Source organism: Kitasatospora sp. NPDC051164 (genome assembly GCF_044455625.1).
Classification (GTDB): domain Bacteria; phylum Actinomycetota; class Actinomycetes; order Streptomycetales; family Streptomycetaceae; genus Kitasatospora.
In genome coordinates, this window is record NZ_JBITFB010000026.1 from 1 (window position 1) to 55009 (window position 55009).

The following is a 55009-nucleotide window of genomic DNA, read 5'->3' on the forward strand; positions in this document are numbered from 1 at the left end:
CTGACGCACCGCCAGGTGCGGGGGTGCCGGCTGCGCCGTCACCGTGCGTTGGTGTCCCGAGGCTGCGCCTCGGGGCCCGGCTGCGCCGGGCAGGGGCGTAGCCCATTCGCCTGCGGCGAATTCACGGGCAGGCTTTAGCCCCTGACGGGGCAGCACCTGAGGGGCGGTCGGCACGGGCCTGCGGCCCGGTCGCTCGGGTGCGTTGACGATGTGACGCGAATTTCGGGTACAGGGCCCCTCCCCCGGGGCCGTCCCCGCCGTTGACGATATGACGCAAAATCCCGGTAGCACCCCCTCCCCCTCCCTACGGTCGGGCAGCGTTCACGATGTGACGCGAATTCCCGGAACAAGGCCTCCCCCGACGAGAAGGAGGTACCCGGCCGAGCACCCGTTGACGATATGGCGTAAATCCCCGGTGCAGCGTCACACCCCGGGGCCGGAGGCCCCTCGGCCTCTCCCCCGGTCCGAACCGACGGCCCGGACGAGGACACGGTGAACCTTGCGCCGCACATTCTCGGAAGGGCCCCTCCACCGCCCTTGCCCGGCCCGGAACGGCAGGCACCACCCCGTACGGCACCACCAGGGCCGTGCAGGGACCTCCCAGCCCCTCCCAGCGGCCCAGCGGGCCGCAACCCCCACACCAGGCCGACGGCCCGGCCCAGCACCGCCCCGGGCAAGGCAACGCGACCCAGCACCGGACCGACGGCCCAGCCCCCCGGACACCCTCCCCCGGGCCGACGGCCCGGCCAGACAGCCAGGACAGCCCTACGGCGGCAGGACGGCCACTGGCACCCCCAGCAGGCGGACCTGGGCCGCCGGACGCCCGCAACACCCAGAAGCCGGCCACCCCCCAGGGGTGACCGCCCAACACCAGCCCACCACCACAAGCAAGAGCATCACGACCAGTATCGCCGGAGGCCCAGCGAACCGCCCCACCCGCACCGCCACCCCACCGGGGGGCGGCAACCCAAAACCAACAGCACGCCGCAGGCGCAAACCCCAACCGACCAACAGCCAACTACCCAAAAGCAAAAGGAAAGGGGTTGTCGGAATTTCCGACCCCGCACATACGGCCTCTGAGCTGCGAAGTTACCCCGGGAGGGCGAATACCGATGTGCTCATTAAGCACCCGACAAGGCACCCCAAGAGGTTGCCGACAAGGCACCCCACAAGACTGCTCACAAGACACAGGGTCGAGGCGGCGTGAGGAGACACGCCCAGATCAGGAGCCTTGCCACTTCCCTTCCGTGGCTCAGGCATGATACTGTTGTCTTGTTGGAACGGGGCAGGCACTCCGGCCCGACACCCTTCGAACCACTCCCGAGACAACGGAGACGCCGATGACCGCTCAAGCACTTCCGCCGGAGCTGCTGATCGACGCAATGCTGATCGAGGCCGAGTACCAGGGCGCGCGGGAAGCCCTTACCGACCTGCTCAACCGGCGGAGGAGTGCGCTGTACAAGCTGTGGAGCTCCTGCAAGAACCCCAGCCTCATTGCGGCAAATCTGCCTACGACGATCAAGAAGGAAACCGTTGAGGCCGCCGTTGTGAAGCTGGCCCCGCCTCAGGATTTCGAGCTTCTGGAATTGTTCGAAATCGCCCACGCGTGACCGAACCGCCGGGCAGTAAATGGCATTACCGCCCGGCAAAACCCCTTCCGAACCAAACCACAAAGAAAGCCAAGGAGCTGAAATGTCCGCCACCGTCACCAAGGGCAGCACCAAGAACCACCGGGGCGAGTTCGAGTTCATGTACGTCAGTGCCATTCGCGGCGTGGGCGAGAAGGTCGAGCGAGTCATCCCGGGGGCGTCGGAGTGGATGCTCTCCGTCGCGACGCAGGCCGACGGCTACGGGGAGGTCGTGGAATTCTGGGAGGTTATCGGCCAGGAACTCCGGGACGACACGATCAAGCGCCGGGGGAAGCGCAAGGCCCGGCAATTGGCCAAGGCCCGAGAGGCATTCGCCACCCTGGTTTCGGCGGTTGAGTCCGCCGCAGTCGGCGAGATGGAGAAGGCCGCCCGTTCGGCTCAGCGCGCGTGGTCGCTCGGTTGGGCCGGGGTGAACTAAACCCCTCCGGCGTGACGTAACGCCAATATAGTTTTCTGGTTGCCGGGGCGGTGTCCCGCCCCGGCAACCGCCCCCACACAGAACCCGCCCCGAAAGGACATCCCCGTCATGACCGTTAACAGCGCGCCGACCACCCCCGCGAGCGCCTACCGCTGCCTTGAGTGTCGCCGTGAGCTGACCGCCGAGGATCTCGAACTAGACCCGGGGGAAATTTGGGTCGTCAGCAGGACCGGCATTCTCGGATTTGTTATCGACCCCGTCGAATCAATTCGAGAAATGTCTATTGCGACTGACGCATACTTGGGCGCGGAGGGTGATTCATTGGATGAATTGGAGGCTTTGCGGAGTTTCCATGATGCCGCTTTCAGGCTTCAGGGTGCACTGAGAGCGGGTGTCCCCTATCCGATCATGGAAACGTGACGCTGCGCCACGCCTCCAATCGTGCTCAAAGCATGATACTGTTCTCTTGTTGGTGAGGCGAGAGGTACAGCCCACCGACTCCCTTCGAGCCAGAATCACGGAAGGTCACACGGATGACGAGCATGACGGAGCTGTTTGGCGAGCCGATCCACCAGTTCACCCGGGCCGACGCCCTACAGGCGGGCGAACTGGTGGAGGTCCCCCAGGACCTTGCCCAGCAGGCCGGCTGGCGGTGGCCGGTGGCGCTGACCCGCGCCGCGTGGGGTGACTGCGTTGCGTGGAGCAGCGAGGACGACGCGAGGCACCCCGGGCACGGGCAGTCGGAGACCGGGCGACTGTGGGACGTGCTCCGGATGGCGTTCTACGCGGTGCGCAGCGCCAACCCGGGCGTTCGGGCGGTCCCGTTCGAGGTTCTGCGGATTCCGGCGGAGGGCCCCAGCCGGGCGACCCGGGCGAGGCTGGCCGTTCACTGCGGCCCCGGGGACAGCGGGGAGCCTGTGATCACGATCATGCAGCCGGAGGAGAGCTGACCCCGAGGGCCCGCCCCGTAGGTGGCGGGGCCCACCGGTCACCCTCGCTTCACATCGTGCCCATGGCATGATATAGTTCTCTTGTTGGTCGGGGGCGGCACCCCCGGCCACCCCTTCCGAACCAGCGATCACCCGGAGGAACCGATGTCCCGGACCGACAACACCCGCCCCAAGGCGCTGGCGCGCCAGGACCGCCCCTGGCTGCCGGTCGGCGCGCTGTCCGGCAGCCGCCGCAAGCCGGCCCAGCGGGCGGCCCACAAGCAGGACCGCCGCGCGTTGCGGCTGGCCCTGCGGCAGGGGTGGGAGCCGCCGCTGCCGCAGCGGCGGCGCGTGGACTGGGACGTCCACTAGCCAGCCCACGCCGGTCCCGCCGCCGGAGCGCGGCGGGACCGGAGCCCGGCCCGCTTCACACCCTTCGAACCACGCCAAGGAGAACCGATGTCGAACACCCCCACCACCGACCAGGCCGCCGACCCGACCACGCTGCTCCCCGAACTCCCCGACCCGACGGGCGGGGACGGGTACGACTGGATGGAGCTGGTCGCGGAGGACGCCAGCGGCTGGCGGGTCGTATCCGGGCTGCAGGACGGTCGGCTGCTCGGCGAGTGGCCGTACATCATCGTGACCGTCTACCGCGACAAGGAGCAGGGCCTGTACGGGGTCGGCACCTACACCGAGGGCGACATCGAGGTGAAGGGCTTCACCGACCGCGCGGAGTACCTGGCGGCGCTCCTGTCGCACGCCGAGGAGGACTGACGGGCGTAGCCACGGTGTCGGGCGGCCGATTCCCACTCGACACCGTGGCTGAAGTCTGATAGAGTTCTCTTATTGGCGGGCGGGCGCCCCGGCCCAACACCCCCGAACCAACCCGAGACCAGCGATCCATACCGTCAGGAGACTCCAGGTGACCCCTTCGTCCCGCGTCAAGATCAACCTCGGCACCAACAACACGCCCACTTCCCGCGTCAAGATCAACCTCGGCACCGGTAACACGCCGCGCACCATCCCCGAGCGCCTGCGCAAGGTGGCCGACGACCTGGAATCCGGACGGCCGGCCGACGCGGCCGCACTGCGCAGTGTCGTCGAGGATCTCGACGCGGCACTGCGGGCGGACCGTCGAGCCGAGGCGGGCGCACCGCAGGCCAAGCCCGGCCGCAGCTGAGCGAGGGTCGGACCCCGGGGCGGTGCCCCGGGGTCCGACCCGACGTGCGGCCGGAGCGGAAGGCGGGGGAAGGGGCGGCTCAAACCCCTCCCAATCATGCCAAAGACATGATATAGTTCTCTTGTTGGGACGGAGTGGGAACTCCGGCCCGCCCCCTTCGGATCAGCCCCACAGGAAGGCACACGATGCGCACGATCACCGTTCACCCGGAAGCCGCCGCCGCTCTCGCCCCGCTCGCGTTCGGGGAGTTCACCGCCACCGTCTGGGAGGACGGCGGATACCTGGCCGGGTGGCAGTACACCGTGCCCGGCTGCGCCTGCCTGGTGACCCTGTGGCCGGAGAACATGTTCAACGAGCCCGAGGCCCCGGACGAGTTCAGCCCGGTCGGCCCGTGGTCGTACATCGGCCGGTTCGACGTCGCCACCGCGGAGGGGCGCCGCAACCCCGGCGACTGGACCAACCCCGCCAACCGGGACGACCACCCGACCCCGCACCACGCCCTGTCCGAGGGCCTGGACGAGCACCGCGCGGTGTGCGCCGAGTTCCGCCAGGCCATCACCCGGTGCCTGGAGTGCGGCGACGCCAAGCAGGAACACGGCCACCCGGACAGCTTCCTGGGCTGCGACGACTTCCGCCCCGGCCGGGAGCCCGGCCGTCGCGACTGGGAGATCCGGCGCGAGGAGCGCGGCCTGTGGGTTCCCCGCGACTGAACCACCCCGCCGGGGCGGCGGATGGCACCGCCGCCCCGGCCCGCAGCGCCAGCGCTGCGCCCTTCGAATCAGCACCCCACCAAGGAAGGACCACACCATGGCCAGGACCAAGGTCGCTGCCGAGCCGATCGCCGAGCCGACCAGGACCAGCGGTATCGAGTACTTCGAGTTTTTCGCGTCCCAGCTGATCGTCGACCCGTTCAACCACCGCCAGGGCAACATCGCGCCTCCGTCCAAGCAGCTGAAGGCCAGCGTCGCCGAGGTCGGCGTTCGGGAGGCCGTCGGCGTCCGCAGGCAGGCCGACGGCACGTGGGGCGTCTTCAAGGGCCGCCGGCGTCTGCTCGCCGCCCAGGAGGCCGCCGACAAGGCCAAGGCCAAGGGCATCGACCCCAAGACCCTCCCGCCGGTGCCCGCGCTGGTCCACCACGACCTGACCGACGCGGACGACGAGACCCTGCTGCTCTCCCTGCTGGAGAACCAGTTCCGCGAGAACGCCACCAAGGCCGACGAGCTGCAGGTGGCCGAGCAGCTGGCCCTCATGGACGTGCCCGAGGCACGCCGCCGACGCCACGCCAAGGTCCTGGGGGTCTCGGCGGCCCAGCTCAGGGCCGCCAAGGGCGCGGCGCAGCTGAGCGAGGCCGACCGGGTCAACGCGCTGCACGCTGACTTCGACTGGGTCGAGATGGACCAGTGGCAGCAGGTCGGCGGCGGGTGGTCGGACTTCCAGCGGCTCAAGGACGCCAAGAAGCGGGATCTTGCGTCGGGCAAGGCCGGGAACGGCGAGTGGCGGCAGACTCTCCAGGCGATCAAGGACGAGCAGGCCGAGGCGAAGAAGCGGCAGGCCGTCGCGGACGAGCTGCGCGAAGCCGGGGTGGCGGTGATCAGCTTCCCCTGGCGCTGGGTGGGCAACACCGCCCAGCCGCTCGCCCACCTCCTCACCGCGTTGGGCAAGCCGCTGACGAGGGAGGTGCACGCCCAGGTGTGCCCGAGCCACGGCGCGACGGTCGACCCGGACACGCTGGAGGTGGTCTACGTGTGCACCAACTGGCACGCCGAGGGTCATCTGCCCACCGAGGAGTTCGCCAAGGAACTGGAGGAGGCGGGGCGGACCCCGGTCGACCCCGAGGCTGAGAAGGCGAAGGCGAAGGCGAAGCGCGAGGGCACCGCCGCGTGGCGCTCGGCCCGGACCGTCCGTCAGGAGGTGCTGCGCGCAGCGATCGCGGGCAAGAACCTGCCGGAGGCCGCCGACGCGCTGACCGAGCGAACGGTCATGGGCCACGCGAAGTGGTGGTTCAAGTCGGTGGCGTCCGGCCGGACCGAGGTGGCGGCCTTCCTGCTGGGCGTGCCGGACCCGAATGAGGGGCGCAGCCAGTGGGAGCGGGCGGAGGACCCGTTCGTGGAGTTGATCGCCGCCGGTCCGAAGACGCGCCGCAGGCACCGCATGTTCGCCCGGGTGGTCGCCGCGATCGAGTACTACGTCATGGGCGACAAGGAGTGGCTGGAGCCGACCGAGGACATGGTCACCTACCTGCGGTTCCTGGAGGAGACGTTCGACTACACGCTGTCGGAGTGCGAGCGCCGGGCGGTCGAGGCTTACGAGGCCAAGGCGAAGCAGGACGACGAGGACGCCGGTGGCGAGTCGGCCGACGCCGACGACCAGGGCGACGACGACGGCGGATCGGCAGGGGAGAGCGGCCCCGCGCCGGAGGCGCAGCCCGAGGCCGCGCCCGAGCCGCAGGCGCAGCCCGCCCAGGAGGGCGCGGCGGGCGAGGAGACCGGGGTCCCGGACGGGCCCGAGACGGAGCAGCAGCCGACCGGGGACATCGCGCCGCAGGGCTGACAGCACGGCCGGGGGCGGGGGTCGCGGACGCGGCTCCCCGCCCCCGGACCGACCGGAGAGGAGAGGGACGTGGAGAGGGCCGAGGAGGTAGCCGGCGACCTGTTCGCCGCGCTGCTGAAGGAGACCGCCGAGTGGGCCGACAGCTCCGAGCAGGGATGGGCGGAAGGACTCTGGGAGATGCCGCCCGCCGAAGCGCTCGCGGCCATGGAGGAGTCGAACTGTCTGCCTGGCCAGCTGGCCGGTCCCGCCGCCGCCGCGCTGCGCTTCCTGGTCCCGCACGTCTATGACGTCCCGGGGTGACCGGTGCGGATGGCCCGGGAGAACGAACGGCGGTCCGCCCCGCCATAAGGCGGGACCCCCCGTCGAGCTGACGGCAGGCTGGCGCGGACCGCCATCGGCGGCAGGTTTCGACGCTGCCGCTCCCTTCGAACCAGTACTCACAAGGAGACCGGATCGAGGCTTCAGGATAGCGCGGCGGCTGGTTGGTCCGTGACGGGTGGATCACGCTTGCATGCGTGGCAGTAAGCTGATATAGTTCTCTTGTTGGAGCGGGGCGGCACCCCGAGCCCACCACCTTCGAGCCAGAACCCAGGGAGAACCCGATGGAACCCACCCACCGCGACGCGGACGAGCGCGAACCGGAGTGCACCGGCTGCTACGGGACGGGCCGCGTCGACATCTACCACCCCTCCACCGATGGCCTGATCGGCAGCGCGCCCTGCACCCCGGAGTGCCAGCAGAACGCGGCCGAGGGCAGGGCCCTCGCCCGCGCGGCGCGGGGGCTCGCCGACGCCGAATGGGCCGCGAAGGTGGCGGCCGGGACCGAACCGCCGTTCTGACCAACCCTGCGGCCGGGGCACACCGCCCCAGCCGCGCACGCCCCCACCCGACCGCACCCAGGAAGATCCGATGAACGATCCGGCAGCGACTACACCCACCGAGCCCACCGCCGAGAACGGCCGGCCCGACTGGAGGGCCCTCCCCGCGCACGCTTTCACCGCTGCGCCGCGCGCCACGCAGGTCTCCCTGTTCGCCATCGGGGACGACCCGTTCGGCACCCCGTCGCTACTCGACGACGCACAGCCGCTGTTCTGACTGCACGCCCCGCCCCACGGCCCGGCCGCCCCGACGGCCGGGCCGTGGGGGCACCCACCTCGAACCGAAGAAGGGACCGACATGGAGATTGCACACCGCTGGGAGGCGCTCGCCGAGGAGTTCGCCGCGCTCGGCCAGCAGGTTGCCGACGCCCTGAACGCCCTCGACCCCGAGCGGCGCGGCTGGACCCACCACCGGGAGAACAACGCCTACGGCTCGGTCGGACTCGAGCACCCGGAAGGCTGGAAGCTGCACATCTGGCGGGAGAAGGCGCACTGCAAGGGCGCAGCCGGCCAGCGGCTGACAATCCAGGGCATCGTGCCGAGCGAGTACCGGGGACGGGCGAAGCACCGGATCACGGTCGCGGGTGACCGCGCGCCCCGGGACATCGCGCGCGACATCGCGCGGCGCCTGCTCCCGGACTACCGGGACACGGCGGCCCAGGCTTTCGAGCACCGCGACCAGGAGCAGGCCGCCACCCGGGCCCGAGTGGCGGCGTTCGCCCAGCTGCGCACGGCCCTGCCCGCGCTGAGCACCGGAGCGAGCAGCGTCGAGAGCGGGTATGGGCTGTTCTACCGGGGGTACGCCCGGGTGGCCGACGGTCGCGGGGGCACCCGCAGGAGCGAGCACGGCGCCCTCGCCTCCGGGACGGTGCGGCTGTCGTTCGACGGGTCGACCGGTTCCATCAAGGCGGACGAGGTGCCGTTGGAGTTGCTGGTGGAGTTCCTGGCGCGGCTCAACGCTGACCGCCAGGCGCTGACCGGGACGGTCATGCCGCGCGAGCTGGAGAGTGCTCTGCGTGAGTTGGGCTGGCAGCCGCGCGTCGTCCCGGGCGAGGTGGTCACCGGGGAGCCGTCGGGCAGTGGGGAGCAGCGGCGGGCGCTGCCCGCCGCCGGGGTCGAAGGGGACTGACTCACGCTTGCCAGCGTGGTCATGCGCTGATATAGTTCTCTTGTTGGCAACGGGAGCACCTTCCACCGGAGGAACCACATGAACTTGAAACGCGGATACGCCTGGGGGATCGGTGACGACGAGTACCTGCTGATCCCCGGCTCGGCCTGGGAGCGGCCCCCGCTGGCCGGCGATCCGCAGGAGGCCGTCCGGCCGGACCACCCGCGCGTGGACACCCTGGCGCTCGTGGAGCGGTTCTGGCACGGGGGCGTGAGCGGCGACGGCTACGTGCACCGCATCGTCGAGGTCGTTCCGACCACCTGACCACCCGCACCCCGCGGGGGCGGCGGCAGGCACCGCCGCCCCCGGTCCCTTCGAACCACACCGACCTGGAGCCCCGATGCAGCTCTCCCTCCTTCTCGCCAGCCCCGGACGTCCGACAGTCCGGATCGGCCCCTTCGACACCAAGGTCGCCGCCGATCAGTTCCGCTGCGGTCTGGGCGGCCAGCTCCACGCCACGCCCCACCCGGAGGGCCTGACCATGGCCCTCGCCCCGTTCGACCCCCTTGAGCCGCACCTGGCCGCCTCCCTGCCCCAAGAGGCCCGGGAACTGGTGATGCTGCTGCTGGACCACCCCGCGGAGACCTTCCCCCAGCTCTACACCCGGCTGAGGGCCGAACGCGGGCCCGACGACGCGGAATACATCTGGGAAGAGGTGCAGGCGATGGCCGCCGACTTCTGCAAGGCCCGCCCCGACGGCGCTCCCGGCCCCTGGTGCGCTCTGCCCGTCGACCACCCGTCGGTCGTGCACGTGGACCGCCACGGATACGGCTGGGGGAACGGCTCCGAGTACCCGCGCACGGCCGTGGTGCTCCTGGCCGACCGGCTCACCTGACAGGCCGGTGCCCGCACCGGGCACAGCCCGCATCAACACCTGCCCGGGCGGCGGCTGGCCCCGCCGCCCCGGGCCCCCTTCGAACCGGATTCCGAACCGAGGAGACACCACCGTGCGCACTCACCAGCCCACCGCCGCCGACCGGGCCCGCAAGATGGTCACCGCCGCCCTGCTGAAGGCCGAGCTGCGCCCGACGTCCCTCCACCCGGAGGAGCCGTGGCGGGGCCGCACCACCGGGTTCCTGGTGCGGGGCGACGAGAAGGCCGTGACGGTCAGCCGGCACCCGCTGCCGCTGGACCGCCAGGCCCGCGACACCTACCACCGCGCGGTCTACGCCGGTTCGGTGGCAACCAACAGCGCATGGCGGTACGAGGACGGCCCCGAGGGCTCCCTGGTGGTGCGTCCGGGCGTCTGGGGGTGGGGCGGGCCGATGACCACGCTCGGCCCGCTGACCGCCCTGGCCGACGAGGAGCTGGAGACGGCGCTCACCGGCGAGGCGTTCGAGGTGTGGGCGGACACCGCGACCGGGCGCACCGTCGTCCCGGTGGGCAACTCCCGGGTGACGACGCTGGCCATGCTCCGGCGTGACCTGGAGAACGGGCGCACGGTGGCCGTCGACGCCCAGGGCGTGATCACGGTCGACGTTCGCGGCTTCCGGGGTGACCCGTACCGCGTGTACGTCAATGCCGTCCCCGCCGCGTGGGTCGGCGGCCTGTGCGCGGCATGCGGCTGCACCCGGCGCGAGCACGGCGACCTCTACAAGCCGCTGTGCTGCGACGAGTTCCGGCGCTGACCTGCCCACGGGTGGCGGGCCCCCGGCCCGCCGCCCCACCCCGCCGCCGAGGCCGCGGCGAGAACGAGCACCCATCACCGGAAGGGATCGGACAGCCGTGACCGAAGCGGAGCTGACTGCCGAACAGAGGACCCTGGCGCAGCAGCGGGCGCGGGTCCCGCGCTCGCTGCGCCAGCTGCGCGGTTTCGTGGACCGGTTGGCCGGCCTGCCGGAGCGCAGCGCGTACGACGCCTATCTGCTGGAGTGCCTGCGCGCGGTCCTGCTGGAGCAGGAGGTGAATTCCGCCGTCTCGGGGCGCTCGCTCCACCCCGGGCTGCGCATCGAGGGCAACGCCTGGCCGGAGGCGGACCCCGCAACCCGGTTCAGCGTGGCGCTGACCGGGGGCCGGGGGCGCCTGCTGAAGCGAGGGTTCCCGACGGCGCACGCGGCCCGCTGCGCCGCGGTCCGGCTGGCCGATGCCGCCGACTGGCGTCTGCCGACGGCGGAGTTCGGGGCGCAGCACCACACCGCCGTGCTGGCCGAGGAGGCCGGGCCCGAGTGACGGCCCCCGCCGTGCGACCGGGGCCCGGTTGGGCCGGTCGGGTGAATGGCGAGAGAGGCGCGGAATTCCAGCCCAATCATGCTCGAAATCTGATATAGTTCTCTTGTTGGCAGGTGGTGGGGGTGGCACCCCACCACCGAGCCGACACCCCTTCGAACCACCAGCACCAGGAGGCATCCCATGCAGCACCGCGACGACAACGAGCGCGCCATCCCGACGATCCCCGGCCCCCGGCGCAGCCGCGAGAACTCCCGCTCCGGCGGCGCGGCGAAGCCGCCGGCCACGCCGGGGCGCATCCCGGGCCAGCGCGGCCGGGACAACCGCGAGAACTGACCGGCGAGCACCTCCGGGGCGGTGGCCGACACCGCCGCCCCGACCCACCGCACCCACCACACCAGAGACAGGACCGGAACCATGCCGACGACCACCCCGCTCCCCGCCCAGCAGACCGCCGACCTGCTCCGCATCGCGCTCGACGCCGCCCCGCTCATCGCCGCCGCCACGGCGCAGCTGCCGACCCGCCGCGGAACCATGGTCGCGTTCGCCTTCGACAGCGACGGCGTACAAGCCGTGTTCGCGCAGGAGCTGACCACCTCGGAGTGGGGCGCGGCCCTGACGATCATCGGCAGGGAGTTCGAGGCCGCAGGCTGGGGCTCCAGCTACAGCGGCCGGTCGGCCCACCTGATCCACCCGCTGCACCTGACCAGGCACGGCGGGCCCGGGCGCGGTCCGTCCACCCTTACGTCCGCGCTGGCCACCGACGGGGGCGACGCGGTGGGCCGCGCGCTGGACGCGGCGGGCCACGACCGCCAAGCCGCCGCGTGGCGCGCGGCCGTCCACCCGGAAGCCCTCGCGCCCTCCGGTCAGAACGGCTGATTCACGACAGCGATCGTGACTTATATCTGATCTAGTTCTCTTGTTGCGCCGGACGGGTCACCCGCCGGGTGCAGCGCACCGGGTGGCATCTTCCACACCCAACTTCCGCGGGGCGACCCACGCCAGCACCGCCGCCCCGCCCCCGACACCCGCCGCACCATCCCGCGCGGCTCACCGAACCGGAGGTTCACCATGTCCGTCCCCGCCATGAACACCACCGCCACCACCGCGTGCAACAACTGCGGCCACCGCCGCTGGACGCTGCACTTCACCGCCAGCACGCGCAGCCCGGCCGCCGGGGCAGTCCTGGTCGCCGTGCCCGCGCCGCCCGCCCTGGAACTCGTGGTCACCTGCTGCACCTGCGGCGGCTGGCTCGACGAGAAGGACCCCGTCCACGCCGCCCTCTACGCGCTGCTCGTCGACCGCTTCGCCCCGCACCGGCCCACCCGGGCCGTACGCCTGCGCCGTCTGCTGCGCCGCCGCACCGGGGCCCGGGCGTGAGAGGCGACCCCACCAAGCGCGGCGGAGGCCCGGAGCCGCCACCCGCAGCCCGGAGCAGCGCGGCGGCGCACAACGCCTTCGCCGCCCTGCTGACCCGCTCCGGCATCCCCGCCCGAGCCGTCCACCTGGGCGACGACTGGTCCGTCGGCGTCAGCCTGACCATCGACGGCCAGCCGCGCGACCTGTACCTGCGGCTGGACGCCCGCGGCGGCGTCCTGTGGCAGATCGAGGGCCCGGACGGCTTGTGTGCCTGCGGGAGCTGGCCGCCTGCCACGACCGCCGGGAAGAACCTGGCGCGGCTGCGCCGGGCGATCCAGCGGCGCGGCGCGGCCGTCGGCCACCCCGCCCCCGTTCCCGGACCGGCCGCCCCCGGCTGCTCCGGCCACCACCAGCGAGAGGACCGAACCACCATGACCCGAACCACCGCCCCCGGCGCGGGCGCAGCGACCCCCGCGGCGCACCCCGCCCTGCTCGCCGCCCGGGCCGTCCTGCACCGGGCGGGTCTGCGCTCCGAGCTGGAAGTGGGGCCGGTCGTCGCCCAGCTCGTGATCCCGGGCGCGCACGAGACGCTGGTCCGGGTCGACGTCGTGACCGACCCGGAGGACGAGGGCCGGGAGTCCAGCGCACTGCGCGCCGTGCTGGTGAACGCGCTGGGCGAGCAGCGGGTGCTGTACGACGCCCGGACGATCCCCATGCCGGTCGGCTTCTGCCGGACGGACGGCCCGGCCGACACCCACCGCCTGACCAAGGCGGTGCTGACCGAACTGGTCCGGGAGGCGCTGGAGGACGACGCGGTGGCCGAAGGCGTCGAGGACTTCACCGTCACGGCGCACCCGCCCGCCGACCACCGGCTGCACCACGACATCGCCCTGCCCGCCGACTGCCACCAGGCCGCCGTACGCTCGGCGCTGGCCGCGCTGCGGTCGGCCGGCTGGCGCGTGCACCAGGTCGCGGCCGGTACCGACGGGCGGCCGGTCCTGCGCTTCGGCAATCCCGTCGGTCCGGGTGCGCCGTTCAGCAACCTGGGCAAGGTCGACCAGGCGCTGTGGGCGGTCGGGTTCGATCGGGTGCGCTACGGCAGCCAGGTGGGCGGGTACTCGCTCGGCTACCACGGGGACCACGGCGTCTATGTCGGCACGCACGGGCCCGGCGCGGGGAGCCCGGAAGGCGAGGAGCTGATCGAGGACCTGACCGAAGCCCTGCTGGGCACGGGCGACTGGCGAGTGGAGCGGGCGGAGCACGGCGCCCTGGTGGTGACGGCAGTCCCGACGGCGGAGGGGGAGATCCGGACCTACGCGGTGCAGGTGAACCTGGACTTCCCCGCCCGGTCGCCGGAGGAGGCCGCCCGGCTGGCCTACGAGCATCTGGCGGAGCACGGGCCGGGCGAGGTCGAGGTGTTCGAGACGGACGCGGTGGACCGGAGGTGGTCCATCACGGTTGCAAACGTGGATGAGAGCTGATATAGTTGTCTTGTTGGTGAGGCCGGGAGGCCGATCCACTCCCTTCGAACCGCTCCGATTCCCAGGAGGAACCGTGAACAGCAAGACGACCCCCACCCCCGAGCTCAAGACCTACGGCGTGATGTGGAGCCGCGACTTCACCGCGACGTCGCCGGAGGACGCGGCAGAGCAGGCGGCTCGGTGGGTGGCGCAGGGCGGGCTCGGCGATGAGGTCGAGGTCACCGACGAGTCCGGCAACGGGTGCTGGGTGCCGGTCCCGGACCTGGACTGACCCAAAGTCAGCCCACCCGGGGGCGCGGCCCACGAGGCCGCGCCCCCTCCGAACCGCCACCCACCCAGGAGAGACCGTGCCCCGCACCCAGACCCCGCAGACCGAGAACGAGCAGCTGGCCGCCTACCCGGCCACCATCCAGCAGGCCATCCGGTTTGAAGCCCAGACCTGGTTCTACGACGACATCGGCTCGGCGATCGACATGTACGAGTCGCACAGGCAGTGGGCTCTCATCCTCACTCCGGAGCAGCGCAGGTTCCACAAGTCGGGGGCCTGGTTCGCGAACCAGAACCTCAAGTGCGCAGCGATCGGCGAGGTGCAGCGGGAGCTGGAAGACCCGACCGACTGACCGCACCGGGGCGGCCCGCCGCGGCGGGCCGCCAGCCCCAGCCCCTGAGCCACCGGCACCGAACCACCTCGACCTAGGAGCCCTTCGTGAGCACCACCACGACCACCACCCTGGCCTACCGCATCGGCGACGCGGACGCCGAGTGCCGACACCCCGTGATCATCGGCGACGACACCGAGAACCCCCTGGTGATCGGCCGGGCCTCCCGGTGGCACCGCAACTGGCTGGTCACGATGACCGGCGCCGACGGCAGCGAGATCGAGCACAACCTGAAGCGCCCCGCCAAGGGCGACAAGGGCGTGCACATGGCCGCCGCCTTCCTCGCCGAGCGGTACGCCGCCGGAGCCATCATGGCCATCCCGCTGGCCGAGGCCCAGGCCCAGGCCCCGCTGCCGATCGGCCCGGTCCCGCTGCTGCACCCGCGGATGGCGGTCAAGGAGCGCAACGACCGCAACATCGCCAGCGCCTTGAAGGCGTTCGCCGGGCTGGCCGAGCACCACTGGCGGCCCTACGGAGGCTTCCCCGGCGCGGACAACCCCTGGTTCGTCGGCTGCGAGCTGTGCGGCTGGACCGGGCCGAAGTACTGGAGCCACCTGCGCGGCCGGAACGGCAACCCGCCCAGCATCACCCGCCACCTGGGCACGTGCGTCGACGAGGACAAGATCCGCGAGCTGATCCCCGCCTACCAGCAGCAGTAACCACGCACCCCGGCACCGGGCCCGGAACACCTCCGGGCCCGGCCCTGCCCCACGCCCGACCACCAGGCCCGGCCGCGCACCGCCGGCGGGCCTCCACCCTTCCCGACCCACCCGGGCCGGGCCCACCCCGGGCCCGGCGCACCGAACCCGGCCCACCGGCCGAACCGACCGACAGGAGCAGGCCGTGAGCCAGCACCGCGAGAACGTCACCTGGCAGACCGCCGAGAACGGCCCCTGGACCATCGGCTTCTGGGACTTCCACCTCCCCTGGGACGAGGAGGACGAGGAGTGGGGGGTCGAGTACGGGGAGACCTTCGGCTGGGTGTCCGCCGGACACCTGACCCCCGACGCGGCCATGGACGCCTACACCGCCCAGCACCCCAACCCCGGCGGAGGAACGGTCACCGCCTGGAGCGCGGAGAACGCGCAGGAGATCGCCGAGCTCAACGCCCTGGCCGCCCGGCACACCGAGGGCCCCGGCAACCCGCCCGGCTGGTAACAGCTCCGGTTCACCCCTCCCGCCCACCGACGAACGGATATCCCGTGCCCCAGTACACACCGCCCACCGGCCCCCGCCTGATCTCCGCTCAGGACACCTTCGACATGTACGGCACCGAGCCCCCGCCGGGCGACTGGCCGTACCGGCTCGACCAGTTCCAGACCGTCTACGGCCCCGGCGACTGGTCGTTCCACCGGCGCCTCCAGCGCACCGAGTGGCACCCGACCAACCCTCTGATCACGCACCAGGTGGACACCGGAGCGACCGAGCCGGTCAGGGTCCGCCTGTCGCCCGACCCGGGAGGGTCCTGGTACGGCCGAAACCACTACGTCACCCTGGGCCCGGTCGGCGGCGACGTCCACGCCGACCTGACGCTCTACGTCGCCCGTCAGGGCATGGGCGCAATGGTGCGCCGCGCGACCCTGGTCCTGGCCCCCCGGTCCGGCACCGTGGCCGTGCCGGATGGCTGCCCGCCGCTGCTGCGCCCGCAGGCCGAGGAGAGGGGCCGACGGCTGCTCGCCTTCCTCGCCGAGGCATGCAAGGAGCGCGACGCCGGGGCCGCACAGCCACGCCAGGTTCTCCACTCCCTGCTGCGAAAAGACGACTCCGACGTGCCTTAAGTATGATATAGTTCTTCTGTTGGTTCGGGGTGGCGGCACCACCCCGAACCAGCCCCCTTCGAACCGCACGAGCAGAGGACACTCCATGACCGAGGAACAGGCCCCCGACGGGACCTCACAGGTGCCGCCCGAGCGCTTCCACCGGTGCGACGACACCTGCCGCCCGATCCCGGGGACGCCGTCCGGTGACGGCGACGCCACCGGCGGCGGCCCCTACCTCCCCGGCTCCGCCATCGAGGGGGCCTGGTGAGCACCTCCGGACTGCCGAGCCCGCGGAACTTCTTCCTCACCCTGGCCGCCGAGCACATCCCGACCGGGCCCGGGGAGCGACAGGAAGTCGAAGGAGGAGGAGGAAGCACATGGCACGCCGAGTGATCTCCGGTCAGGGCGCCTTCGACCTGGCCGAACTGCGTCCAGAGGTCCCAGACCTGGCGTCATACCGGTGGATCATCGCGAACGTCAGCGGAGGCAAAGACTCGCAGGCGATGCTCGCCGAGCTGATGCTCCACGCCACCGCAGCCGGCGTCGCGGACCGGATCGTGGTGGTGCACGCCGACCTCGGGGTGGTCGAGTGGCCCGGGGTGCGGGAGCTGGCCGCCGAGCACGCCGCGCACTACGGGCTGCGGTTCGAGGTCGTGCAGCGGGTCGGCTCCAACCTCATCGAGCGCGTCGAAGAGCGCGGCATGTGGCCTTCGGCCGACAACAGGTGGTGTACATCGGATTTTAAGCGCGGGCCGATCCGGAAGCTGTTCACCATGCTGGTGAACGAGGCCCGGGCCGCCGGCCACGTCGGCGTGGTGCGCATCCTCAACGTCATGGGCCTGCGCGCGGACGAGAGCGCTGCCCGCCGAAAGCTCGTCCCTCTCGCCCACGACGGCTCGAAGACCTGCCCGTGCTCAGAGTGCCAGCGGCGCCGGAAGGCCACCGAGACCGCCAAGGCCGCCGGAATCACGCCGAAGAAGATCCCAGCTGGCGACCGGATGCAGCATGGCGCGTCGAACACCCTGCGGTGGGTGGACACCTGGCTGCCGATCCACTCGTGGTCAACAGCCGACGTCTGGGCGGCGATCTTCGTCGCGGGCACCCGCCCGCACCCCGCCTACAAGTCCGGAATGCCCAGATTGTCCTGCGTCTTCTGGGGCGCTCGTACGGGCCGCCCAGTTGCAGCCCGCCCTGGCCGCCCGCTACGCCCTGGCCGAGAAGCTGACCGGCCACCGCTTCCGCCTGGACGTGAGCATGGCCGAGATCATCGAAGAGGCCGCGCGGACGCCGGCGCCGGAGGCCGGAATCGTGATGGCCTGCTGGGACGGGTGAACACCCGCATCACCGAAGAGGGCCGACAGCAGCTGCGCACCTGGACCGCGTAAATCACCCCACGAAGTGAGCAGGGCATGATATAGTTCTCTTATTGGCGGGTGGAGGGGGTGGCTCCCCCTCCACCCGCCAACACCCCTTCGAACCAGCAGCGGCCCCGGCCGCAGAACGGAGCCCCCGTGAACCAGCCCATCCCCGCCGAAGTCACCGCGACCCCCTCCCGGCCGAGCGTCTTCCCCCCGAGGATGATCAACGGCTGCGAGGTCATCGCCGTCGTCGCCGGAGCCAGCATCATCGAGCACCCGCAGGGGTTCATGGTGTACCGGGGCTTCCGGATCGGAGTCCGCAAGACCATCGAGGGCGCCACCGCGCTGGCGGAGAAGAACGCCCCGGCCACGACGACGGAGGCCGAGACCCTGGCCTGGTGCCAGCAGCGCGCACACGCGCTGATCACCTATCACCCGCAGCTCGACATGTCGTACTGCCGCTGCGGCGAGCGCCAGGTGCCCGGCGAGCAGCCGATGGACTGGCGGGCGAAGCGGGAGGTCTTCCACTCCTGTCCGCCGGACGGGCCGTGCCGCTGCTACCTGACGTGAGACCGGGTCGGCCCCCGGCCGCGCCCCTCCCGGGGCGGCCGGGGGCCGACCACCAGCCACGGACTTTCGTCGACGAAACCGGCCGGGGCACGACCGCCCCACCTCCCCCCTTCGAACCAGCCGGCGGCCGAGCGGCCCCGGAGAGGAGCACCCGTGTCCGAATTCCCGCGCGCCCGGATCGCGGAACTCGTCGCCCTGCTGGGCGCACCGTGGCGAATGGACAACTGCCCGTACAACATGGACGACGAGCGACAGTTCGTCACGGACGGCCGCGGCCGGGGCTTCTGGCTGCGTATCGACCGCAGGCAGCTTGAGCGGGGGCCGGCGAAGCCGCACGGCTACCGCGTGAACGCCTGGGGCCGCTACCCGCAGATCCCGGGCCACTTCTTCACCGACAAGGGTCGCCCCGAGATCGGGTTCGACCTGTCGCGCCCGCTGACGACCCTGGCCAAGGACATGCGGCGGCGGTTCCTGCCGCAGTTCGAGGCCGCGTACTCCCGGGCCGTGGACGAGCTCCACGCCCGGACCTCCGCCGCCGAGAAGCGCGCGGCGGTGGCCAGGGCCCTACTGGACCGCTTCCCGCAGAAGGGTTGGGAGGGGGAGGTGCGCCCCGGGGTACACCGGGTGTGCGTCGACCTGGAGCCGCACCCGGGGGCGAGCGCCGATCTGGAGATCAGGCAGGCCGGCGAGCTGGTGGACGTCCAGCTGCGCAACGTCGACCCGAGAGACCTCGACGTGCTGTGGGCGCTGTTCGAGCAGCGACAGGCCGAGCGGATCGCCGCGGCGTACGGCTCGCCCGCCTCCGTGGATCTGACCACGCTCGACATCGTGAGCACAGCATGATATAGTTCTCTTGTTGAGCCGGGGGCGGCGGCACCGCCCCCGGCACCACACCCCTTCGAACCAAGTCCGATCCGAGGAGCTGACCATGTCGCGCAGCACCGCCCCCACCGCCGAGCCCCAGACCACCCCCGCCGAGCACGCGCCCGAGCCGCCCCGGCCGACGTACGCGGTGCTGAACGCGGTGATCACCGACGGCGAGGGCGGGGAGGAGGTGCTGCGCCTGGCAATGCCGTCCGAGCCGTTCGGCACCGCCGCCTGGCAGATGTGGACCGTCGGCCTCTACCTCGCCCGTCTGCACCGCCACCAGGTGCAGCCCAGCGCGGCAACCCTGCGCGCCCACCTGACGTCCGGCGTAGTGCCGTTCCCCACGCCGACGATCAGGTTTCCGTACGGGCTGCTGCACGACTCCCGCCCGACGCTGATCCTCGACCTGGAGCTCGGCCCGCTGGACGCCAGCGGCTGGCCGAAGACCTCCCTGGTCGTGGTCGAACAGGAGGTCAAGCCCCTCGGCTGGACCCACGTCCGGCGCTTCCGCACCCTGCGGGCCACTGCGAAGGCCGTCCGGGAGGAGCTCGACGACGAGTGCTCGCGACTGGCCGGGAAGAAGAAGGAGCAGCGGGATCTGTTCGAGCTGGCGGACAAGCTCTGCCAGCAGGCTGGAACGATCCAGCAGCGGGCGCTGGAGAGCGCGTCCCCGCTGCTCGGTGGGGCGGTCCGGGAGGGCATGCACGCCGAAGAGGAGGAGCGGGAGCGGCTGCTGCTGGAGCTGGAGGAGTTCTGCGGGCAGGACGCCCCGCTGCCCGAGGAGGCGGCGTCGCCGGTGCAGACCGTCACCGGGCACCTTGAGCGGGCCGCGGAGGCGCTGGCGGACGGTACCGCCCGGCTGCACGTCCGGCTGGCCGGAGCGTGCGGCACGGCGTCCTGGCGTGCAGACCGGCCCTCCGTGGTGATCTGCACCGCCCGGGGCGCGGCGGCCCGGGGGGCGCTCGCGCTCAGGCCGGGGACGGCCGTGATCGTGGTCGGACGAGCCGGCACGGCCACCTACCAGCACGAGGGGGACATCCGGCGACGGTCCGACACCTTCGAAGTGCTCCACATCGGCGTGGATCTCCCGCCGAGCCACCCGGCCGTGACGGCCTGACGCCCAATCAGGAGAATGGAGAATCAGGAGCGATGAGCACCCGTATCCCGCGCAATGCCACGAAGGTCTACTACGCCACCGAGAGCGTGTTCCGAGACGGCGGCCGATTCGCTGGCCGAGAGCAGAAGTCCACCACCTTCCGCGAGGCCAAGCAGTTCCTGGACGACCTCGGCGCCCCGGGGTCCGTCGCGGTGTGGACGGCCCGCAGCAACCTCACCAACTCCTACGCCGACCGCAGTGCCGACGGCACCTGGACCACTGTGGACCGGCTGACCGGCAACCGGGTGCCGCTCCCCGAGGCGCCGTTCACCAGCGCCCGCCTCCGCCAGACGAAGCGTCACGCGCCCGATCAGGGCTGACCCCGATCACTCTTCCCGGCCGGTGCGGCACCGCCCGCACCGGCCCCCAGGAGCGGCCGACGCCGCGCACAAAGCCCACCGATCCGAAACGGGAGCACCGTGAACACCACCGACATGACCGACGCCGTCGCCCTCGACGGCCGCGACACCGAGTACCTCGCCGCGTTCTGCTCCGGCGCCCTGATGGAGGCGGTGTGGTGGGAGGCGCGGCCCGCCGCCGGCGACCCGGACGCCGCCCCGGGCCGGGAGTGGGAGGACGTCGAAGTCCTCGACCTCACCCTGAAGAGCCTGCCTGCCGAGCAGGGCAGGCAGCTGCTCGCCGCCGCCGTCCGGTTCATCGACGACCACCCGGAGCTCGCCGCCTTCGACCTCGATCCGGTGGACGTGGGCAGCGCCTGGTGGTTGGCCCACCGCGGTCCCGACGGCATGCCCGGGCTCGACTTCCGGACCTTCAAGGCCATCCCCCCGGAACTGCGAGACCGCATGAACGACCACGGCCGCCAGCACCCGCTCCAGTTCGGCTCCGTGGAGCTGGACGAGGCCACTGTCCGGTCTCAGTGAAGGTGGACCATGTCGGCTCTGTGACCAGCGGTGTTCCAGATTGACTGAGACGGGCTGCGGGCTGTCGTCTCAGTCAATCTGATGCCTGAGCGCCCTGCCTCGTCTCGCGCTCGGCAGTGAAGTCGTCGAGGAGCTGGAAGAGGACCTTGATCGCATGATCCTCGTCCTCGGGCGGCAGGTCCGAGATGTTGTCCCAGCCGTGTGGGAGCGCGAGGTGCAGGACCTGGCCGGGCCATGCGTGACTGCACTCGCGGCTTCGGCGGGCGACGAGCCAGTCGTGCCAGCCAGCGAGCCCTTGTCCGCCGTGACGGATGGCGTGCTGGTCATAGCCGGTCAGGAAGGCGGTCAGCAGGTGGAAGGAGGTCCTGCCGACGAACATGCCGGGACGTTGGCCGACGCAGGCGAAGTATTCACGTTCGCTCATCTCCGAGAGCTGTTTCATGCTTCCACCCCGGCTGGCCATGGTCAGGAGCCGTCGTTGGCGGAGTGGAGAACGGCCTCGGCGATTTCGCGTACGCGTTCCCGGGTGATGCCGGTCCTCTGCTCGACGGCGAGGGGATGGTCGGTGGGTTCGAGCTCGATGAGGGGCCGCTGACCGATGGGCCTCGTGCGGAGGTTGGTCTTCAGGTTGATGGTGCTGGGCGCATAGATGGGAAGCTCGGTGGTCAGCCAGCCGAAGTACGGCTTCTCGGATTCGCGCCCTGGTGTGTCCCAGAGGTCTGCGGCGCGGGAGAAGTTCTCGCGGCTCAGGGACACCCAGACGCCCCAGGAGAACACATCGCTGCTGCCGATGACCGGTATCTCGATGAGCCCCTTGACGAAGTAGTGCTGCGCTTCGATGACGCACCGATCCGACGAGAGCAGGCAGTCAGGGGCGCCGGCGAAGCTCGGGTCCCAGACATAGGGGGCCGTTGCCGAGTAGTTCATCGGCAGCTCTGCGTGGTGCTCGCCGCAGCACGAGCAGGTGAATCCGGGATCACTGGTCATGGGCGGAAGCCTAATGATCAGATCCGACAGCCGTCGGGCCGCCTGTTCTGCTTTCAGACGGGGTGAGTCGGGTCGACGTCGAGTACGTTCGCGACTCTCAGCAGGCGGGCGTGGGCTTCCATCCGTTTGACGAGGTTGACGAGGGCGTATCGCAGCCAAGGTCCGGTGGTGGAACGCGGCTCGTAGTCGAGGGGGATGAGGCGGTCGAATTCGGCGGAGATCCGTTCCCTGGCCTGGTCGGGCGAGGATTGCGTGAGTCCGCGGAGGATCGGTGAGGACGCCAGGGCCATGAGCTTGGCGATCTGCGGGTAGCGGGCGGCTTTCCGGAACCTGTAGTGGCGGTCGGTGTGTGCAGGGACGCCGTGCCGCGGGGGTTCCATGCGGTTGGCCTCGGAGAGGCGGTTCAGCAGCACGTCGGCTTCATTGCGGACCAGGGCCCGCCGGTCCAGATCGCTGAAGAAGCGGATGCACCACTCGTAACACTCAGTGGTGAACAGCTCTCCGTACTTTCTTTCCAGCCGGTTGACGAGCAGTTGAGCTTCGACGACCTCGGGAACGGGGGCCAGGTCGACCTGCTGGTCGATGAAGCCGACGCCGTCCTTGAGCCAGATGCCGTGGCGCAGGCAGATGTTGTCGTAGGGGGTGCGGAGGAAGACGTGGGCCTCCTTCCGTCCGCCGGCCCTCCAGACGCAGCAGCGGCAGGCGAAACGGGTGCTGACCAGTCGGAGACGAAAGGGCGGGGCGATCTGCGGATCGTACTTCCGCAGTTCTGGGACGGCCCAGACCAGGCTGTTGCGGGGCTGGCCGGTGAGGAGCTCTTCCCCGAGAACGAGGTCGAGGAAGTCGAGGTAGCCCATCGTGGTGTCGTCGGCCCGGTGGGCGAAGGAGTCCAGTTCCGTGACGAGATGCGGCAGGCCGAGCTTGGCGGCGGCGGTGCGGATGCGCTTGGTGACCAGCTCGCTCAACGGAAGTCCTTCGTCATGTCGGGGATAGCGGTGGTGAAGGGGCGGGTGCCGGTGAGCTGGTCGTAGACCGACAGCGGGCGCCGGCCGACCTCGACCTGGGCGGCAGTCCGGTTCAGCAGAGCCCGCAGCGGGCCCAACTCCTCATCCGGACCCGCCTCTTGCCGGGGGCGGACCAGAGTGGGATCGCCGGTGGTGACCCGGCGCGTGTGGCCGTCGGGCAGGCCGTCCCAGTGGGTTTCGTCCACGACCCGGGCGCCTCTGCCAACTGCCCTCGGGTGGACGGCCAGCAGGGTATTGCCCTCGATGTCGGGGACGGTGGAGTGCAGGGTGACGGTCGCCGCCGAGGCCCGGATCTCGACGAGTTGGTGATGGCGGACCTTGCGGGCCGGCACGGAGTAGAGGTTGGCGTCGAAGGCGACCAGGCAGTCCTTGCCGACGGGCCGCAGGTGCCGCTTGGTGACCATGTAGGGGGTGGGCGGCAGTGGGCGCAACGCCAGGTGGTCGCGGACAGCTCGGACTCCGATCACCTCGCCGTGGGTGCGGTGCGTGCGGGAACGTCGCATCGGCACCCAGGCCGTGAACGCCGCGTCCAGCTCCTCGATGGAGGAGAACGCGCGGCCGGCCAGGACGTGGTCGCGGACGATGGCGACCTGGCGCTCGACGCGGCCCTTGGCCATCGGCCGGTAGGCGGCCAGCACGTCGATGTCGAAGTCGTAGTGCCCGGCGAAGGCGACCGCCTCCGGATGCAGGGGCACTGCCTGGCCGGGGGCGACGTGGCGGCGGACCACGGTCTTGGTGCGGTCGTAGACGATTGCCCCTGGGACGCCGCCGAAGTGCGCAAACGCCCGGCGGTGGCAGTCGAAGAACGTCGCGATGTCCAAGCTGGTGGTGAAGCAGCAGAACGGGTCGCGCGAGTAGGACAGGACCATGTGGAAGGAGTAGACCTTCGCGATGCCCATGTGGGTGAGAATCCGCCCCTCGTCGCCCCAGTCGACCTGGGCCTGGGCGCCGGGGACGACCTCGAACCGGCGGTGCAGGCCCGCGAGTTCACCTGGGCCGATCCCCAGCTCGGCAGCGATCCTTGGACGGGCTTCCTGCAGGTAGAGCTTGACGCGCTGGTAGTTGCCGGTGAAGCCGTACTCCTTGACCAGCCGCTCGTGGACCACCGTGCCCTTGATCAGGATCTCTGCCCGCAAGCACGCATCGATCACCGGCGCGACGTCCAGCACAACCTGTCGCCGGGCACCCTTGCGCGTGCTCTCGCGTGGCGGCCCCGGGGACAGCTGATCGGACAGGTACTTGCGGACCGTGCGGCGGTTCAGCCCGGTCTCCCGGGAGGTCTCCCTCACGTACTGGTGGATCAGGCGCTCGCGGTCCTTGGCGGTCAGCTTCGAGCGGTGCAGCGTCTCCGCGCGGACCGCGAACAGGGCCTCCCGCACCGCGGGCGAGATCCGGCGCCCCGTCGCCTCCCGCAGCCACCGGTCGTCCGCCACCCCGATCGCGCCGAACCGGCGCCGGGCCTGGTCCCAGCGGATCAGCGTGCGGTAGCTCACCCGGTCCAGTCCCAGCGCCCTGGCCCCGGCCGGATCGGCTCCGACGGCCTGCCGCAGCTCCTGGGCCTTGTGCTGCCGGCGCTGGGTCAGGGTCGTGACGCCGGGGTCGTAGCCGGGGCGCGGTTCTCCCGGCGCGGCCCGCAGCGCGTCACCGCTGCGGTAGCCGGTCTCCACCTCCAGCAGGTGCTCCAGCCGTAGCGCGACCAGCGTGCGCCGCTCCGGCGGGAGGTCCGCGAGCGCCTTCGGCTGACGGCCTCGACTGGCCGCCGGAAGGTCCGCCCGGGTGCGTGTGGAGGGACGGCAGTCCGGATGGTGCATCAACTCCCGCACCGAGGTGGCCCACCGGTCGGCGTCCCGCAGCAGGGTCACCCGCCCCAACTGCGGCTCGACCGTGTCGACGGTCCACTCGCGTCCGTTCACGATCAGCTCGGTGCCGGGCGCGAGATCCCAGCAGGCCGTCGGCGCGCTCATCCGCCCGCCCCCGAACCGGCGACCTCGGCGCAGGCACGGCGGACCAGGCTCGCGTCGGTCAGCGGCGCCGACACATCGACGCCCAGCCGACGGTGCCACAGCAGGTGCACGGCGTGCGCGCGGGCGACGGCCGGCACGCTGCACCGCTCGACCAGCTCGCCGAAGGGCAGCGGCCCAGCCGAAGCCGCGCCGAGCAGCTCGCCCTGCAGGCCGAGCGGGTCAGTCAGTTGCCGCCGTCCTGCGGACAGCACGTCCACCAGCGCCAGCACGTTGTCCCGCCAGCCGGTCACCACGCCGTAGCGCCACCCCGCCGCCAGCGCCGCCTCGGCCGACGCGGCGAACTTCAGCGCGTCCTCGGGGCGGATCCGCCCCGCCGGCCGCACGTCCACCAGCCACGGCCCGGCCCCGGTCAGCAGCAGGAAGTCCGGGATGTGCTCCATCGAGCCGGCGGCCGTGTCGAACCGCAGCCTGAACGGCTGGGAGAGCGCCTCGGTCAGGCCCGCGGCGAAGTCCGCCACCAGGAGCAGGCTCTCCTCCTCGAAGCTCTCGAAGCCGTGGTGGCGCCCGGTGGACACCAGGTACTCCAGGCCCGGCCGATGCCACTGGCCGGTCCGCCAGGTGAAGCGCCGCACCGGCCGGCTCCGGACAATCTCCGCCTCCGCCTCGGCCAAGTCCCGGACCGGGTAGACCACGGGCGTCTGCCCGAAGCGCCAAGTCGTCGTCCACCTGCGCGTCCACTCCGGATCCAGAGCCAGCTCTCCGGCGCAATCATGGAAGCCGGCGTCCAGGCAGGCGAGACCCTCCAGCCCCTGTACGTCCGACCACCGGACCGTCAAAACCTCTGCCGCCCGCCCACCACGTAACGCCACGGCCGCCCCACCCTTCGCCCGGCCTCCTGATCAAGGAGAAACCTACGGTGAAGATCCCGATTTAGTGGCAGGTTCCCAACAAATTGGACGGGCTGGGGCCATCGTCCTCCTGCGCCGTGCTGTACGAGAGTGCCAACTAGACTCTGCCGACTGCGTGTTTAGCCCCGCATCGAACTGGCAACAGCACAGCTCACGGCCCCTACGAAGTGCCATCTATCGGCAGCGGTCGCAGCGCCGGGGGCGGCGCTGCTGCCGGTCGCCTGAACCGGCATCGGGCCGGACGGCTGGAGTAGCCGTCCGGCCCGATGCCGTTCGCCAACTCTCGCTCAGGTCGCCATTCACCGCGCCACTTTCGAGGCATTCTCAAGAGAAGCGGGACAGCTGCGCGGCCCACGGTTTCCACTGGTCACCGGCCTGCGCGAGGCAGGCGGGGTGTGCCGGTTCGCACCCGGGAGCGGCCGGCAGGGCAGAGGCGGACTGCACAACCGGTACCGATCATGGTTTTAGTGCGATACGGTTGTCTTGTTGCCAGCCGGTCGGGCCGGCCCCACCCGCTACTCCCCAAGGACTCCGCCATGATCCCCGCCAACCGCACCACCGCCGACACGACCCGGGCCGCCTCCCTGCTCGGCATCAGCACGGGCACCTTCACCAACACCCGCCGCTGGGAGAAGCTCCGCGCCCAGCCGATCAGCCGGCCCGGCGCCAAGACCCGCTTCTGGGACGAGGAGCAGCTGCTCGCCGCGGTCGAGGAGCGGGAGATCCCGCTGATCACGCCGGCGAACCCCGACGAGGTGTACAACCTGGCGGTCGAGGACGAGTCGGTGCTGGAGCTGCTGCGCGACTTCCTCACCGGCTACTTCACCGGTGCTGGCAGCTCGGCCCCGGTGGCCGACGGCGCCCGGATCGCGCCGGCCGCGGACTCGGGCTTCGACCGGGTCGAGGTCTTCAGCGTGTTCGCCGCCGAGGAGCTGCCCGAGGCCGCGGAGGACGCGGTCGTCGACGTGAACGTGAAGCTGGTGGCGTACAACGAGAAGGGCGCCTGGCCGGTGAACGCCCAGCTGCGGCTGGAGTTCACCGGCGGCCGTTGGGTCGTCGCCGCCCTGGAGCGCGAGGACGAGGACGACCTGTTCGACCTTGAGGAGGCCTACCTCCTGGTGCCGGAGGACCGCCGGCCCACCATCTCGACCTGGCGGACCTACGCCACCTCCACCAACCGGAAGAGCGCGAAGCTCACCTCCATTCCGGAGGCCGACACGGTGGTCCACGGCGTGAAGCACTGGAAGCGCTCGACCATCAGGAACTGGGACCAGAACGAGCGGTTCCTGCAGGGCGAGGCGAAGGCCGGCGGCCGACCGGTCGGTGTCGTGGAGTCCACGCCCCGACCGCGGACCGCGCCCCGGCACGTGCTGGCGGCCGAGCGTCGGGCCAAGGTGCAGCAGATGTTGGGCGAGGACCCGGCGGTGACGCCCGCGGCGGTCGGCGAGGCGCTCGGAGTCAGCGCCGAGCGGGGCCGCCAGCTGCTCAACGAGGTCAAGACCGGCTCGGCCCAGTGATTCCTTGATGCACCGTCAAGCCCGGGCATCAAGGAATCCGCCGCTGCCGACAGGCCGTCAAGGTACCGCCATCCATACCTTGACGTGCAGTGTTATCGAATCGTGCTCCAGGCCCGTACCCCCATCAAGGGGTGCGTCAAGGAGTCCGGGGTTGTCTGTGCCGACCGCACACGCGCCTGAGATTCGAGAAGGGGCCCGGCGTGATCGCCACCACCGACAGCCACAACGGACACAGCTTCGACCGGCAGGCCCTGGCCCTGCTCTTCCAGCACCGCCTGGTCACATCGGAGCAGCTACGGGAGCTGCTCGGCCCGTTCAAGAACCCGAACTGGGCCAACAAGCGCCTGGCCGGCCTGCACAGCAAGGGCCTGACCGACTACGTCACCAAGCCGGTCTTCGGAGGCGGCCGACCCCGGACCTGGTTCCTGACGGACGCCGGCCGGGAGGTCGCGGGCGAGTTCAAGGAGCTGAGGAGCATGAGCAGTCCGCCGCCGAAGCTCGACGCGGACCGGGCGCTGCTCAACGCCGACCACACGATGGACGTCGTCAGGACGCACGTGGAGTTCGTCCGGGACGCCCGGCGCCGCGGCGACGAGTACGGACCGCGCGACTGGGTGCCGGAGGTCTACCACCGGCTCTCCGAGGCGCGGCGGGACGCCCTGATGCCGGATGCCGTGATGCGCTACACCGCCACCACGGACGAGGGCCGGGTGCACCTGCGCGCGTTCGTCGAGCTGGACCGGTGCACGGAGGTCAGCGAGCAGCTGACCTCGAAGCTCACCGCCTACGCCCGCTTCTACGAGCTCACCCCGATCCCGCTGCGCCTGCGCGGCACCACCGAGGCCCAAGGCGCGCCGCCGGCCTGGCAGGACTCCTACCCTCTCTTCCCCCGGCTGCTGTTCGTCCTGACCAACGGCTCGGAGACCACGATGCGGAACCGGATCGAGGACCTGCAGCTGGCCGCCGGGGACAACGCGCGGGTGGTCAACCTGCTGCGCAACGTCCCGGCCGGGGCGGCGACGTTCCGGGACATCGAGGAGCACGGTCCGTCGGCGCCCATCTGGAGCCCGCTGGCCGATGCCGAGCGCCCTCGGTGCGGCTGGGTCGACCTGTAACCAACTGTGCCGAAGGAGGCTTGCGTGTCACGGTTCACCAGCATCGGCCACGCCACCGTGACGTTGTCCGATGGCGGCATCCGGTACTTCCTCGTCCACGGGGAGTGCGCCGACGTTGTCTTCGTGACCCCCGGCGAGGCCGACAGCGTGCCGCTCTTCGGCACCCCGTGGCCGATCCGCCGGAGCGAGTTCACCACCATCACCGTACGTCGGGGCGAAGCCGGACCGACCACAGGAGATCACGATGTTCGCACTGCAGATTGACCCGGCCGGTCCGGTTGTCGAGATCGAGCTGCCCGACGATCCGGCGTTGCTTCGGCGGGTCCTGGCGACCCGCCTCGGCGGGAGCCCGGACCGGGGTGTCTACCACCGGCGGGCGCTGATGTGGCTGCACGGCAATACGATCAACGAGGGCCTGCCGCCGAACGTGCTGGCCACCGCGCTGGCCAGCGCCTGGCGCGGGATGGACATCGGGGCAAGCTACTTCCTCCACGGTCGGGTCATCGTCACCGGCGCCGCGGACGGTGATGCCGACCGGCTGGAGGAGGAGCTGGCCGGGCAGGCTCGCGAGGTGGGCCAGGTGGTCGCCGACCTCGCGCGAGTCTGGGCGACCGTTCCCCCGGCGTCCAACGAGGCGGCATGGGCGGAGATCGTCCGTGCCGTCCTGGCGCCCCAGCCGCTGTGACCACGGTCCGGGTCAGGTCGGGCCCCCGGTAGGGACGGACAGCGACAGAGGCCTGGGCGGCTCCCGGAGTGGGAGCTGCCCAGGCCTCTGTGTGTTGGCTGGCGGTCTCAATGCAGCGGCGTGGCCGACTCGGCGGCCGAGGGGCCGACGTGGTCGCGGGCGAGGAGGGCCGCGCGCAGCCACTGGGTCGAGGTGAGCGTGCCGTTCACCTCCGGCCAGTGAGCCCAGTGGACGGGTGAGCCGCCCGCTTGGCAGGTGCGTTCGGGATCGGGGACGTCGAGAAGATGCCCGTTCCGCAGCAGGTCGACCAGCGGGTGGAGGGCCACCCAGTCCGCTTCCTGGTCGGGCGGTATGAGCCAGAGGGTCCCGTCGACACGGGTGTCGTGGAGCACCGGGCCGATCCGGTGGGCGCTCGGTCCGTCGAGCGCGGACTCGAGCAGGGGGAGTCCGATCCCGGAGGGCAGGGAGATCGCGTTCCAGCGGATACCGGTGGGCATCGCAACCAGGCGGTCCGGTTCGGCCAGCCACCGCACGACGGTACGGTCGCGCCGCTGCGCGCCCAGGACGCCGGCCAGCCAGAGGACAGGGGGCATGGCGGCGGCCTGGGCGCGGTCGGGGTGCCGCCGCGGGCGGGGAAGGTCCACCGGGCTACCGCCGGACGGGGGTGGCGAGCACGGTGTACTGCTCGACCGTCTCGAAGGACTGCACGGGGACCACGACGGTGGTCCCCTGCGCGTTCAGATGCAGTATCCGTCCGCCGCCCGGCCGCCAGAGCATGTTGGTAACCTCGCACGGCCAGCCGTCGACGCTGATCCAGGACCCGATGGAGACTTCCTGCTGGCCGACCGGACGGGGGGTGAGCAGGGTGCGGCCGTCGGAGAGGCGGAAGCCGCTGGGCAGCCGATCGGCGACGGTGGCCATGCTGGGTCTGGGCGGGGCCATCACGATTCCGTTCGGTTCGGGTCGGTGGGAGCGACGGGGAGCGGGCATTGCGCCCAGACGGCCTTGCCGACGGGCAGGGGGTGCCAGCCCCAGCGGTCGAGGGTGATGTTGCGGACGAGGCCGAGCCCGAGCCCGCCCTCCTCCTGGCCGGGCTCGGTGGTGTCGACCACCAGGCCGTCCGGGCTGGGGTCGCTGACGGCGACCAGGACGTCGTCTCCCTTGAGGATGAGCAGCAGGCCCATGCCCACCGGCTGGCCCGGGGGCGTGGCGTGCTTGAGGACGTTGGTGACCAGCTCGCTGACCACCACGGCGACGTCGGCGAGGGCGCGCGGGTCGGCCGGCCGGCCCTGGGAGCTCCGGGCCTCGCGGCAGTACTTGACGGCGCGCTTGCGCAGCTCGGGGACGTGCTCGCTGGACAGCTTCTCCACCCGGTGTTCCCAGTGGGCGGGAGCGCAGTAGGTCTGTTCCTTGAGCGGGGCGGGCGTCGTCACGGCGCCTCCTTGCGGTGCGGCCACCCGGCGAAGGCGGCGAAGTGGTCGGCCGTGGCGGGTGGCCGGGGGGGTCGCGGGGGGCGGGGGGCCGGGCCCGCGGGGGCTGCGGCGAACAGGGCGCGGAAGGAGTGCTGGAGGGCGGTGGCCAGGGTGCCGGCGTAGGTGAGGTCGCCGCTGCCGTCGGGGGCGTGGACCCAGCGGACCTTGCGGGTGTCGCTGCCGGGGGCGGGGCATGGCAGGGGCGTGTCGCTGTCGGCGGTCAGGTGGGCGGTCAGCGTCGTGCCCCAGGGCCACGGCCCGTCGGGGGTGTGGAGGACGCCGGCGAGGAGGCGCTCCCAGCTGGTGGTCAGGCACGGCACCCAGAAGCAGATGCTGGTCTCGGTGAGCAGGGTGGGGCCGGGCGCGGCATCGGCGGCAGCGAGCGCTTGGAGGGCTCCGTCGCCGAGGCGGATGTCGGTGCTGATGACGTGCCAGGGGCTGCCTGGCGCGATGCGCAGGGGTGCCAGGCGGTGCGGGACGCGCCAGGCGGCCAGGCAGGCGGCCGGGTCGGCGCTGGTGCGGGCCAGCCAGTCCCGGCCCGGGGTCTCCGGGGCGGGGGTGGCGGGGAGTATCGGGAGGGGGTCGGCTTCGTGGTGGGAGCGGTCGGCCGGTGCGCGCGGCGGCGCGGTGGGCGGGTCCATCAGAGCGGTGATGTGGTTCATCGGGGCTCCAGCCACGTCGTGTGGGCTGCCGGGAGGCAGGCAGGCGCGGACGGACATCGCCTAAAGCGATCATCCGGTCACCTTGAGCTAACACACTCCACTGTGCTCGCTAATTAGCGAGTCGTCAATATCGCGATTCGCTAATTAGCGCCCTATGGTTGGCTCACCGGCCGTCCCACCGGCAGAATGTGACGCACCGTTACCCCGAACGCCGTCGCTGCCGGTTGACACGTCACACTGATCGGGCACCGCGACCAGGAGGAGCAGCAGAGACCGTGGCCACCAGCAGCGAGCCGGACTACCGGCGGATGCGCGTCGGCGGAATCCTCCGCCGACTTCGCGAGCAGTGCGGCATGACCCTGGAGGTCGCCTCCGCAGCGGCCGGGATCAAGATCGACCGCCTCAGCCGACTGGAGCGGGGTGCGGTGAGGATCGACGTCCCCGTGGTTCGGGCGCTGCTCGACGTCTACGGCGTTGACGACCGAAAGGTCCGCGCAGCGCTGGAGGAGACCGTCCGCAGCCTCACCGCGCCGACCTGGTGGCAGTCCTACACCCGGTCCCTGCACATCGCACTGAAGAACCTGCTGGGGCTGGAGGAGACCGCCGGCTCCGTGTGGACGTGGCAGCCGCTGCTGATCCCCGGGCGCCTCCAGGCCGAGGAGTACTCGCGGGTCCTTCTTCACGCCGGGATCGGCATCGTCCACGACGGCCCCGAGCAGGCCGAGACGCTGGTGCAGGTTCGCCAGGAGCGCCAGCGCCGGGTCACCACCCCGCTGACCGCGGTCATCGGGGAGGCCGCGCTGCGCACTCCCGTCGGCGGCGCCGAGGTGATGCGCACGCAGATCCGCCACCTGCTTGCCCAGGACCCTGACCTTGTCACCCTGCTCGTCCTGCCGTCGGAGCGTGGTGCGCACGTCGGCCTCGACAGCGCCTTCTCCGTGCTCGACTTCCCGGACGGGGCCCGGGTGGCCACCGTAGAGACGCTCGCCACGACCCTCTACCTGGACGACGAGGAGTCCTTGGACACCTACGCCAAGGCGATGGTCCAGATCACCGATCTCGCGCTCGACCCGAGCGCGACGCGGAAGTTCCTCGAACAGCTCGTCCGCGCCGCCTGAATCACCCGGCTCCACCTCGAAAGGACCGCCATGTCCCGCACCACCCCTCGTCAGGTTCCGGACGAGTGGACCAAGAGCTCCTACAGCGGTCAGACGGGAGACTGCGTCCGCTGGCGCCGGTCGCGCACCAAGCCGGACCACGTCGAGGTCGGCGACTCGAAGGACCCCGACGGGCCGACCTTGACGCTGCCGGATGAGCAGTGGCAGGCGTTCGTGGACGTCGCGAGGACGTTCGAGGTGTAGCCGCAGCAGCAAGGAATGGACAGCAGGGCGGGGCCGGGTCGATGCGACCCGGCCCCGCCTTCCGTTTTCCGCGACGTGCCTTGGGCCCGGCGCCGTCCGGGGGCCGACGGCGGTACCCGCCGAAGGCGCCCCGCGGCTGGCCGTGGGCGTGAGCATCCGTCATCTCCTCGCTGCGCATGTACCCGCCCAGACAACAGTCCCCGGAAGGGCGAGTCGAGGTCAGATCACCGGACACATCGGGACCGGCGCCGGAATACTGGTGCGCTGTCGAGGCAGCATCAGAGCAGCGGGGAGGTTCGGTGACCGGGGCGCCAGCAGAGGTGGGCAACCCCGCGTTCGTCAGGGCCAGGATCGCGCTGGGACTCAAGACCCAGCAGGACTTCGTCGACGCCTTCGAGGTGCACGCCCAGGAGATCGGCGTGCGGATCGGCATCTCGATCCGGCAGGTGCGGCGGTGGGAGTCCCCGACGCCCGGCTGGCCGAACCGGGACGCCCGCAAGGTCCTGGCGTCGATGTTCCGTTGCCCGGAGGAACAGCGCTCGGCCCAGCGCATCCTGGAGGACCTCGGCTTCGTCCCGCTCCGCCGCCCACCGGGACGCCGACCCGACACGATCAGGAGCACGACGCCACCTCTCTACTACCCGCCCGAGGTCGGCCTCGCCCTGCCGGACCGGCCGGACCGCCTGCTGCCGCACCTTCGGGCCGCACTGGACGAGGCGGGCCGCACCGACAGCGTCCTCGGCCCCCGCGCGGCCCTCCCCCAGGCCCTGGCCATCGTCGGCTCGGTCGAGCGGGCCGCCCGCGAGGCCTCCGGGCGTGCACGCCGGGACCTCCTGGTGCTCAGCGCCCGGGCGGCTGAGTTCACCGCCTGGCTGCACCGCGACTCCGAAGCCGGCCCCGCGCCCACCGCCTTCTGGCACGACCGGGCGATCGAGCTGGCCACCATGGCCGGAGAAGGGCAGCTCCACGGCTACGTCCTGCTGCGCAAGGCCCAAGCCGCCGACGGCGACCCTGCCCGAATGCGGGATCTCGCCCACGCCGCTCACGCCGGGCCGTGGTCGCTGCCGCCGCGGCCCCAGGCGGAGGCCCTCCAGCACGAGGCCCGCGCGCTGGCCCTCACCGGAGTTCGGGGAAAGGCGATCGACCGGCTCCTCGACGAGGCCCGCGAAACCGTCGAAGCGGCACCCCCACCCACCGGCCCGGCCACCTGCACCGGGCCCCTGGGGGAGGGCTACACCCTGGAGCGGCTGATGGTCCAGAGCGCGCTGTGCTACCGGGAAGCCGGACGGCCGGCCCGCTCCGTCGACCTGTTCGGCCGCTACCTGGCGACCGGCCGGTTCGCCCCCCGGGACCGCGCCTTCTTCACCGCCGCCATGTCCGGTGCCCTGGTGGCCACCGGCGAGCCGGACCAAGCCGCCGACGCCGCACTGGCCGCGCTGGAAATCGCTGCCGGTGCGGGCTTCGGCCAGGCCCTCGCCGAACTGCATCGCACCAAGTCGGCCCTGCTGCCCCACGCCCGGCGCCCGGCCGTACGCCAGCTGCTCAGCGCTCTGCGGGAAGTCCGGCCCGCAGCTCGCAGGTAGCCGTCCTCAGCCCGCCCGCGGTGGCGCGACCGGGGAGGCTTCGGCGATCTGCAGGCCCCGGGTGTCGATCACGTACTCGTCCTCGTTGCAGCTGGTGCTGTGCGACAACAGGGCTCCGGTCGGCGCGACGACGCGGTAGAGCCTGCCCGGCGGGCGGCCGGCGACGGCGCCGTCCGCGTAGCGCTGGGCGACCGCCCGGGTGGCGGTCCACGACCAGTCCCTGCGCCGCACGGGCACGCTGCCGCGCCACAGTTCCACCGGCCCGGGCGGCAGCGGAGCCGGTACGCCGTCCCGTGTGTACCCGGCTGCCCGGAACATCTGCCGCCAGCTCTCCCGGGGCAGGCTCCGGTCGGGGAACTCCGCCGCGCTCCAGGCATGCCCGATGTATCGGGCGAGGACCGCAGCGGTGACGGCCCGTCCGAACCAGGCGTCGTGGAGCAGGGCGGGAACGTTGAGGCGCCCGGCCCAGCCGGCCAGGCGCTGCAGGTGCTCGGCGGTCAGGGTGCGCCCGGCCCGGACGGCGGCGGCGACTTCAGCGAAGGCCTCCGCCTCCAGGTCCAGCAGACCGGCCTGGCCGGTCACGGCGCGGCGAGGAACGCGGTGACCTTCTCGATCACCTCGGCCTGCCACGCCTGCGTCTGCGGGTCGAGGTACTGCGGGTCGTCGTGGACGGCGAAACCGTGCTGAGCGCCGTCCAGCTCGATCAGCACGGCGCCCCCGCCGAACGCGGAGAGGTAGCGGCGGGAGGACTCCACCGGCACGAACGTGTCCTTGGTGCCGTGCACCACCAGCGTGGAGGCGAGGATGCGCGGCAGGATCGCCGCCGGGTCGAGGTAGTGGACCTCGTTGAGGAGGGCCCGGCCGAGCCCGAAGGGGCTTCGCTCGGTAAAGCCCCGGCCCTCGAGCTCCCAGGTGGAGGCCTCGTCCAGGTAGTCGGCATCGTCAATGTACGGCCGGCTGGTGATGTAGCGCTGCCGGTAGTCCAGCCTCGGGTTGAGAAGGACCAGCTTGTCCACCGCCGCCGGGTAGCTGGCGGCGACCAGAGCGGCGGCCCCACCGGAGAAAGACGCGGCGATGACGTGAACCGGTCGGTCCACCGGCGACCCGGATTCGGCGCGCAGGTGGTCGGCGGCGGCGCGGATGTCGTTGGCGACGCCCGCCATGGTGATGTCCTGTTCGCGGCCGTCGCTGCTGCCGTGGGCCCGCAGGTCGAAGCGCAGGTTCTCGACCCGGGAGACGGCCAGGGCGTCGGCGAGCCGGGTGAAGAAGGTGCCCTCCTCGCGGGTGACACCCGCGCCGTGTACCAAGACCGCCAGCGCCTGGGGACGTTCGGCGCTGGCGACGGTGCCGCTCAGCCGCGTGCCGTCGAAGGACCGGAACTCCGTATCGCGATCAGCCATGCACTGATGGTAGCCACCGCAGGGCATGCGGATGCCCGCCCTGGAGAGATGCGTTCCCTCCGGGGCGGGCTGTGGGTGGCAGGCACTCGTAGCGGGCGTTCGCGGCACGCGGCCAGCCGGGTTCGGGCTCACTCGGTGAGGGCCTGACGGAGGCTCTCCAGGCAGTCCGGGCACATCGGCGGTTCCGGCGCGGTGCCGGTTCCCGGCCTGCCGCATGGTCCGCCGCCCAGGCCGTCCGGGCCGGGCGCCTGACAGCGCCAGGTCATCGGGGCGGGCTGCGGTGACGGGCGGCGCTGGCGAGCGGGCCGGACGACCTGGTCGAGGACAGCGGTCTCCTTCTCCAGGTACTCCTGGGCGCGGCGGGCCTGGCGCTCGGCCGCGCGCAGGCCGCAGGCGCGGCACTCCTCACCGGAGCCGAGGAGCAGCCCGCGTTCGCAGTCCGGCCGCTCGCACTCCCGGCTGGAGAGGATCGTGGCGAGGTATCCGACCGGTCCTCGGATCTCCCCAGCCTGGATCCGCTCGGGAATCCCGGCCCGCCACCAGCCGGCATTGATCCGGGCAAGGGCGTGTTCGGGAGTGCGGCCCGCCGAGAGCAGGTCGCGGACGGCCCGGCGCAGCGGCGGGACCTTGATGGCCGGGTGCTTGCTGACGCCGAGGGCGTCGACCATCGCGAACACTTCCTCTTCCCGGGGGGCGGGCTTGGAGGCGGTGGTGCGGATCGTCTTGGTGCGGGGCTTCGTGGTTTTGGTCGCGGCTGTGCCGCTGCTCGGGTTCGGCTTGGGGCGCGAGCGTGCGCCGCGGGCCGCGCGCGGCAAACCACCTGTACCTGCCCTACGGGCGTCCGGAAGGGGCTCGCTGCGACTGTTCTCACTACTGCTCTTAATGATGTCCGCGTGGTGTCCCCACCCTTGTCCGTCTGGTGACGCCACCCCTGTCCGCGTGGTGTCTCCACCCATGTCCGTCTGGTGACGCCACCCCCCGGTGAAGGCGGCGAGCTCGCGGTCGTCGCGGGCAGCGGCGCGGGCCCGCCAGAGCCGGGCGTCGAGGAGGAAGTAGGAGGAGGCGACGCGACCGCCGCCGTCCTGGGCGGGGAGGAAGTTGTCCTGCATGACGAGGAGTCCGTCGGCCCGCATCTGGGCCAGGACGTCGGTGACGGCGGTCCGGCCGAGTCCGGTGCAGGCCATCAGCTCCTTCACGGTGGGCGGGCGGTCGGTGATCGCCCGGTTGTGGATGTTCACGAAGGTGGCGATCGCGGCGTAGACGGTCTTGTAGTTCGGCGAGCGTTCGCCGGTGCGGGCGATGCGGGCGTCGAGCTTGACGTAGTCGATGCCCGGTGCGCGCTGGACGCGGGGCACCGGCCGGCCGTCGGGGCCGAGAACGGGTGTGGGCGTCGGGGCGGCGGCCCGCTGCAGGAGTTGCTGGGCCCAGCGTTCGCGGTCGAGGAGTTGGTACAGGTTGGCGTCGGCGACTGTCTCGTAGCCGGGAACGGTCTGGGGGTGGACTGCGAGGATCTGGCGGTCCACCAGGTCGGCGGTGGCTCGGTCGAGGGTCTTGACCGAGCGGCCCATGCAGGCGGCGACAGTCTTGCGGTACGGGAGGAGGGCGTAGCGGGCTTCCGCGGACCAGGCCGCCACGGACTCGGTGGTGAGGGTGATGCGCTCTTCGATCCCGGCGAAGGAGGACAGTGCCATGTAGGCCGCCTTGGTGGTGGGTGCGCAGTCGCCGTCCCTGGCGAGCCGGGCGTCGAACTCGATCCAGTCGAGGCCCTCGCAGACGAGGCAGCCGTCAGGGCCGGTGGAGAGCCCGGTGAAGAAGGTGGTCACCGGGTCACCGCCTGCTGGCCGCGCGCGGAGGTGTAGACGCTGTCGCGGTCAGGGTCCCAGGCGCCCCGGTGGGCTTGGGGGAAGAGGAAGTAGCCGTACGGGTCCTCGATCGGCTGGGCGTCGTCGGCCGGCTGCCCGGCCCGGATGTCGGTGAGGGCGGCGTGGACGGTGCGGGCGACGAGCAGCCACGCCTCCTGGGTGAACGGGTGGGCGGGGCCGAACTCGACGGTGGCGTCGTCGGCGAGGAACCCCGCCCAGGTCCGGGCGATCGCGGTGCGGCCTTCGGCGAGGGCGACGCTGACGGCCGCATAGTCCTGCCGGTACCAGCGCGGGGGCACCGGCGGCTCGGAGGGCTTCGGCGGAAGCGGCGCCGGAGCGGCGGGTCCGGGGGTGGGTGTGGCGAGGCGGAGCGGGCCGGTGGTCGCCGTCCGGCGGCGGTGCAGCGAGCGGATCGCTCGGGTGACGAGGAGCAGGGGCCAGAAAACGGTCAGCGCCACCGCGGCGGCGACGGCCGCCAGGAGGGCGGCGGGTCCCGCAGGGCGCCGGATGCCGCCGATTCCGGTGAGCGCGATGTAGAAGGCGCCGGCCGGGAGGTAGGTGGTTACGGCGACTGCGGCCAGGCAGCTGGGGTCGCCGGGCAACAGGGTCGGCAGCAGGTCCATCAGGGGCTCCTCGGGCTGTGGTGGATCAGTGCCCGAGGTAACCCCGCACTTCTGGACGGACCTCTTGATGATCAAAGTGCGGCAGATAACGACTGCGCAACGCCGCCGATCGAGGGGGTGAGCACTCCTTGATGGCATGTACCGGTGTCCTGTGACAGTGGTTCCTGACCGCGTGCCACTGAACGTTGACGACTGCGTGGTTCGTGACACACAGGTGTGTTGCTTCAACCGGCCAGACGTCGTTGCCCTGGTGGACTTCCTGACCGGCTATCTGGACCGGCCCAGGCATCTTGCCTGAGCGCCGCACAGCGAAGCGCCTCCGCCGATGTCGGCGGAGGCGCTTCGCTGTGGATGGCCGGCCGCTGGCGGTCAGCGGCCGGGGGCCGGTCACAGGAAGGGGTCGGCAACAGTGCGGATCAGCGAGTCAGCCCATCCCAGGGCCATGACCGCGCCGACGGCCAGCAGGGTGACACCACCGAGCATGTACGGGGCTTCTCGGCGAACCATTCCGGTCAAGGCGAACCAGCCGCCGCCCAGAGCAAGGGCCAACCCAACAAGCGTGATCACGAATAGATCCCCTCCTGTGCTTCCGTCCGATGCAGTCAACCATGCCGTTTCCGCCCATCTGTATGCCGGAAACACCTGGCTGATCGAGGCGCTGCTCACCCTTGGGGTTGCCGTTGAGTTCCATCGAGATCCTTGTGTGTCGGCTGGGCGGCGCGGCTGCCGCGCACGAACGGGCCCGCTCGCGGGCCCTATTGCGGGGTCGCGAGGCTTGCCCTTGCGGGCCCGCTTGCATCTGCGGGGAGCGGCCTTGCGGTGCGGGACGGGCCGGTTAGCCCCGCACCGCAAAGGGCGGCCGCGTCCCTCTTCCAGTCGCTGCCCTGCGCGCCGGGGCCCGCACCGCTCGGTACGGTGCCGCATGGCATGGTGGCCGCGCACGGCTTACGGGCGGACGTCTGCGTGGGCCCTGCGTGATGGCGGACCCGGCATCGCCGGCGCGGTCGATGGACGGCCGGGGATGTGGCGCTCTCACTCCGCCCGGGTCCGCGGCACTCGGCTGCGGGGGCGGCTCGCCGGTCGATGGTGGCCATCAAGGTGACCGGAGCTGCTCCCTGACCGGATATCAAGGAGTCCGCTGGACAAGACCGGGTCATCAAGGTGTTTGGGCTGGGCATCAAGGTGTGGCTGACCGTCCTGTGCTGGGATCCGGCCGCTCACCTTGATGCCCTCTACGAACGCCCCGTGAATACCTTGATGCTCCATCAAGGTATTCATCGCATTTCTTGGTGCCCGACCAAAGCAACAGGTCAGAGCGTGATCATCAAGGAGTCCGCGGTTTCCTCCTTCGACAGCATCGGCTGGCGGTCTTGGGGTCCCTGGCGGGCCCTCGCCCTCCCAGCGCGATCTGCCCAGGGCGCCTTTCCCCCCGGTCTCCTTCGGCACCGGGCTGCAGCGCTCCTGCGAGGAGGCATCTGGGCGGCCCTGGCCGCGGGCCCGGTGCTGCTCGCCGCCGCAGTTGCCGTCCCTCGGGTGGCGGGCAGCTCGCACACCGACCCGGCCGCATGGCCGGTCGTGATCGCACGGCCGACAGGCCTTGCGGATCGCTCGTCGAACTATGGCTGTGCTCGGGCGGCACCGCAGTCGAGAAGACGTTGCGGTGCGCGCACGCCGCCGGGCGGGCGCACCTGGCGGGTCGCGGTTGCGGGCCGCGCCCGTGCTGTCGCCCGCTTCCCCGCAAGGCGGGACGTCTCCGCAAGCCGATCCGCAACGCTTCCCGCGAGCGTCCGTGCGGAAGCGCGACGTCGTCTCCGCAAGCGGCGGACGACGGTGTGCGGGCGGTGCGGTACTTCGCGGTGCCGGTGTCGATGGTGCGCTCGGCCGGGTCGGGCGGGGCGCGGGATTCGCCGGTGGTCAGACGGTGCTGGAAGGTACAGGCCGACGGCCTGGCAAGGCCCGCGCTGGGAAGTGGCCGCTGGAGTACCCGCTGCGGCTGACCGCCCCGGCCCGATACGGCCTCAAGGTGCGCCCTGTGAAGGCCATCAAGGAGTCGCAGCCGGGCCCGGCACTGCCATCAAGGCGTCGTCCATACCTTGATGGCCCACCGTGGTCGCCTTGATGGCCAGCCAAGCTCACCTTGATGACGCGACAACGTGCAGGTCAGAGCCTTGACGGCCGCCGTTGCAAAGGCGTTATCCAATGAGCCTTGATCATCAAGGAGTACGTCAAGGAGTGCGGGGTTCCCTCGGTCGACAGCTGATCCACTGACCCTGGAGCCTCCCCGTGAGTCCATTGTTCTCCCGGCGCGACCGCGCGCCGGCCCCTGCCACCGCTGCCTCGGGCGGGGACCTGCGACGCGCCCAGCGCCGCACCCTCGCGATCCGAACCGGCGTCTGGGCGGCGCTGGCGGCCAGCCCCGTCGCCCTGGGACTGTCCTTCGCCGCGCTCCGTGGCGCGGCGGCCGCGCCGATGGCCCCGGCCGTCGCTGCGCCGCCCGCGGTCTCCCCGCCGAGCGGCTACGCCGAGCAGTTCATCGACCTCTGGTTGCGCAGCTCCCAGGACGGTCCGCAGTTGGACGCTCTGCGCACCATGGCACCGAGCGTGGAGCTGCCGCGGCCCGCCTCGGGTGTGCAGGCGACCGTTGAGCGTGTGGTGGCGGTGCGTAGTGCTCCGCTTGGAGTGCGCACCTGGCAGGTGACGGTGGCGGCGACGATGCTCCTGCCGGCAGCGGGCGCGAAGAGCGGTTCCGGTGTGCAGAGCTCTGCGCAGCCGACCGGTTCGGCGCAGAGTCCGGGTTCTGCGCAGGGCGGGGAGGACGCGCAGAACCGGGTGCGGACGGTGCGGTACTTCGCGGTGCCGGTGGAGGTGGTGCGGTCCTCTGGTTCGGGCGGAGCGCCGGACGCGCTGGCGGTCACTGCGGCGCCGGCTCAGGTGGCTGCTCCGGCCGCGCTGTCCGGGGACCCGTCCGCTCCGGTGTACGGGTCGGTCATTGGCGACGGCCCTCTCCAGCAGGCGGTGGCCGGGTACCTGACGGCCTATCTCACGGGGACCGGCGACGCCAGCCGGTACCTGGCCCCCGGGGCGAAGGTCCTCGCACCTGCGGCCTCGTACTCGAAGGTTTCGCTGGCGTCGCTGGGGTCCAGCGGGCCGGTGCCGTCCGTGCCGGCCGACGGCACGGTGATCAGTGTCCAGGCTCAGGTCCTCGCGACCGACACCGCAGGCGCGTGGCCGCTGACCTACCCGCTGCGTCTGCGGGCGCGCGCCGGGCGGTGGGAGGTCGCTTCCCTCGCCCCGGTCCTCTCCTCTCCTTCCTCTTCTTCTTCCGGCTCGGGTACCTCGCCCTCGCCGGCTCCTTCGACTACGGCGGGGGTGCGGTGATGGCTGCTCACGACACGGCTATGGCCGGTGCGGTCCAGAACTTCGGCAACAGCTGGAGCAGCACTTTGCTGGACTGGGTGGCGAACGGTCTGATGATCGCTCTCGGCGGGATCCTGATCATCCACGCGATCCGCAAGATGTCGATCAAGAGCGCGATCGGTGGGGCTGTCGGACTGGTCATCTGCTGGAGCATCTTCGCGGGTCGGTTCGTGATCAGCGACATGTTCCAGACCGAGTACAAGGACCCGGGCAAGACCTCGGTGCAGATCCCCGGTGACCCGAGCATCGGTGCTCCCCCGCTTCCGACGGTTGCCTTCCAGGGCGCGTTGTGAGCGGGGCCGCGCGTCCCAGGATCGGCCGCTCGTACACCCGCGCGCGGAGGCACCCGTGGGTGTTGGGCAAGCTCGGGGACTGGCGGATCCCGATGGGTCCGTACACCCCGCCCCAGCTCGCGGTCGCGGCGATCGGCGCCTTCCTGCTGATCAAGACGGCCACCTGGTGGGCGCCGGTCCTGGGACCGGTTCCGGTCGTGGCCTGGGGGTTCGGCATCTGGGCCGCGCGGCACTCACGGATCGCCGGCCGCTCCCCGGTCGCTGCCCTGGCCGATGCACTGTCCATGGCCGCCGCCCCCAAGCGCGGGCGAATCAACGGCCGGGCCGTGCGCAGCCTTCGCCCGGTGGTCATGACCGGCGCTTTCGGCATCCGGGAAGACGACGACGTCGCACCGCAGAGCGAGTCGGCCGGGGCTCCGACCGAGAGCAGGCCGCCGTCACCGGCCACGCAGCCATCCCCCGCCCCGGCCCGCCGGGCAGGCCCGGCGTCGCAGCCCGCCGCGGCCCGGCCGGGGCCGGCGACGACACCCCTTCAGCAGATGCTCGCCGCCGCAGCGGCGCGTACCGACACCACGTCCACGACGTCCACGAGGGAGGACCGGCCATGAGGGTTGCGATCAGGCACATCCACAACAACCTTGTGTGGGCCGTGTCCGGCACGGTGTGGGCGGTGTGGCGCATCGAGCCGATCGGCAGCCGCTACGCCTCGGCGCTGGAGCGCCAGGAGGTTCTCTCCCGGGTCACCGCCCTGGTCCGTTCCCTGAGCGGGACGGCGCGCCTGTACTCGCTGTGCGCCCGGGTCGAGCCGTGGGAGGTCGCCGCGCGGATGACGGCCGGGGTGGACCTGGACGCCCACCCGGAGGCGGAGGAGATCGCCCGTATCTCGCAGGCAATGCTGGAGGGCAGCGAGATGCACCGGCGGACGCTGTGGCTGGCGGTGCCGCTGAAGGCTCCGGGTCGGGCGGCGCAGTGGGCGCAGGCCCGGGGCGCGATGTGGACCGCGTTCGAGGAGCAGGCCGGGCTTGCGGCCGCTCCGGTGCCCGAGAGCGAGGTGACCCTATATAGGGGAGTGGCCCGGCAGCTGGAGACCGGCTTCGGCGGCGGCCTGCAGATCCGGCCCGCCCGGCCCGCCGAGATCGTGTGGATGCACCAGCACGCGGTGCACCGCGGGCAGGCCGAGCCGCTGCTGGCCGACGCCGAGGTCAGCCGCCAGCGCGGCGGCAAGCTCGTCGGCGCGCAGCTGCGCAGCCCCAGCTACGCGAGTCTGGGCCAGGTCCGGGTGCTGGAGGGCGGCGACGCGGCCGCCCAGGCCGAGGGGCGGGAGCAGGGCGAAGGCCTGTGGGTGGGCGTCCGGCGGTGGCTGGCGAGCCGGTTCGACGGCAGCGCGCTGAGCCGGCTGTGGCTGGAGGTCGAGACCGAGGACGGGATCGGCTACCAGTCGCACATGGGGCTGGAGGAGATCCCGGAGGCGGTGATCGAGTCCAGCGCGGACATCCTCGCGCAGCTGGAGAGGCTGGAGTACCCGGTCGACGCGGTAATCGACCTGACGATCGTGGATTCGGCCAAGGCCCGCCGGCAGATCGCCCGGAAAAAGAAGGAGCTGGTCGACCAGGCCGATCAGTGGGCGGCGCACCCGACCGGCGCGCCCGACACCATCTACGGGGCGGTCGAGACGCTCGGCGAGCAGGAGGCCCGGCTGGGCCGCACCAGCGTGGAGCGCGAGGTGCAGTCCCGCACAGTGCTCACCGTGTGGGGTCCGACCCCGCAGGAGTGCGATGAGCGGGCCCGCAACTTCAAGGCGAGGCTGACCGGCGCGGACTACGGCGTCATCCGGCCGCGGGGCGGGCAGGGGCGCCTGTTCGCGCTCGGTCTGCCCGGCGCCGCCCCGGCGTGGCGGGCCAGGGAGTGCACCCAGTACCAGCTCAGCGAGGACTTCGCGTTGTCGGGCCCTTTGACGAGCGGTGAGATCGGCGACGGCACCGGCAGCATGATCGCCCAGAGCTTGGACGTCGGCACCACCCGGCCGGTGCTGCTCGACCTGGCCGGCGCGCCGCTGCGCGACGCCGCCGCGAGCCTGGCGGTGATCGGCGATCTCGGATCCGGCAAGTCGGTGCTGCTGAAGCGGCTGACGGCCGACGTCGTCGACCGCGGGCACCGGGCCATCGTCATCGACCGAACCCCTCAGCGCGAATGGGCGGACTTCGCCCGCACCGCTGCTCCCGGGCGCAGCCAGGTGATCGACGCCGCGCGCGCCGAGGTCAGCATCGACCCGCTGCGCGTCCTTCCGCCGGCGCAGGGCGAGGCCGCTGCGCTGTCCTATCTGAACCTCCAGCTGTGCCTGGAGCCGATGAGTTTGCAGGGCGCGGCGGTCAGCCGTGCCGTCAAGGCCGCCGCGGCCGCGCCCCGCCCGTACATGGGTCTGGTCCTGGCCGAGCTGGAGGCCATCTCTCAGGAGAGCGGCCCGAGGGGGGACGCGGCCGCCGAGGTGCTGGACCTGCTGCACACCGTCTCGGACCGCCCGCTGGCGGCCATGCTGTTCGATCCGTCCCTGCCTGCTCTGGACCTGGGCAACCTCGCCGGGGACCTGGTCGTCTTCACGACCTCCGGGTTGACGCTGCCTCCGCGCGAGGCCCTGGCCCGGCCGGAGGTGCTGCGCACCCAGCCGCTGGAGGCCCTGATCGGCCGCGCGGTCCTGTACGTGATCGCCGCGATCTCCCGTCACGTGGCGTTCTCCGACCGCACCCGGTTCTGCCCGGTCGTCATGGACGAGTGCTACTGGCTCACCAGCAGCACGGAGGGCCACGCGTTGGTCAAGGAGCTCGCGCACGACGGCCGAAAGCACTGGGCGGGCATGTACTTGGGCGGTCACGACGCGCTCGACCTCGGGGACGAGACCATCCAGGGCCTGATCACCTACCGGCTGCTCGCCCGCACCGGCGATGAGGCGATGGCACGGCGCGGCCTGGCGTTCCTGAACCTGCCCAGCGAGGACGAGTCGCTGGTCCAGCTGGTCACCGGCCTGTCCCCGACCGGAAACCGGCGGCGGGTCGGCGAGATGCTCCTGCACGACGGCCGCGGCCGGATCGGTCAGATCCAGGTGATCGTCCCGCGGATCGCGCGTTACGCGGGGATCTTCACCACCCCGGGCAAGGACACCTCGCTGGCCGGACGCGGCAAGGTGCTGGAGACGGCGGGTGCCCGATGACCCGCGCAATCAGGTGGGCGGACGCGGTCCGCCGGGCTCAGGCCCTGTCTGGCGCGGTCCGGCGGCGGGCGCGCACGGCGGGCGGCTGGCTGGCCGCGTACTGGCCGGGCCGCCGGACGGTCCTGATGACCATCGGGATGACGGTGCTGTTCATGCTCGCCGGTGCCGAGCTCGCGGGGGCCGACGACGGCACCCCCGAGACCGGCGGCATCCTCGCCCCGCTCAACGTCGAGTCCTCCGAAGGCGCTCCGCTCGACTCCTACGACCTGAAGTCAGATCCCGGCGGGGCCACGGACATCCGATCGCACGTGTGCAACCTGCTGATCGGCGGTGGCTTCGCGATCGTGCGGCTGCTGGTCGGCCTGATGTGCTGGACGAGCCACTGGGTGTTCAATTTCCCGGTCGTGTCCACGCTGGTCGAGACCGCCCAGCGGCTCAGCACGGCGTTCTACAGCCTCATGGGCAACGACCTGCGGCTCTACACCCTCTTCCTCTCGGCCGGCTTCGCCGTCGGCCTGATCCTGGTGATGCGGGGAAAGATCGGCCGCGGCTTCGGCGAGATCGCTCTCACCCTGCTCTTCGCCACGACCGTCACCCTGCCCGCGCTCTCCCCCCACTCGATCCTGGGCCCCCAGGGCCCGCTCGCGCAGAGCCAGCTGGCCGCGCACGAAGTCGGCCAGATGACAGCCAACATCAACGGCACCGACCCGGGATGCAGCTCGGACAAGGACAAGGACGACCCGTCGTGCCCGATGCGGGTGATCATGACTCGCACCTTGGTCGTGCAGCCGTTCGAGTTGTTGCAGTACGGCCAGATCCCGCAGAAGGGCAGCTGGCTGGCCGGAACTCACGACCGCTACATCCACGGGCAGATGGCCACCAAGGGCAACTGCGACGACGTGCTGCCGCTTCCCGGCTCGGACGTGGCCTGCGACCACGGGTCCAACGGGTGGGACGCATTGAAGAAGGAGTTGAAGGACGGCCACGGCCAGGAAGGCAAGGACGTCTACAACTTCGCGGTCAATTCCGACTGGGACCGAACCGCCGGAGTGGCCTTGGTACTGCTGGCCGTGCTGATCGTGGCGATCGTCGTGCTGAGCATGGCGCTGGTCCACCTGGGCTGCCAGTTCGCCGACGTGATCGCCGCCACCATGACGCCCGTGGCCCTGATCTGGGCGATGCTGCCCGGCGGCAACAGGAGGGCGGCCTGGCAGTGGAGCGGCGTCTTCATGACCGGAATCGTCACCGAGTTCGCTGTCTCCACGATGCTCCCGATGTTCGCCCTGGGCGCCGACGGCATCCTCAACTCCCCGCAGCAGACCGTCATGATCCAAAGATTGCTGATCCTGGACGGCTTCGCGCTCGTGGTCCTGGTGTCCCACCGCAGGATCTTGGCGGCGGCCGGCCGCGTGGGCGAGCGCTTCGCGACCCGCATGCGCTACGCCAGGATCGGCGGCTCCTCCATGTCCGGCGAGGACGCCCGGCTGGGCCTGGCGATGTCCCAGGCCATGGGCGGGCTCGCGCCCGGCGGCTACGGCGGCGCAGCGGGAGGCCTCGGACTCGGAGTCGGCGGCGGCATGTTCGGCGGCGGCTCCCCCGCGCACGCCGCCCTGATGCGCAAAGCCGGTATCGCTCAGGGGCTCGGTGCGCTCGCCGACCCCGGCCTCGGCCCCATGAGCGCCGGCACGATGCTCGCCGGTACCGCGGGCGAGCTGCGCCGCGGCATGTCGGCCCTCGCGCTGCCCGGCCGTATGGCCCACCAGCTGGTCGTCGGCAACCCGTTGCCGCCGGACAAGCTCGCCAGGCGGATGAAGCCCGAGGGTGGCAAGGGCCCCATGGTCATGGACGAGAACGGCCAGATCCTGCACGATCCGCGCAATGAGGTCACTCCGTTCGGTCACGTCCTGCATAACCGGCTGCTGGGCACCCGGGTCGGCCGCCTGGCCATCTGGGGCGGCCAGGCCGGGAAGTTGGGCTTCGATCTCACTGTCGGCCTGCCCGCGACCTGGGAGCGCGTCAACCGCGCCAATGACCGGATGTGGAACAAGGTCGACGACCAGGTCGCCCACTACACCGAAGTCGCGAAGAGCTGGTGGGGCGACGAGAAGGCGGGCCTCAAGGACTGGTCCAAGGACGTCGTGACAGCCGGGAAGATCGCCAAGGGCGGCTACAACGCCGTCAAGACCGGCTATAACTACGCCTACTACGCCGCAGCGATCGCCGGACGAGTCCACGCTCCCGGTCTCGCCGCCGCCCCGCTGGTCGCCGCCGCCCACCTGCTGCACGGCCAGGACGTCACCGACACCGCTGCCGCGTTTCCCGAACGTCCCCGGCACACCCGCGCCGGCGAGCCCTGGGAGCACGCCCGCGGCCGCGGCGACGACTACCCCTTCTACGAGGCCGGCTCCAACCCCAGTGGAACCGTGCTGCACGCTGGCCGCCCGGCAGACCCGCAGCCTGCCGACGACCCCGCCGCCGACGCGCAGGACTTCAGTTCCGCCGCGGTCGACACCGGTCCGTCCGACCTGCGAGGCGCACTGGGCCCCGGTGCTTTCCCCACGCCCGCTGTGGTGGTGGACGGGACATTGCTGGTGGACACATCCACGGGCGAAATCCTCTCCCAACCCGTCGACGGGCTGTCGGCGGGAGTGGACCCTGCGGTCTTTCGCCGGGTCAGCCCGGAAGTGCTGCGCGAACCGAGCGGGACCTCACTGGAGGCACTGCGCCGCCGCATCGGCTACTCGGAGCCCGGCACGGCCGGGGGACCTGCCGACGACAGGGAAGGTGGGACCGAGCGGTGAAGTCCTTCCGCAAGGCAGGGTGCCTGGGGATGCTGCTGCTGTCGCTGGTCGTCGTGGTGCCCGCGCTTGCCCTGGTCAGCGAGGTGGACCCGGCCGACCCGGGCTCCACCGCGCCGGTGGCGTCGGTCGGGGGGATCCCCGCCCGCATGATGACCGCCTACGTCCGGGCGGCCGGAATGATGTCCACGCTGGTCCCGGGCTGCAGGGGCATGGCCTGGCAGGTGATCGCAGGGATAGGCAAGGTCGAGTCGGACCATGCCGACGGCCACAAGATCGCTGACGACGGACTCATCACGCCGCCGATCATCGGCCTGCGGCTGGACGGCTCGGGCAAGGGCGGGAACACGACGCCAGTTCGCGATTCGGACGGCGGCAGGTGGGATGGCGACACCGAGTTCGACCACGCGGTCGGCCCGATGCAGTTCCTCCCCGCAACCTTCGCCGGGTACGCAGACCGGGTACGCCCCGGCGGCGGCGCCAACCCAAATAACGCGGACGACGAGAGCCTTGCGACTGCCCTCTACCTGTGCGGCGACGGCCGAGACCTGACCGACACCGAGCAGCTCAAGAAGGCCATCTACTCCTACAACTACTCGTCCGCGTATGTGGACGAGGTGATCGGCTGGATCCACCAGTACACCAGCCTCGGCAGCAGCGTCCCGACCGGCGACGTCTCCGACACGGTCAAGCAGGTCATCAACGCCGCTGCCAGCCAGATCGGCGTCGACTACTCCTGGGGCGGCGGTAACGAGCAGGGAAAGTCGTACGGCGTCTGCTGCTCGAAGGGCGGTCAGGACGGCTCCAAGGTCCTGGGGTTCGACTGCTCCGGCCTGATGTTGTTCGCGTTCGGCAAGGTCGGCGTGCACCTGCCGCGCACAGCGGACCAGCAGGCCGGTATCGGCCAGCGAATCCCCGCCTCCGCCGGCATCGCCGCCCTTCAACCAGGCGACATGGTCTTCTTTGGCAACGGCTCGGAGGGGATCTACCACGTCGGCCTCTACATAGGCGGCGGCCAGATGATCAATGCCCCCAAGCCCGGTGACCACGTGAAGCAAGCCGCGGTCTGGACCTATGACTACGCCGGCGGAGCCCGGGTCGTCCAGTGAAGGAATCACCTCAAATCATGTCAAAGCACCCTGTCTTCCTGCCTGCTCTGGGCGCCGCCGTGCTACTGGTGACGGGTCTGGCCCTGCTGGTCCCCGGGACGCCCACCCGCCCCACGGCCGCCGCCCCAGCCGCGACGGCGCCGGCCGCCGAGGAACCCGGCCCCACCGACACCGGCTCTGCGGAGTCGCCCTCCACGGAGCCTCCACCGACCCCCAATACACCTGTTGCGGCCCCAGCCGCCGTCTCCGCGAGCGCGCCGTCGGCAAGCACCCAGCCCACAGCCACCGCCATGCCCTCGGGGATCGCCGCTGCCGGCGACGGCCCCGAGGGGGACGCGGCCGTCCAGGCCGCGTTCACCCGCGACCACCCCAGCGACCTCCCCGCCGCCGACGCCGCCCAGCTCACACACCTGGCCGGCGAGGTATGGACGGCGGAGACCACCGGGACCGGCCGAAGCCGCTGGCCCGGCTACTTCCCCGCCGAACAGAGCCCCGCCGCCTCCTTCTACTACAGCAACGTGCGCATCCAGGCCACCGCCGCCCACACCGAGCAGGACAGGCCGGACCGGGTCCAGGTGGACCTGCTGTGGGTGGGCACCACCCCCGCCGGCTCCTATGGCGACCACCGCCCCGCAACCGTCCACCTCACCCGCACCGCCAGCAACTGGGAGCCGGTCCGATGAACCACCCCGCCCCCGCGAAGCACGACAACAACATCCTGCTCACCGCCCTGCACGCCGCACAGTCGGTGCTCTCCTGGCTGGCCGACGCGGCCGCCTGGTGCGGGGACCACTCCGGGCTGCTCCTGGCGATCCTGGTACTTCCGGCTATCGCCGCGAGGCTGCTCCACCAGTTCCTCACCCGCCGTGCGCTCGCGCTGCGCAGCCGATTCGTCCTGACGCCCAGTCGGAGGTTCGACCCGAGCGCCGAGGACATCTGGCGGCAGACGGCGCTGCTGATGCGCGCGGCCGGCAAGGGCCCGTGGTGGGCGCCGAGAGGGGCCCGCCGGGTCCGCCTCCACCTGCGCGCCGACGGCACTGTCCCCCTGGAGTACGCGATCGAGGGACCGAAGGCCGCCGCGACCCTGCTCAGCGACAGCCGCTTCCAGGAGGTGAACGTCGCTGAAGCCGAGGCCCCGCCGGACCCCGTGGCCGAGCAGGCAGCGAAGGACCTGCGAGACAAGAAGGACAAGGCGCTGCGGAAGCGGCTCAAGGCCGAGGCCAAGCAGCGGCGCGCCGAGGCCAAGGCCGCCAAGGCCCAGGGCCACGAGGTCAACCTGGCGAAGCCGGAGCCGGACGAACGTCTGCACGCCGTACGCGCCGAGTTCATCCTCAAGGGACGTCCCTCCGCCGCGCTGCGCGAGGTCCCCTTGAACCCGGACCCACTGCAGCCGCTGATCGACGCCGTCGCAGACATCCGCTCCGAGAAGGGCGACCTCGCCGAAGTCGTCCTCGACATCCAGTCCATTCCCGCCTGGCAGATGAAGCTGCGCCGCTGGAGGCTGATGCACGAGGCGCACGAGAACAGCCGCAAGGCCGCCCGCAAGGCCGCCCGGAACGCGGCGATCGTCGCCGCCGACGCCGAGGACTCGCTGCGCTACCAGCTCCTCAGCCTCCTCGACCCGAAGTCGAAGTCACCGTCGGCGCGGATGCCCACCCCGCGGCCGCGGGCCGTCGAGCCGGCCGAGGCGCTGGGCCGTCTCCACAGCGACACGGGCCTGGTGCGCATCCAGCTGCTGGTGCGCTGCGCCTCGCAGAGCGAGGGTCGGGCCCGGCAGTTGCTGGAGCGCCTCAGCGCGGGACTCGACGTGTTCGGCCAGGACAGTCGACTCGGCGTGGACGGCCGGTCGTTCCTGAAGTGGAGCTGGGGCGCGAACAGCTGGCACCGGCGGGCCTCCTTCGACCGGAGGTGGACGAGCGGGCAGGTGGCTCCCCGGAAGCCGAACTGGCTGCACGTCGGCGAGTTGGCCGGGCTTCTCAAGCCCCCGACCGCCCACGCGGTCATGCCGATCCTCGCCTCCGAGCTGCCCGACTACGTCCCGGGTGAGCCGCTCGTGCCGCACGGTCGGCTCATCAACTCCGACGGCAGCAGCCGGGTGATCGCCACCCGCGAGGAGGAGTTCCTCTTCTCCATGGCGCTGGGAAAGTCCAACTACGGCAAGACCGAGACCGCGCTCACCCGGGCGATCGCTCTGGCCGCCGCCGGGTTCGGCGTGATGTTCGTGGACCCGCACGGCGACAGCTGGACCACGGCGGCGCCTTACCTGGCGCACCCCGTGTTCGCCGACCGCGTGCGCCGGGTCGACCTGGCGCACGCGGAGCAGCCCGGGGCGGTGCTGCCGTGCTGGAACATCCTGGCGATGGAGCCGGGGCGCAGCGTGAACCGGGTGGTGACGGCGGCGGTGGACGCGTTGGCGACGTCGTTGAGCTGGAGTGATGCGGCGGCGCCGCGTGCGTTGACCATTGTGACGAAGGCGGTGGAGGCGTTGGTGGTGCACAACCAGCGGGCCGTCGAGGCTGGCCGGCCGGACGCTCAGGCGACGTTGCTGCAGGTCCGGACACTGTTGACGGACAAGGAGTGGCGGGACGCGCTGATCAAGCACTTGAGCCCGGAGCAGCGCAAGTGGTGGCGGTCGACGTTCGCGGCCTACCAGGTGGCGGAGGTGCTGGGTCCGGTGCTGAACCCGATCGACCGGTTGGCGGCGAACGAGGTGACGCGGGCGTTTCTGGGGTCGCCGGTGGGAACGTACGACCTGCGGGAGGCCATGGACGGGGGGCACATCGTGTGGTTGTGCCTGGAGGGCACCGGGCCGTCGGACCGGCTGCTGGTCAGCATGATCATGCAGGACCTGCTGCGCGCGGGTCTGTCGCGGCGGGACCTGGAGGAGGACGCGCGTCGGCCGTTCCATGCGTTCGCCGACGAGTTGATCTCGCTGGACCCGGCGGGTGGGCCGACCTTCGCGGCCATCTCCGAGCAGTTGAGGAAGTTCAAGGGCCGCTTGCACGTGATGGCGCAGCTGCTCGGCCGGATCAGCCAGACGACGCGGGAGTCGGTGATGCAGAACTCCAGCGTGGTGAGCACGACGTCGGGCTCGATGACGGCGGTGCGCGCGGTGGCCGACGAGTGGCACGGCGCGGTGTCGCCCGGTCAGATCGCTGATCTTCCCCGGTTCTGGCACTACGTGCAGGTGACCGCGGATGGCAACCGGGTGGGTCCGCTGCGGGTGCAGGGTGTTCAGGTCTCCGAGCTGTTCTCGACGTACTACCGCCCGAAGAAGGTGGCGGGGATGGTCGAGGCGGCGGACAAGCGGATGGGTTCGCGCAGCCTCCGGGAGCTGTTGGACAGGGCGGCGGCTCAGGATGACGTGGTGCTCCAGTTCACGGGCCCCGAGCCGCTCATTGCTGCGGACGGGACACAGCTGCAGGCGGATCGGAAGCAGCCTGCGGACGCGTCGTCGAAGAAGCCTGCGGCGCCTGACGGCGGTGCGCAGAGCGCACCGGTCGCGGCCGGGGCTGGCTGGGCGGGTCGGCAGGGCCGGCGTGGGCCGGGCAGGCCCCAGCGCAAGTAGTCCTGGACGGCCTGCAGGGTGGGCCGAATAGGTGATTTTGGAGACAGTCCTGGGGTCGGGCCGCGTGCGGTTCCAGCCGTCCTTGGGTCGGCCTGAGCAGGCGGTTCGACGGTCCCTGGCCGCACGTTGTCGGGGGAATGGTCCGGTGTCCGCTCTGTTCTGAGTACGTGTACTCAGGACAGAGCGGCTGCTTCAAGCCACGATGGTTGGCTGTCGAAGGGCACGGCGCCCCGAGGTCGGCTACGGCAGAAGCGGGCGCGCTTGAGACAAATGCCGCAACCTGCCTGCCAGCTACAGGAGATGTCGTCTGCCTCGGTCAGCACACACGCAAAATAGCTCTGGGATCTTGGCCGAAACTGGCTTATTGTGACGGAGCGGTACCACTGTGAAGTCAGCGACTTCTCCGTCCCCAGGGGGCCGGTAGGCCGCCTTCACCGCCGCCGGCCGAGCCCGCGAGGGTGACGCCACAGGGGGCCGCGGGGTTAGGGGATGGGGGGCCACTCCACTTGACGAGCGGTCCGCTCGAGATTGGTCCGAGACCGAACAACATCGAGGGGGTTCACGTGGCACGTGCGCTACGACGCAAGGGTCTGGTGTGCATCGCCCTGGTCGCAGGATCCGTGGCGCTGACGGCCTGTTCATCGTCGCCGCACAAGGAGGCGGCACCGTCGAGCCCTTCGACCGCAGCAGCCCCGCCCTCTCCGGCGCCGCCCACGCCTACGGCCGACCCGACGGCTGACGCGAAGACCGCCGCACTGGTGGCCTACCAGGGCATGTGGGACGTAACGGTCAAGGCGTACAACGCTGGCTCACTCGACGGGGTCGACAACCTGGAGACGTACACCCGGGACAAGGCGCTCGCCAACATCAAGATCGCCGTGGCCTACTACACCAAGAACAACCTCGTGGTGAAGGGCCAGCCCAAACTGAACCCGCAGGTTCAGGCTGTGGATCTGGCCTCCATGCCTCCCCGTGTCACGATCCGCGACTGCATCGACAGCACGGACTTCCTGCCTGCCAACAAGACCACCGGCAAGCCCAGCGAGACGGACGGCGTCCACCGGCACGTCTACAACTCCGTGGCGCAGCGCATCGACGGCCAGTGGCTGATTGGCGAGTCGGCGATCGACCGGGAGCAGTCGTGCTGAGACCCGCCCGGGCGGCGGTGGCCGCCGGGGTCCTGTCGGTGGCCGCCGTGATGCTGCCGGCCTCGGCGGCATGGGCTGATGCCGGTACGGGCTGCCCGCCCAACGTGCTCGACTGTGATCTCCACGCGGGTGACGGAACGACGAAGCCCGGCAGCGGAGGAGGCGGTCCGAGCGGCGGTGGCGGAGGCGGCGGAGGCGGAGGAGGCGCACGGTGTGTCATCGACGGCGCCGAGGTCGCCTGCTCCGTCGACAAGTACGGGTGGTTCAACCCGAACGACAGCTGCTACTGGAAGGCCCTGGACCCTCAGCCTCCGGCGGACAGCATCCGTTGGAAGATCGCGGCCGGCACCCCGGCCGACTGGCAGCCCGGCCAGGGGGCGCTGTACAGCCGCACGTGCCTGGCCAAGGGTGCTGAGCTGATGAGCGGTGACATCTACAGTGCCACTCCCCCTCCCGGCTTGGGCGGGATGGTCGACCCGGCTCAGCTGGCGCAGCAGGCCGTCGAGAGCATGCGCCTGACGGGGGCGGACATCGGCATCGCCCCGAAGCCGGGCTCGAAGTCCTTGGTCGGGCTGCCAGTGTGGCTGTGGACCGCTGTCAAAGACACGACTTGGGGCCCGAAGGTGGCCTCGGTGTCAGCAGGTGGCATTACGGTGACCGCGACCGCGCACGTGGACCGCATCATCTGGACCACCGGCGACGGCGCGACAGAAACCTGCCGCAGCCCTGGCAAGCCCTACCTGCCCGAGTACGGCGCCGCGCAGCCCGAGTGCGGCCACACCTACACCAAGGCCGGCCAGTACGAGATCAACGCGACGAGCAAATGGGTCGTCGACTGGACGGCGACCACGGGCCAGGGCGGGCGGATCACCACCGACCGCCAGGCGGCGACTGCGGTGACGATCGCCGAGGCCCAGGCACTGAACACGCAGTAGGCGCGCGCGGCACCGCTACGTCGTCAACTCATCTGACACTTGAAGGTTTTCGAATGGCTTCAACATTGACCAGGCCGCGGCGCGCCCCGGCCGGTGACGCCGCCAAGGACAAGCAGTCCGGGCCGCTGCCCGTGGCAGACCCGGGGCCGCGCCGGAGCCGTCGGCCGGCGCTCATCGCGCTGGGCGTGACCCTGGTCGCCGTCGGCGGCCTGACCTCCGCCTACGTGAACCTCAAGGCCGCCCACCGGGTGGAGGTGATCGCGGTGGCCCACCCCATCCCGGCAGGGAAGGTCATCGCGGCCGACGACCTCAAGTCGGCCTTCGTCATCGCGGACCCCGC

General features: G+C 71.3%; 67 protein-coding genes (1 of these 67 cut by a window edge). 53 read left to right on the forward strand and 14 right to left on the reverse strand.

Annotated elements, in window-relative coordinates; genetic code table 11:
- Positions 1-1340 precede the first annotated feature (1340 nt).
- The 34 genes from ACIBEC_RS32800 (at position 1341) to ACIBEC_RS32965 (ending at position 21032) form a co-directional block, all read left to right on the forward strand.
- Positions 1341-1610, forward strand: a complete 270-nt coding sequence (locus ACIBEC_RS32800; protein ID WP_360509962.1) for a hypothetical protein — start codon at positions 1341-1343, stop codon at positions 1608-1610.
- Between the two features lie 82 nt (positions 1611-1692).
- The gene (locus ACIBEC_RS32805) at positions 1693-2067 is read left to right on the forward strand and encodes a hypothetical protein (RefSeq protein ID WP_360509961.1); all 375 of its coding nucleotides are present in this window, start codon (positions 1693-1695) and stop codon (positions 2065-2067) included.
- A 108-nt stretch (positions 2068-2175) separates the two neighbouring features.
- Positions 2176-2487: a hypothetical protein gene (locus tag ACIBEC_RS32810; RefSeq protein ID WP_360509960.1), complete on the forward strand. Its 312-nt coding sequence runs from the start codon at positions 2176-2178 to the stop codon at positions 2485-2487.
- A gap of 122 nt (positions 2488-2609) precedes the next feature.
- A complete protein-coding gene (locus tag ACIBEC_RS32815) occupies positions 2610-3017 on the forward strand; it encodes a DUF6573 family protein (RefSeq protein WP_360509959.1) in 408 nt (135 codons plus the stop codon).
- Positions 3018-3161: 144 nt separating this feature from the next.
- Positions 3162-3368, forward strand: a complete 207-nt coding sequence (locus ACIBEC_RS32820) for a hypothetical protein (protein WP_360509958.1) — start codon at positions 3162-3164, stop codon at positions 3366-3368.
- 87 nt (positions 3369-3455) lie between these two features.
- Positions 3456-3773, forward strand: coding sequence for a hypothetical protein (locus tag ACIBEC_RS32825; RefSeq protein WP_360509957.1), 318 nt, complete (start codon positions 3456-3458; stop codon positions 3771-3773).
- Between the two features lie 148 nt (positions 3774-3921).
- The gene (locus ACIBEC_RS32830; protein ID WP_360509956.1) at positions 3922-4179 is read left to right on the forward strand and encodes a hypothetical protein; all 258 of its coding nucleotides are present in this window, start codon (positions 3922-3924) and stop codon (positions 4177-4179) included.
- A 185-nt stretch (positions 4180-4364) separates the two neighbouring features.
- Positions 4365-4889: a hypothetical protein gene (locus ACIBEC_RS32835; RefSeq protein WP_360509955.1), complete on the forward strand. Its 525-nt coding sequence runs from the start codon at positions 4365-4367 to the stop codon at positions 4887-4889.
- Positions 4890-4986: 97 nt separating this feature from the next.
- Positions 4987-6729 (forward strand): ParB/RepB/Spo0J family partition protein, encoded by a 1743-nt coding sequence (locus ACIBEC_RS32840; protein WP_360509954.1) that lies wholly within the window; start codon positions 4987-4989, stop codon positions 6727-6729.
- A gap of 69 nt (positions 6730-6798) precedes the next feature.
- On the forward strand, positions 6799-7029 hold the full coding sequence (locus ACIBEC_RS32845) for a hypothetical protein (protein WP_360509953.1): 231 nt from the start codon (positions 6799-6801) through the stop codon (positions 7027-7029).
- 302 nt (positions 7030-7331) lie between these two features.
- Positions 7332-7568 (forward strand): hypothetical protein, encoded by a 237-nt coding sequence (locus ACIBEC_RS32850; protein WP_360509952.1) that lies wholly within the window; start codon positions 7332-7334, stop codon positions 7566-7568.
- 70 nt (positions 7569-7638) lie between these two features.
- Positions 7639-7824 carry a hypothetical protein gene (locus ACIBEC_RS32855; protein WP_360509951.1) on the forward strand — a complete coding sequence of 62 codons (186 nt, stop codon included), beginning with the start codon at positions 7639-7641 and terminating at the stop codon, positions 7822-7824.
- Between the two features lie 81 nt (positions 7825-7905).
- Positions 7906-8736 carry a hypothetical protein gene (locus ACIBEC_RS32860; protein ID WP_360509950.1) on the forward strand — a complete coding sequence of 277 codons (831 nt, stop codon included), beginning with the start codon at positions 7906-7908 and terminating at the stop codon, positions 8734-8736.
- A gap of 78 nt (positions 8737-8814) precedes the next feature.
- Entirely contained in the window at positions 8815-9039 is a 225-nt protein-coding gene (locus ACIBEC_RS32865) for a hypothetical protein (protein ID WP_360509949.1), read from the forward strand.
- A 76-nt stretch (positions 9040-9115) separates the two neighbouring features.
- Positions 9116-9610 carry a hypothetical protein gene (locus ACIBEC_RS32870; protein WP_360509948.1) on the forward strand — a complete coding sequence of 165 codons (495 nt, stop codon included), beginning with the start codon at positions 9116-9118 and terminating at the stop codon, positions 9608-9610.
- A 112-nt stretch (positions 9611-9722) separates the two neighbouring features.
- On the forward strand, positions 9723-10403 hold the full coding sequence (locus ACIBEC_RS32875; protein WP_360509947.1) for a hypothetical protein: 681 nt from the start codon (positions 9723-9725) through the stop codon (positions 10401-10403).
- 97 nt (positions 10404-10500) lie between these two features.
- Positions 10501-10944, forward strand: a complete 444-nt coding sequence (locus ACIBEC_RS32880) for a hypothetical protein (RefSeq protein WP_360509946.1) — start codon at positions 10501-10503, stop codon at positions 10942-10944.
- 180 nt (positions 10945-11124) lie between these two features.
- Positions 11125-11277, forward strand: coding sequence for a hypothetical protein (locus tag ACIBEC_RS32885; protein WP_360509945.1), 153 nt, complete (start codon positions 11125-11127; stop codon positions 11275-11277).
- A gap of 81 nt (positions 11278-11358) precedes the next feature.
- Positions 11359-11820, forward strand: a complete 462-nt coding sequence (locus ACIBEC_RS32890) for a hypothetical protein (protein ID WP_360509944.1) — start codon at positions 11359-11361, stop codon at positions 11818-11820.
- 192 nt (positions 11821-12012) lie between these two features.
- Positions 12013-12321: a hypothetical protein gene (locus ACIBEC_RS32895; RefSeq protein ID WP_360509943.1), complete on the forward strand. Its 309-nt coding sequence runs from the start codon at positions 12013-12015 to the stop codon at positions 12319-12321.
- Complete coding sequence (locus tag ACIBEC_RS32900; protein ID WP_360509942.1) at positions 12318-13781, forward strand: hypothetical protein; 1464 nt, start codon at positions 12318-12320, stop codon at positions 13779-13781. The genes ACIBEC_RS32895 and ACIBEC_RS32900 overlap by 4 nt, the downstream gene beginning before the upstream one ends.
- 73 nt (positions 13782-13854) lie before the next feature.
- Positions 13855-14052 (forward strand): hypothetical protein, encoded by a 198-nt coding sequence (locus ACIBEC_RS32905; protein WP_360509941.1) that lies wholly within the window; start codon positions 13855-13857, stop codon positions 14050-14052.
- A 76-nt stretch (positions 14053-14128) separates the two neighbouring features.
- The gene (locus tag ACIBEC_RS32910; RefSeq protein WP_360500738.1) at positions 14129-14401 is read left to right on the forward strand and encodes a hypothetical protein; all 273 of its coding nucleotides are present in this window, start codon (positions 14129-14131) and stop codon (positions 14399-14401) included.
- Between the two features lie 86 nt (positions 14402-14487).
- Complete coding sequence (locus ACIBEC_RS32915; protein WP_360500740.1) at positions 14488-15099, forward strand: hypothetical protein; 612 nt, start codon at positions 14488-14490, stop codon at positions 15097-15099.
- A gap of 184 nt (positions 15100-15283) precedes the next feature.
- On the forward strand, positions 15284-15598 hold the full coding sequence (locus ACIBEC_RS32920) for a hypothetical protein (protein WP_360500743.1): 315 nt from the start codon (positions 15284-15286) through the stop codon (positions 15596-15598).
- 44 nt (positions 15599-15642) lie between these two features.
- A complete protein-coding gene (locus tag ACIBEC_RS32925; RefSeq protein WP_360500746.1) occupies positions 15643-16218 on the forward strand; it encodes a hypothetical protein in 576 nt (191 codons plus the stop codon).
- 85 nt (positions 16219-16303) lie between these two features.
- A complete protein-coding gene (locus ACIBEC_RS32930) occupies positions 16304-16468 on the forward strand; it encodes a hypothetical protein (protein ID WP_360500748.1) in 165 nt (54 codons plus the stop codon).
- Entirely contained in the window at positions 16465-16593 is a 129-nt protein-coding gene (locus ACIBEC_RS32935) for a hypothetical protein (RefSeq protein WP_360500751.1), read from the forward strand. Before ACIBEC_RS32930 ends, ACIBEC_RS32935 begins: the two co-directional genes overlap by 4 nt.
- Positions 16578-17585, forward strand: a complete 1008-nt coding sequence (locus ACIBEC_RS32940; protein ID WP_360500754.1) for a phosphoadenosine phosphosulfate reductase family protein — start codon at positions 16578-16580, stop codon at positions 17583-17585. Before ACIBEC_RS32935 ends, ACIBEC_RS32940 begins: the two co-directional genes overlap by 16 nt.
- Positions 17586-17711: 126 nt before the next feature.
- A complete protein-coding gene (locus tag ACIBEC_RS32945; protein WP_360500756.1) occupies positions 17712-18128 on the forward strand; it encodes a hypothetical protein in 417 nt (138 codons plus the stop codon).
- Positions 18129-18281: 153 nt separating this feature from the next.
- Positions 18282-18971 (forward strand): hypothetical protein, encoded by a 690-nt coding sequence (locus ACIBEC_RS32950; RefSeq protein ID WP_360500758.1) that lies wholly within the window; start codon positions 18282-18284, stop codon positions 18969-18971.
- Between the two features lie 85 nt (positions 18972-19056).
- Positions 19057-20112, forward strand: coding sequence for a hypothetical protein (locus tag ACIBEC_RS32955; RefSeq protein WP_360500760.1), 1056 nt, complete (start codon positions 19057-19059; stop codon positions 20110-20112).
- 32 nt (positions 20113-20144) lie between these two features.
- Positions 20145-20471: a hypothetical protein gene (locus ACIBEC_RS32960; RefSeq protein ID WP_360500763.1), complete on the forward strand. Its 327-nt coding sequence runs from the start codon at positions 20145-20147 to the stop codon at positions 20469-20471.
- Between the two features lie 99 nt (positions 20472-20570).
- Positions 20571-21032, forward strand: a complete 462-nt coding sequence (locus ACIBEC_RS32965) for a hypothetical protein (RefSeq protein ID WP_360500766.1) — start codon at positions 20571-20573, stop codon at positions 21030-21032.
- Between the two features lie 73 nt (positions 21033-21105).
- Here the strand turns inward: ACIBEC_RS32965 and ACIBEC_RS32970 are convergent, their stop codons facing one another.
- From ACIBEC_RS32970 to ACIBEC_RS32990, 5 genes are all read right to left on the reverse strand, one after another.
- Positions 21106-21474 carry a hypothetical protein gene (locus ACIBEC_RS32970; protein WP_360500769.1) on the reverse strand — a complete coding sequence of 123 codons (369 nt, stop codon included), beginning with the start codon at positions 21472-21474 and terminating at the stop codon, positions 21106-21108.
- A 23-nt stretch (positions 21475-21497) separates the two neighbouring features.
- Entirely contained in the window at positions 21498-21959 is a 462-nt protein-coding gene (locus ACIBEC_RS32975) for a DUF2199 domain-containing protein (RefSeq protein ID WP_360501121.1), read from the reverse strand.
- Between the two features lie 113 nt (positions 21960-22072).
- The gene (locus ACIBEC_RS32980; protein ID WP_360500771.1) at positions 22073-22984 is read right to left on the reverse strand and encodes a hypothetical protein; all 912 of its coding nucleotides are present in this window, start codon (positions 22982-22984) and stop codon (positions 22073-22075) included.
- The gene (gene istA, locus ACIBEC_RS32985; RefSeq protein ID WP_360501124.1) at positions 22981-24387 is read right to left on the reverse strand and encodes an IS21 family transposase; all 1407 of its coding nucleotides are present in this window, start codon (positions 24385-24387) and stop codon (positions 22981-22983) included. Before istA ends, ACIBEC_RS32980 begins: the two co-directional genes overlap by 4 nt.
- 617 nt (positions 24388-25004) lie before the next feature.
- Complete coding sequence (locus ACIBEC_RS32990) at positions 25005-25877, reverse strand: TnsA-like heteromeric transposase endonuclease subunit (RefSeq protein ID WP_396289575.1); 873 nt, start codon at positions 25875-25877, stop codon at positions 25005-25007.
- A gap of 575 nt (positions 25878-26452) precedes the next feature.
- Between ACIBEC_RS32990 and ACIBEC_RS32995 the strand changes: the two genes are divergently transcribed.
- The 4 genes from ACIBEC_RS32995 to ACIBEC_RS33010 all read left to right on the forward strand — a co-directional run bounded on the left by ACIBEC_RS32995 (position 26453) and on the right by ACIBEC_RS33010 (position 29233).
- The gene (locus ACIBEC_RS32995) at positions 26453-27433 is read left to right on the forward strand and encodes a hypothetical protein (RefSeq protein WP_360500776.1); all 981 of its coding nucleotides are present in this window, start codon (positions 26453-26455) and stop codon (positions 27431-27433) included.
- Positions 27434-27633: 200 nt separating this feature from the next.
- Positions 27634-28548 carry a replication-relaxation family protein gene (locus ACIBEC_RS33000; RefSeq protein WP_360500778.1) on the forward strand — a complete coding sequence of 305 codons (915 nt, stop codon included), beginning with the start codon at positions 27634-27636 and terminating at the stop codon, positions 28546-28548.
- 24 nt (positions 28549-28572) lie between these two features.
- On the forward strand, positions 28573-28812 hold the full coding sequence (locus tag ACIBEC_RS33005; RefSeq protein WP_360500781.1) for a hypothetical protein: 240 nt from the start codon (positions 28573-28575) through the stop codon (positions 28810-28812).
- Positions 28793-29233: a hypothetical protein gene (locus ACIBEC_RS33010; protein WP_360500784.1), complete on the forward strand. Its 441-nt coding sequence runs from the start codon at positions 28793-28795 to the stop codon at positions 29231-29233. Before ACIBEC_RS33005 ends, ACIBEC_RS33010 begins: the two co-directional genes overlap by 20 nt.
- A 107-nt stretch (positions 29234-29340) precedes the next feature.
- On the opposite strand, the gene ACIBEC_RS33015 is transcribed toward ACIBEC_RS33010, so the two are convergent.
- The 4 genes from ACIBEC_RS33015 to ACIBEC_RS33030 are packed head-to-tail and all read right to left on the reverse strand — an operon-like array spanning position 29341 to position 31367.
- A complete protein-coding gene (locus tag ACIBEC_RS33015) occupies positions 29341-29877 on the reverse strand; it encodes a hypothetical protein (RefSeq protein ID WP_396289578.1) in 537 nt (178 codons plus the stop codon).
- A gap of 4 nt (positions 29878-29881) precedes the next feature.
- Entirely contained in the window at positions 29882-30175 is a 294-nt protein-coding gene (locus ACIBEC_RS33020) for a hypothetical protein (protein ID WP_360500788.1), read from the reverse strand.
- The gene (locus tag ACIBEC_RS33025) at positions 30175-30666 is read right to left on the reverse strand and encodes an ATP-binding protein (protein ID WP_360500791.1); all 492 of its coding nucleotides are present in this window, start codon (positions 30664-30666) and stop codon (positions 30175-30177) included. The genes ACIBEC_RS33020 and ACIBEC_RS33025 overlap by 1 nt, the downstream gene beginning before the upstream one ends.
- Positions 30663-31367 (reverse strand): hypothetical protein, encoded by a 705-nt coding sequence (locus ACIBEC_RS33030; protein WP_360500794.1) that lies wholly within the window; start codon positions 31365-31367, stop codon positions 30663-30665. The genes ACIBEC_RS33025 and ACIBEC_RS33030 overlap by 4 nt, the downstream gene beginning before the upstream one ends.
- Positions 31368-31642: 275 nt before the next feature.
- Here ACIBEC_RS33030 and ACIBEC_RS33035 point away from each other — a divergent pair, with 275 nt between their 5' ends.
- The 3 genes from ACIBEC_RS33035 to ACIBEC_RS33045 all read left to right on the forward strand — a co-directional run bounded on the left by ACIBEC_RS33035 (position 31643) and on the right by ACIBEC_RS33045 (position 34311).
- Complete coding sequence (locus tag ACIBEC_RS33035; RefSeq protein ID WP_360500796.1) at positions 31643-32485, forward strand: helix-turn-helix transcriptional regulator; 843 nt, start codon at positions 31643-31645, stop codon at positions 32483-32485.
- A 30-nt stretch (positions 32486-32515) separates the two neighbouring features.
- Positions 32516-32728 carry a DUF397 domain-containing protein gene (locus ACIBEC_RS33040; protein ID WP_360500799.1) on the forward strand — a complete coding sequence of 71 codons (213 nt, stop codon included), beginning with the start codon at positions 32516-32518 and terminating at the stop codon, positions 32726-32728.
- Positions 32729-33027: 299 nt separating this feature from the next.
- Positions 33028-34311, forward strand: coding sequence for an XRE family transcriptional regulator (locus ACIBEC_RS33045; RefSeq protein ID WP_360500802.1), 1284 nt, complete (start codon positions 33028-33030; stop codon positions 34309-34311).
- A gap of 6 nt (positions 34312-34317) precedes the next feature.
- On the opposite strand, the gene ACIBEC_RS33050 is transcribed toward ACIBEC_RS33045, so the two are convergent.
- The 5 genes from ACIBEC_RS33050 to ACIBEC_RS33070 form a co-directional block, all read right to left on the reverse strand.
- Entirely contained in the window at positions 34318-34893 is a 576-nt protein-coding gene (locus tag ACIBEC_RS33050; RefSeq protein WP_360500804.1) for a hypothetical protein, read from the reverse strand.
- Complete coding sequence (locus ACIBEC_RS33055; RefSeq protein WP_360500806.1) at positions 34890-35711, reverse strand: alpha/beta hydrolase; 822 nt, start codon at positions 35709-35711, stop codon at positions 34890-34892. The genes ACIBEC_RS33050 and ACIBEC_RS33055 overlap by 4 nt, the downstream gene beginning before the upstream one ends.
- A gap of 128 nt (positions 35712-35839) precedes the next feature.
- A complete protein-coding gene (locus ACIBEC_RS33060; RefSeq protein ID WP_360500808.1) occupies positions 35840-37534 on the reverse strand; it encodes a hypothetical protein in 1695 nt (564 codons plus the stop codon).
- On the reverse strand, positions 37531-38196 hold the full coding sequence (locus tag ACIBEC_RS33065; RefSeq protein WP_360500811.1) for a hypothetical protein: 666 nt from the start codon (positions 38194-38196) through the stop codon (positions 37531-37533). Before ACIBEC_RS33065 ends, ACIBEC_RS33060 begins: the two co-directional genes overlap by 4 nt.
- Positions 38197-38583: 387 nt before the next feature.
- Positions 38584-38763: a hypothetical protein gene (locus tag ACIBEC_RS33070; protein ID WP_360500813.1), complete on the reverse strand. Its 180-nt coding sequence runs from the start codon at positions 38761-38763 to the stop codon at positions 38584-38586.
- Positions 38764-40479: 1716 nt separating this feature from the next.
- On the opposite strand from ACIBEC_RS33070, the gene ACIBEC_RS33075 reads away from it, so the two are divergent.
- The 12 genes from ACIBEC_RS33075 to ACIBEC_RS33130 form a co-directional block, all read left to right on the forward strand.
- A complete protein-coding gene (locus ACIBEC_RS33075; protein ID WP_360500816.1) occupies positions 40480-41574 on the forward strand; it encodes a hypothetical protein in 1095 nt (364 codons plus the stop codon).
- Positions 41574-41906 (forward strand): hypothetical protein, encoded by a 333-nt coding sequence (locus ACIBEC_RS33080; protein WP_360500819.1) that lies wholly within the window; start codon positions 41574-41576, stop codon positions 41904-41906. The genes ACIBEC_RS33075 and ACIBEC_RS33080 overlap by 1 nt, the downstream gene beginning before the upstream one ends.
- A 59-nt stretch (positions 41907-41965) precedes the next feature.
- Complete coding sequence (locus ACIBEC_RS33085; RefSeq protein WP_360500822.1) at positions 41966-42514, forward strand: hypothetical protein; 549 nt, start codon at positions 41966-41968, stop codon at positions 42512-42514.
- Positions 42511-45111 carry an ATP-binding protein gene (locus tag ACIBEC_RS33090; RefSeq protein ID WP_360500824.1) on the forward strand — a complete coding sequence of 867 codons (2601 nt, stop codon included), beginning with the start codon at positions 42511-42513 and terminating at the stop codon, positions 45109-45111. Before ACIBEC_RS33085 ends, ACIBEC_RS33090 begins: the two co-directional genes overlap by 4 nt.
- Positions 45108-47912 carry a hypothetical protein gene (locus ACIBEC_RS33095; protein WP_360500827.1) on the forward strand — a complete coding sequence of 935 codons (2805 nt, stop codon included), beginning with the start codon at positions 45108-45110 and terminating at the stop codon, positions 47910-47912. Before ACIBEC_RS33090 ends, ACIBEC_RS33095 begins: the two co-directional genes overlap by 4 nt.
- A complete protein-coding gene (locus ACIBEC_RS33100; protein ID WP_360500829.1) occupies positions 47909-49018 on the forward strand; it encodes a C40 family peptidase in 1110 nt (369 codons plus the stop codon). The genes ACIBEC_RS33095 and ACIBEC_RS33100 overlap by 4 nt, the downstream gene beginning before the upstream one ends.
- Before the next feature lie 17 nt (positions 49019-49035).
- Positions 49036-49701: a hypothetical protein gene (locus ACIBEC_RS33105; protein ID WP_360500832.1), complete on the forward strand. Its 666-nt coding sequence runs from the start codon at positions 49036-49038 to the stop codon at positions 49699-49701.
- Positions 49698-52586: an ATP/GTP-binding protein gene (locus ACIBEC_RS33110; protein WP_360500835.1), complete on the forward strand. Its 2889-nt coding sequence runs from the start codon at positions 49698-49700 to the stop codon at positions 52584-52586. The genes ACIBEC_RS33105 and ACIBEC_RS33110 overlap by 4 nt, the downstream gene beginning before the upstream one ends.
- A 595-nt stretch (positions 52587-53181) precedes the next feature.
- Entirely contained in the window at positions 53182-53325 is a 144-nt protein-coding gene (locus tag ACIBEC_RS33115) for a hypothetical protein (protein ID WP_396289584.1), read from the forward strand.
- A 34-nt stretch (positions 53326-53359) separates the two neighbouring features.
- Positions 53360-53734 carry a hypothetical protein gene (locus ACIBEC_RS33120; RefSeq protein WP_396289586.1) on the forward strand — a complete coding sequence of 125 codons (375 nt, stop codon included), beginning with the start codon at positions 53360-53362 and terminating at the stop codon, positions 53732-53734.
- On the forward strand, positions 53728-54669 hold the full coding sequence (locus ACIBEC_RS33125; protein WP_396289588.1) for a hypothetical protein: 942 nt from the start codon (positions 53728-53730) through the stop codon (positions 54667-54669). Before ACIBEC_RS33120 ends, ACIBEC_RS33125 begins: the two co-directional genes overlap by 7 nt.
- Positions 54670-54722: 53 nt before the next feature.
- On the forward strand, positions 54723-55009 hold the 5' end (the start) of the coding sequence (locus ACIBEC_RS33130; protein WP_360500842.1) for an SAF domain-containing protein. 406 nt of this gene lie beyond the right edge of the window; only the first 287 of its 693 coding nucleotides appear in the window; it begins with the start codon at positions 54723-54725; its stop codon lies off the right edge, out of view.

What these genes read in the sequence shown, in the direction of transcription:
- ACIBEC_RS32800 (WP_360509962.1), top strand. Translation starts at nt 1,341, where the DNA reads ATGACCGCTCAAGCACTTCCGCCGGAGCTGCTGATCGACGCAATGCTG.
- ACIBEC_RS32805 (WP_360509961.1), top strand. Translation starts at nt 1,693, where the DNA reads ATGTCCGCCACCGTCACCAAGGGCAGCACCAAGAACCACCGGGGCGAG.
- ACIBEC_RS32810 (WP_360509960.1), top strand. Translation starts at nt 2,176, where the DNA reads ATGACCGTTAACAGCGCGCCGACCACCCCCGCGAGCGCCTACCGCTGC.
- ACIBEC_RS32815 (WP_360509959.1), top strand. Translation starts at nt 2,610, where the DNA reads ATGACGGAGCTGTTTGGCGAGCCGATCCACCAGTTCACCCGGGCCGAC.
- ACIBEC_RS32820 (WP_360509958.1), top strand. Translation starts at nt 3,162, where the DNA reads ATGTCCCGGACCGACAACACCCGCCCCAAGGCGCTGGCGCGCCAGGAC.
- ACIBEC_RS32825 (WP_360509957.1), top strand. Translation starts at nt 3,456, where the DNA reads ATGTCGAACACCCCCACCACCGACCAGGCCGCCGACCCGACCACGCTG.
- ACIBEC_RS32835 (WP_360509955.1), top strand. Translation starts at nt 4,365, where the DNA reads ATGCGCACGATCACCGTTCACCCGGAAGCCGCCGCCGCTCTCGCCCCG.
- ACIBEC_RS32840 (WP_360509954.1), top strand. Translation starts at nt 4,987, where the DNA reads ATGGCCAGGACCAAGGTCGCTGCCGAGCCGATCGCCGAGCCGACCAGG.
- ACIBEC_RS32850 (WP_360509952.1), top strand. Translation starts at nt 7,332, where the DNA reads ATGGAACCCACCCACCGCGACGCGGACGAGCGCGAACCGGAGTGCACC.
- ACIBEC_RS32855 (WP_360509951.1), top strand. Translation starts at nt 7,639, where the DNA reads ATGAACGATCCGGCAGCGACTACACCCACCGAGCCCACCGCCGAGAAC.
- ACIBEC_RS32860 (WP_360509950.1), top strand. Translation starts at nt 7,906, where the DNA reads ATGGAGATTGCACACCGCTGGGAGGCGCTCGCCGAGGAGTTCGCCGCG.
- ACIBEC_RS32865 (WP_360509949.1), top strand. Translation starts at nt 8,815, where the DNA reads ATGAACTTGAAACGCGGATACGCCTGGGGGATCGGTGACGACGAGTAC.
- ACIBEC_RS32870 (WP_360509948.1), top strand. Translation starts at nt 9,116, where the DNA reads ATGCAGCTCTCCCTCCTTCTCGCCAGCCCCGGACGTCCGACAGTCCGG.
- ACIBEC_RS32885 (WP_360509945.1), top strand. Translation starts at nt 11,125, where the DNA reads ATGCAGCACCGCGACGACAACGAGCGCGCCATCCCGACGATCCCCGGC.
- ACIBEC_RS32890 (WP_360509944.1), top strand. Translation starts at nt 11,359, where the DNA reads ATGCCGACGACCACCCCGCTCCCCGCCCAGCAGACCGCCGACCTGCTC.
- ACIBEC_RS32895 (WP_360509943.1), top strand. Translation starts at nt 12,013, where the DNA reads ATGTCCGTCCCCGCCATGAACACCACCGCCACCACCGCGTGCAACAAC.
- ACIBEC_RS32930 (WP_360500748.1), top strand. Translation starts at nt 16,304, where the DNA reads ATGACCGAGGAACAGGCCCCCGACGGGACCTCACAGGTGCCGCCCGAG.
- ACIBEC_RS32940 (WP_360500754.1), top strand. Translation starts at nt 16,578, where the DNA reads ATGGCACGCCGAGTGATCTCCGGTCAGGGCGCCTTCGACCTGGCCGAA.
- ACIBEC_RS32955 (WP_360500760.1), top strand. Translation starts at nt 19,057, where the DNA reads ATGTCGCGCAGCACCGCCCCCACCGCCGAGCCCCAGACCACCCCCGCC.
- ACIBEC_RS32960 (WP_360500763.1), top strand. Translation starts at nt 20,145, where the DNA reads ATGAGCACCCGTATCCCGCGCAATGCCACGAAGGTCTACTACGCCACC.
- ACIBEC_RS32970 (WP_360500769.1), bottom strand. Translation starts at nt 21,474, where the DNA reads ATGAAACAGCTCTCGGAGATGAGCGAACGTGAATACTTCGCCTGCGTC.
- ACIBEC_RS32975 (WP_360501121.1), bottom strand. Translation starts at nt 21,959, where the DNA reads ATGAACTACTCGGCAACGGCCCCCTATGTCTGGGACCCGAGCTTCGCC.
- ACIBEC_RS32995 (WP_360500776.1), top strand. Translation starts at nt 26,453, where the DNA reads ATGATCCCCGCCAACCGCACCACCGCCGACACGACCCGGGCCGCCTCC.
- ACIBEC_RS33010 (WP_360500784.1), top strand. Translation starts at nt 28,793, where the DNA reads ATGTTCGCACTGCAGATTGACCCGGCCGGTCCGGTTGTCGAGATCGAG.
- ACIBEC_RS33020 (WP_360500788.1), bottom strand. Translation starts at nt 30,175, where the DNA reads ATGGCCCCGCCCAGACCCAGCATGGCCACCGTCGCCGATCGGCTGCCC.
- ACIBEC_RS33030 (WP_360500794.1), bottom strand. Translation starts at nt 31,367, where the DNA reads ATGAACCACATCACCGCTCTGATGGACCCGCCCACCGCGCCGCCGCGC.
- ACIBEC_RS33040 (WP_360500799.1), top strand. Translation starts at nt 32,516, where the DNA reads ATGTCCCGCACCACCCCTCGTCAGGTTCCGGACGAGTGGACCAAGAGC.
- ACIBEC_RS33055 (WP_360500806.1), bottom strand. Translation starts at nt 35,711, where the DNA reads ATGGCTGATCGCGATACGGAGTTCCGGTCCTTCGACGGCACGCGGCTG.
- ACIBEC_RS33065 (WP_360500811.1), bottom strand. Translation starts at nt 38,196, where the DNA reads ATGGACCTGCTGCCGACCCTGTTGCCCGGCGACCCCAGCTGCCTGGCC.
- ACIBEC_RS33080 (WP_360500819.1), top strand. Translation starts at nt 41,574, where the DNA reads ATGGCTGCTCACGACACGGCTATGGCCGGTGCGGTCCAGAACTTCGGC.
- ACIBEC_RS33090 (WP_360500824.1), top strand. Translation starts at nt 42,511, where the DNA reads ATGAGGGTTGCGATCAGGCACATCCACAACAACCTTGTGTGGGCCGTG.
- ACIBEC_RS33095 (WP_360500827.1), top strand. Translation starts at nt 45,108, where the DNA reads ATGACCCGCGCAATCAGGTGGGCGGACGCGGTCCGCCGGGCTCAGGCC.
- ACIBEC_RS33105 (WP_360500832.1), top strand. Translation starts at nt 49,036, where the DNA reads ATGTCAAAGCACCCTGTCTTCCTGCCTGCTCTGGGCGCCGCCGTGCTA.
- ACIBEC_RS33110 (WP_360500835.1), top strand. Translation starts at nt 49,698, where the DNA reads ATGAACCACCCCGCCCCCGCGAAGCACGACAACAACATCCTGCTCACC.
- ACIBEC_RS33120 (WP_396289586.1), top strand. Translation starts at nt 53,360, where the DNA reads ATGTGGGACGTAACGGTCAAGGCGTACAACGCTGGCTCACTCGACGGG.